Consider the following 50,941-nt stretch of genomic DNA (forward strand, 5'->3'; position numbering starts at 1 on the left):
TGGCGCTATCAGAGCATTCAGTATAACCAACCATTTCTGCACACGCCAAAAACCTATGGTCTCCTTTAATCTCTCTTTGATCTCTTCTGCGCTTAGATGGGGTAACACCTTCGTTACTTTATTAGCCATTACTACCTCCTGTTTAGTTTTGAAGATAGTATAGCATATTTACTTATTAGTATGCTACTTAGTATTAAACCAGCGAATTAAAAAGCAGCTTAAACGATTACCCGTCAATACTGTCGAGTATGAAGGCTGAGTTTGCAGGTCTGGTCGGCGCTGTATAGTGAACAGGACGGGTAAGGTGCTGAAACTTGGTAAAACAAAAACCGGAATGACTTTTTTTTTACAAATGCTTGTTTTATAACAATAAAGAAATGCCGAAGGGGGGACTCGAACCCCCATAGGTTACCCTACACGCCCCTCAAACGTGCGTGTCTACCAGTTCCACCACTTCGGCAACTTACTATCTATACTACTATAGTGTTGCGGATGTTTTCAATCTTTATTTTTGTCTCATTGTATCCGGGTCTTTTTCGTTGGCTCAGATTTCTTCACAGGGGCTGGGTTACCCAGCAGCTTCAGGTGCTTCTTTGCCTGCTCTGCCTCAACTGAATTCGGATAGTCGTCTATGATTTGCTGAAGTATCGTGCGTGCCGGTTTTGGGTCTTTTATCTCTATAAACGCCAGGGCCTGTTTTAACTTTGCCCCAGGGACTTTGTCACTGTTTGGATACTTTTTCACAACAACGTCATAGCTCAAAATAGCATCCTCATAGCTGCCCTCTTTATAGTATGACTCGCCAATCCAAAAATTCCCGCTTGCAGCTAATGAACTAGTCGGAAACTCCTTTATTAACCGACTGAATTTCTCCCTGCTTTCCTTATGTTTGCCGCTGTTGTAGTCCTTCATCGCATCGTCATACATCGCCTTTGGGCTGCTGTGCTGCACAGGAGGCTCTGCGGGAGGCGGCGGGGGTGGTGTTGGCTGTACTGGTTCTTTTGTAACCGGCGCTGATGTTTTCGGCGTTGGCAGTGAGTCAGGCGGGGTTACTGCTATACCTTTTTTCTGCAGCGCTACCTCAACCCGTTCTACCCTTCCTCTCAGGTCAGTTATCTCGCCCGTCATCATATCTAATTGTGACTTTAATAGGTCTCGTTCTGATTTTGAGTCGGCTAAGGAGCGGTCAACATAAAATTTTCTCTCCTCAACACGACCATACAGTTGTTGAAGTTCGCGGCTCATGTTAGTGACCTTAGAGTTCAGGTTCTCCTGACTCTCCCTTATCGCATTTAACATGTCGGCCTTGCCTTTTTGCGTATCGGATATTGACAGCCGTCTCTGTATGTCCAGGACATCGTCTTTTTGTTGACTTTGTACCCTTTTCAACTCGTTGACCTCACCCCTAAGACGTGCAAAGTCATCTGTTGCACATGAGGCCATGAGCAGTATCAGAAGCACCGGTAGTAGCTTAATTATCTGCAACACTACTTCTCCCTCCTAAATTACTGGATATTTGCCGGTCATTTGCTGGATACAAAATGTGCCCTTCTGTTTTTCATCCAGCATTCTTCTGAGCGTTCCATACATGCAGGCTTTTCCTTTCCAAAACTGATTGTCTCAAGTCTGCTCGCAGGTACCCCTAATGACACCAGGAAGTTCTTAGTTGACTGCGCGCGCTGGTCACCGAGGGCAAGGTTATACTCGTTTGAGCCCCTCTCATCGCAATGTCCTTCTATCAGTACGCTTACATTTGCATTTTTCAACAGCCAGTCTGCTATCTTTCTGAGATTTGCCTTTTCCCCTTCCGATACATCGTGTCTGTTATAGCCAAAATATATATCCTTGAAAAGACTTGCCATTTGCGCCCGAATCTGCTCTTCCGTCAATGCCCCGTCTCTTATTTTGTCTCTGTCAATTTTTACCACATCGTCTTTGCCATCCTTACTGATTTTCCCTATGTCTTTTCCCTTCTTGTCGTCCGGCACTGCTACATCTGTTGTCGCACAGCCTGATACAAACAGGGCAACAAGCATTAATAACAAAATTATGTGTTTCATTTCTATTCCTCCAGGTGTGTTTAATGTGACCATGAAGGGCCGAAGGCCCTTATATTTCTTGGTGATATTCTCTTTTGTCCTTCTCCGTTTGCCATCATTACGTAAACCCCCTTTACCCCGTCCCTGTCTGACGTAAAGGTTATGAGTCTGCCGTCAGGTGAAAAGGACGGCTCCTCGTTATTCCCTGTGTCGGTCAACTGTTTAAGTTCGGTTCCGTTTGGTTTTATCGTATATATCTGAAACCTTCCCCCCTCTCTGCCGCTAAATACAATCTGGTCCCCTGCTCGCGACCACTCAGGCGTGGTGTTATAACTACCCTCAAAGGTCAGCCTCCTTGAGTCTGTTCCATCCGTAGTCATTATATACAACTGTGGCACTGTAGTCTTGTCCGCTACATATACTACTGACTTGCCATCTGGCGACACCGAAGGTGACACATCTATGTTTTCTGAATGGGTAACCCGTGTAACCTCCTTCGTGCCCAGATTCATACGGTAAATGTTTGGGCTTCCCTTGAGCGACGATGAAAATAACATATAGCTTCCATCCTGCGTCACATCCCCAATGAGGTCGGTTGCCCCCGATGAGTAGAGCTTGTCCTCAGACACCGAGTCAAAGTCCAGTACATATATGCCCCATTTTCTGTTTCTCATCGAAGAGTAGTAGAGTTTCTTGCTGTCTGATGACCAACGGGGCTTCATCGTTATATCGCCTTTTGAGACTATTTTCTTTACCCTCTGCCCATCGTAATCCATTAAATATATTGACTTTCTATCACCGTCCTGTCCAATAAATGCTATTTTAGAACCAAAATAGGACTTTTGACCAGTAAGGGCCTCATATATATCGTCGGCTATTTTATGGGCTAAAGGCCTTATTTGATCCCTCTTCGACGAGTACTTCTTTTTCATTATATTACTGGATTCTACTACATCATACACAGACGCTACCACAGCCAATGAGCCGTCTGCCTCGACCTCAGCCGTCCCCTTCACAACAGCGTCTATACCAAGTGGTCTCCAGTTGTCAGGGCTAAACGGCGCTGTAGCGCTCTCTATAAACGCATTCTTATTTACAAACACGAACAAACCCGTAAAATCAAGGTCGTTCTTGATGATGTCTGCCATTTCGGTACCCTCGGCGATACCGGCAAAATCCACAACTGCGATGGGAAGCCTCTTTAGACCGGGCGAGTTAATATCTATATATATCCTCGCCGCGGCATCATTGGTCAGACACAGTAACACTGCCGCCAGCAAACATATAACAGACATTGTCAATCCTGTTTTGCCCATTAATTTATTTTTCGTTTGACCAATCCTCATCATTGTGTAAACCTTATCCCCACTTCGTAGGTATCTAACGGCGGCTGGGGCATTGGTATGGATTTGCTTACCGCGCTCATGGCCGTGCGATCAAAAAAGCTGTTTCCAGATGATTTCTCAAGTTTCATACCTTCTATCCTTCCATCCTGTCTTATTGTAAAGACCACAATGGCCTCCAGGCTCTTCTTTGCGCTCTCAGGGTATGCCCAGCGCTTTCTGACATGGGCGCCGACTATATCGCTGTATTCGTTGTTTACTGCGTCGCCAAAACTTGGAGATGTGCTTTGGCTTGCCCCGGTTGGGCTTTGTCCCATTTTCACATCCTTTTTGCTTAAATCAACAACTGAGCGAAGCATTGCGTGCTGCTCAAGTTTCTTTTTTGACTTCAACATGGAAATCCTGTCCTCGACAGAGGTCGTGTCCTTTGCGCTGTCTTTCGAACTGTCTTTGGGCTGCTCTTTGGGTTGTTCTTTTACTGGTGGTGTTTTTTTTGTTACTTCAGGCTTTATATCAGGTTTCACGGCGACTGGCTCAGGGACCTTTTTCACTTCCTTGACAGGCTTTGGGAGTACTTTATGGGCTTCTTCATTAACGGGCTTAACAGGCGCCTTGCTGGTCTCCACAGGCTTTGGGGGTTCTGGTACCGGTTTTGGGGCTTCTTTCATCTCATATTTCTTTGCCTTCGACGGTTCTTCTTTCACAGGAGGGGGCTCTTTTTCAACTGGTTTTTGTACAGTTTGCGGCGTCCCCAAAGACGGCTGTACCTGTGCAGTCTTTACCGGTGCAACTAGCTTGACCGTATATGCCTTTGGCAGGACAAAGTGCGGCTGATGTTTTATCGTGTACATGAATGCTGCAAATATTGCAGTATGCAACAATAAAGATGCTATAGTGCTGAATTGCACGCTTGGCTGCCTCATCAAAATAGCCCTTTTCCTCTTATTTCTGGCAGTCCTGCTATTTAGCCGACTTTGGTTCGGTTATCATGCCAAGTTTCTCTATCCCTGCTGCCTTAATCTCTGCCATTATCTCTATTACCTTGCCATATGGCACGTTTTTGTCTGCCTCAAGATACACATCAGGGTTTACATGGCTTATTGCCTTCAGTTTGGTTACAAGCGAATCCATTGTGTGCTTTTCTTTGTTAAGATAGATATCGCCATCCTTTTTGATTGTAATCGTAAACCGCTCTTCCTTACTGAGGGCAGCCCCTTTGGTCTTTGGCAGGTCTATGTCCAGCCCCTGTTTCATCAGTGGAGCAGTTACCATAAAGATTATCAGCAAAACCAACATAACGTCCACCAAAGGGGTTACGTTGATTTCTGACATCACGCTTCTGTGTTTTTCTACTTTCACTTCCTTCTGGGTTCGTTCATTATGTTGGCAAAGAAGGCCATGAGGTCTTCTGAGAAGTCATCCATTTCTATTATCAAGCGTTTGGCAGTGCTTAAATAATAGTTGTAGAAAATGACAGCCGGTATCGCCGCAGCAAGCCCTGCCGCCGTTGTTATCAGTGCCTCTGCTATGCCGGGGGCAACTACGGCCAATGACGCAGACCCTGATGCACCTATCCCCCTAAAGGCATTCATAATGCCCCATACCGTGCCGAACAACCCTACAAACGGTGTTGAGGAGCCGGTTGTTGCCAGAAAGTTCAGATATTTCTCAAGCCGCGCGCTCTCCAGCGCACTGTACCTGTTTAATGCCCTTCGGACATCGCCAATATCGACAAGCGTGCTATCTTCATATACGGATGTATATATATTTGCAAGCGGGCTTATTTCACATGCCTTGGCCAGTTTGTTAAGGCCGCCAGGCTCTCTCCCCGCCCGAAAATACTTGAGGAAATCAAGTGATTCACTCCTTGCCTTCGAGAAATACCGCCATTTGTAGATGATAATACCCCACGAAGTCACTGAAAATATCAGGAGCATTACCATTACGCCCTTTACGACATACCCTGCCTGGAGTATTAAATTAACCGCAGTATAATCCATATATTCCCATACGCTCGACTATTATAACAACTGTTGCCGCAAATGTCAATAGCTCCCTATTAGTTTGGGTGAGCGTTTGCCCCCGACGTATTGCCTTTTTCAGGCAAAAAAGGCTACAATTTCTTCCTGTGATATGGCAGTGTGGTTATGTAATTCAAGGGATGTTTGCGCGGGCATTGAGCTGCCCGTGCGGTGTGGCCTACGTGGGATGGCCTACGTGGGATGGATAGTTTGACGCATGGTATTTAGCTCGCCGCTATTTTTATTCCTATTTCTCCCGCTGACGCTGCTTATCGGCCTCAGTCTGAAGAACACGCAGGTTCGTAACGTATTTCTTCTTATTGTGAGCATGTTGTTTTATGCATGGGGTGAGGGTGTGTTTCTGCTCCTGATGCTCCTTTCAATCCTGATAAACTACTTCTTTGCCTATCTTATAGAGGACACACGCCTGATTACGCCCAAAAGGGCACTGGCCTGGGCGGTGGTCGCAAATCTGGCGCTTCTTGTGTTTTTCAAGTACGCGAATTTTATTGTGAACAATTTAAACTACCTCGTAGTCTATGCAGGGTTTGAAAAGATTGTTATGAAGGAGATTCACCTGCCCCTGGGTATTTCCTTTTATACCTTTCACAGCCTGTCTTATGTCATCGACCTTTACAGAAAACAAACAAAGGGGGAGTACTCAGATGTCAAAAAGGCCAATCTGCATAACCTTGCCCTCTACATTATGTTCTTCCCACAGTTGGTAGCAGGGCCGATAATCAGGTATCATGATGTTGCGCAACAACTGCTTACGCGCGCTACGAATATCGACAAGTTCGCCTCCGGAGTCCGGCGTTTTGTCATTGGGCTTGGTAAAAAAGTCCTCCTAGCAAACTCAATGGGAGGCATAGCAGATAAGATTTTCGCTATCAAAGGGGATGACCTCACAGCGCCTCTTGCGTGGCTTGGCATAGTAACCTACAGCCTTCAGATATATTTTGATTTCTCCGGCTACTCGGACATGGCAATCGGGCTTGGGCGGATGTTTGGCTTTGAGTTTCTGGAGAACTTCAACTACCCGTACATAGCGAAGTCTGTTCGTGAGTTTTGGCAGAGATGGCACATATCACTGTCAAGATGGTTCAGGGACTACCTCTATCTGCCGCTTGGCGGAAATAGGGTAAGCACTGGAAGGCTTTACGTGAATCTGATAATAGTGTTTTTCTGCACGGGGTTTTGGCATGGGGCAAGCTGGAATTTTGTCGTATGGGGACTGTTTCACGGCCTGTTTATGGTGCTTGAACGGCTGGGCCTTGAAAAACTCTTAAAGCGGGTCTGGTCTCCGGTTGCCCACGCATACGCCCTGGCTGTTGTCCTTGTGGGCTGGGTGTTTTTCAGGGCAGATACGTTTCAGTACTCGGCAGACTTCTTAAGGGCGATGGCAGGCTTTGGTACTGGCAATGGAATCCTATATCCACTTGGCACATTTCTAAGCAATGAAATCATTATAACCCTTACTGTTGCCATTGTTTTCTCTGCACCTGTCATACCATACATAGGAAAACTCTATGAAAGGCAGAAACTCCGCTTAGAGGGAAACCTGTTTCTGTCGGATATGTACAAATTCAGCACGTCTGGTTTATCTATCGTGTTTCTTTTTCTGGTGCTTCTGGCCTCTGCAATGTCTCTGGCTACGGGCACATATAATCCGTTTATCTATTTTAGATTTTAAATAGTGCAGCAAAAGGAGATTAGACAGATGGATTTTTATGTAGTATTAGTGACAGCGCCCAACAGTGCGACGGCTAAAACCATAGCCGAGGCACTTGTCAGCGAAAATATAGCAAAATGTGTTAACATAGTAAAGGATATTAAATCTATATTTCACTGGGAAGGCAAGGTTCAGCAGGAAAAAGAACTGCTCATGGTAATAAAGACAAAAAAGGAGAATTTCTCATCATTGATGTCAAAGGTCAGAGAGCTTCATCCATACACTGTACCGGAGATAATTGCCCTGCCCATTGTCGAGGGGTTTGAGGAATATCTGGGCTGGCTTAACTCATGATGTTTATGTTATGAATCAATATGGATAACAGATTATTTTTTGGCAATTACCTGCTTAAGAAAAAGCTGATAAGCGAGGAGGACATACTATATGCCCTGAAGTATCAGAGCGAGAGGACTCCGCCATTTATCGAGACTGCCGTTAATATGGGTTTTTTTGATATGAAACAAGTCTATGAGATATTGACGATGCAGGCAAATACCGACTTGTCTTTCGAGGAGGTTGCACTTGAGAGAGGCTGCCTTACAAGCAGTCAAATCACTGAAATAGAAAATGCAAGGGAAAATGCAAGACCGCATATCGGAGAGATCCTCGTAAAGACAGGCGCTATCTCAGAAGACATTATGGCGGCTGAGTTACATACATTTCATCAAACTACTGAGAGGTTTACTGAATTAAGCGAAATTCTGCGCGGCGTGAAGATGTTTCAATCTATAAGCGACAGGGCGCTGGAAGGACTTGCCATTATTTCCGAAAAAGTAATATGTAAACAAAATGAACGAATCATCCATGAAGGAGAAAAGGCTGAGTGCTTTTATTGTGTTGTCACCGGCTCACTCAGGGTAACAAAAAATAATTCCGATGACTGGGACAAGGAGATATTCATATATACGATTACCAATAACGATGTGTTTGGTGTGTCTTCAATCTTTGAAGAGGAAAAGAGAGCGGCTCACGTAACAGCCGAAGGCGAGTGCGTCCTACTGCGTTTCGACAGGGAACGCTTTTTGGAGTTCCTGAGAGAACACCCAAAGGCCGCTTACCACATCTTGCTGTTTATTGTTCAGAGGCTTGTTTACAAGCTCCACCAATCGCACAAAGAACTCGCCAACGAAAGAAAACAGATCATAAATCCACAGCAAGCAGAGCCGTCAATGGACGACATAGTTTAAACAGTTTTAACCCAAAAGGAGAGAAGATGACCTCAACGGCTGCTATAAAATATGACGAAAAAGGGCTTGTCCCTGTAATAATACAAGACGTGAGGGATTCGGTCATTTTGATGATGGCCTATATGAACGCCCAGTCTCTAAATGAGACAATCACAACGGGATATACACATTTTTGGTCACGCTCGCGTGGGAAATTCTGGAAAAAGGGCGAGACCTCCGGGCATGTGCAGGAAGTAAAGGAAATCCTCATAGACTGTGACGCCGATACCGTGCTGATAAAAGTTATCCAACACGGCCCGGGTGCCTGCCATACGGGGCACAGGAGCTGCTTCTATAGAAATATAAGCGGTGTGGAAACAGCTGAAAAGGTTTTTTCCGAAGAAGATGTCTACGGGAAAAAACACGACGGAAAGTAATACAGATAACTCTGAAGGCAACACTATTGAAGCGCTCTACCGCCTGATACTGCAAAGGAAAGAAACCCCCCAGGAACACTCCTACACCTGTTCCTTGTTCAGCCGCGGCAAGGACGAGATACTAAAGAAATTCGGGGAAGAGGCAGTCGAAGTTATAATTGCTGCAAAAGGACAGGGCAGACAGCGTCTCATCGAGGAACTCTCAGACCTGTGCTATCATGCGCTTGTCCTCATGGCCGATGAGGGCGTCTCACCGGAGGATATTTCTCTGGAACTCAACAAAAGATCGAAAGGACGCGATAACCCGCCGTAACCCGACAGCGCTAATAACGTATGTTATAGCACAGACATACTCAATGAGATTGTATCCGCAGCCCGGCAACCCAACTTGAATATATTACTAATTAAACAATATACCTTTTAGCTGCTTGACGCCTTTTTCATCGGCAAGATACGTCAGACTTGCCTGCACACCGGATACGTTACCGTCTGCCTGTTTTACTTCCACTAATTGGTAGAATGTCCCCTTTTCATACAACTCACGAAATGCCTGCCTCTTATCTGCGGTCAGCATGAAAACCGTATCCACTTTTCTATCTTTGATATTGTCTATGTTATCATATTTAAGGAGCTTTAGACCTGTTTTATTAACTAAAACGATGTTCTGCTCTGCGTCAACGACGCATATCCCCATCTGACAGCTTTCTATGAACTGCTCCAGCAAGTCGGACTGATATTTCCATTTATCTATCTTTGTTTTAATCTTCTTGCTGTCTTCTATCATTTTATTCATGAACTCGTCGGCATTATACATCTTGATTAAGTGTTCAACTGTTTCGACAAGTTCTGGCTCATCCCACGGCTTGTGGATGTACTTATTAACGGCCCCTTTGTTTATGGCGTCAACCGCCGCATCAATATCGGAGTAACCTGTCAGGAGTACTTTTTTACATCTGGGTTTAATCTTATTTATCTCTTGCAGGAGTACTGCCCCTGTCATAATTGGCATTCTTTGGTCAGAGATGACAACCGCGATTTCATTATCCTGAATTATATTTAAAGCCTCAACCCCATTGGTTGCGGTCTTCACATCATAAGTATCCATAAACGTGTCGTATAACGAATCTAATATGTCCTGCTCATCGTCTACGCACAGTATAGCTTGTTTTCCACCACCTGACATTTTATCTCCCTCCTGATTACGTATAACGACTGCTTTTAGTATTTTGCTGTGCGAATTTACAAGTGGCACACGAACCCACTGCCTAAGACTGTCTTCTGTTAACCTCTCACTGCCCTGTGTTCTATGATATTATTAAGTATCGGGAAAAATTTTGTCAAGCTAAAAATTAGTTCATGTCATCGCTGCTCTCAAATATATTGCCAGTTTTAGGGTTGGGGGAATATTTATATGCAGCCTATTGCCATATATTATTTTACAGGCAATTTTGTATATAATGTACTGAGCTATAACTAAGGAGATTAGCAAAAAGGCGGTGATAATGGCATGAATTATCTGAAGAAGAAGCAGTGGTGGCTGTTTACAGTGGGGGTGTTGTTCGCCCTGTTAGAGCTGCTGTCATTTTACATGTCAAAGCGTCCGTTAGGCGCGTCGAGGGGATATGCAGTCATAGGCTCAATAATAGAGTATGTGCTTTTTCCTGAGCACGCGAAGACTGTTGCATATTGGAACGCCTATGAGCCAGTCATAGAATGGACTGTAGCAGTGCTGGTTGGGATAGTGAGCGGGAGCATGTTTTCATCTGTGTATTCGGGGGAGTTCAAGCTTACAGTAGTGCCGCAGATGTGGAAGACCTCAAAGGGGTCGTCTGTGATGAGGCGGTTGATTTGGGCATTTATAGGCGGGGTGATGATAGGTTTTGGTTCGAGGCTTGCGATGGGCTGTACGCTTGGGATGCTCATATCGGGAGTAATACAATTAACACCTGCGGGGTTTATATTTATGATGTCTTTGTGGATGGGTGGAATGCTGATGACGGTGTTGTTTTATAGATTGAGAACGGTAACGCTTCACAGGGGATAGGTATGGATGGGATATTGATGAGATTAAAGGATACCTTTGACCCCTCAACGATAGAGGCGGTAAGGGGTCCGGCAAGTCTGTATGGCGGTCTGATTGTAGGGTTTCTGCTTGGGATTGTCCTGCAAAAGGGGAGACTTGGTAAGTTTGATATAGTATCAGGGATGTTCAGGATGCAGGATTTCACATTTTGGAGAGTGGGAACGCCGCTTCTGATGTTTGGAATGGTGCTTATTTATTTTTTCAAGGACATAGGGGTTGTGGAGCTTTACCTGCCGAGGACAGTAGTACTTGCCCAGTTATTTGGCGGTGTGTTGTTTGGAGCAGGGCTTGCGATAGCGGGGTACTGTCCGGCGATAGCGGCGTGTGCCCTGGGTGAGGGCGCCCTTGATGCCTTTGTTGCAATGGCTGGAATTGTTTTCGGGTCGATACTCTACGCCGAGATGTATGATGGCACGCAACTTGACAAGATAGTGTCGTTTATAGATTTGGGCAGGGTTACATTTCCTGAGATATTTTTAGTGTTCAATCACTGGTTTTTTATCATGGGATTTGTGTTTATGTGCGCGATGTTTTTACTGGGCATAAGCATGTACGACGAGTTCCTGAAGGCATCGTTTTCTCTGATAGACAAGGTTGGTGAAAAACTCAGCGGCAGTAAGGTAGAAAGAAGAAAACAACCCAGATAGACGCAGCCTGACCACGGCAGCACAGCATATCAGCCCTGATTGAAAGGCTTTAGCAGTGCGGAGTAGAAGCTATGCAAAATCTATTGCAAGACCTTGTGAAACTACTTGAACAGGATGACCGTTTGGTTGTGGAAGGGCAGTTACTCAAGAATAAAATTGTTGAATTGGCCTTGGGTATGGACGCTGGCTTGATCCGGCTGCTATTGACACATGAAGGCATTCGCAGGCATTTCTTTACCAGTATAGACGATATTTTAGTTTTCGATAAAATAAAATTCCAGCAATTTGTAAGCAACAAGGAATTCTTACCAGACAGCTACACTGCCTTCAAAAATAAAATCGGGTTAACGGTGGACACACGCTATTTGACTGACAGCGGGGAAGTTGTATTGGCGTGGCCCTATAAGGACTGTGTTTTGGAAGGAGGCCAAACAAAGGAAGACGCAAGGCGAAATGAGATTTTTTGGAATGAAACACTTGCACCGGACGAAATTGACAGGCTGTTGTCGCCAAAGGTGCTTACGGGTTTCAAACGATGTGACAAAGACGGGCAACACAGTGTCACAAGCATCAGCCGCGAAGATAACCTGATTATCAAGGGGAACAATCTGATAGCCCTCCATACTCTGGCAAAGACTTATGCTGGAAAGGTAAAACTGATTTATATTGATCCTCCTTATAACTTAGGCACTGACAGTTTCAAGTATAACGATAGTTTTAACCATTCCACATGGCTGACCTTTATGCAAAACAGACTTGAGATAGCAAAAACTCTTCTCATGTCTAATGGGATAGTCTTTATCCATATTGGCGACACAGAAATGCACTATCTAAAATTATTAGCGGACGCTGTCTTCGGTCGGGAACATTTTATTGCAACGGTGCCGCGTAAAACCAGAAGCGGCAAAAGTGATGTTCCTTATAAGTTGTCGCAGGATTATGATTGGATGCTTGTTTATACAAAAAATGCAAGACCGAATGAAGACTTATTCCATCGAAAGGTGTCACGTAAATATTACAAAACGCCTGATTTTCCTGATGATGAGTGGAGACTGTCGGATTTAACTACTCAGCGCACAGTAACTGAAAGGCCAAACTCGAATTTTACACTTATAAATCCGCGAACTGGCGACGAATTTTTTGTGAATCAAAATAGATGCTGGGGTATTACAAGAGACAGCATTGATGAGTACATTACAAAACAGCGAATCGTTTTCCCTGGAGATTATGATTTCTTAGACATTGCGCAACCCGCTCTGCGTGTCTTCAAATCAGATGAAATTCAGAAAAACGGTGATGACTATGACAAGGCATACGTATCAACCGAGTTTCTTAATCTTATTTCAAATGACCTTTTGAAAAAGACGACAAACAAAAAAGGAACAGATGAGATTGTAGGTTTGTTTGGAGACAAGGCTTTTTCCTACCCAAAGAATGAACTGCTACTGCATAAAATCATTGAATACACGACAAAAGCAGGTGACATCGTGCTTGACTTCTTCATTGGAAGCGGCACTACCGCAGCTGTAGCCCACAAAATGGGCAGACGCTATGTTGGCGTCGAACAGATGGATTACATTAATACCATAACAGTTGAACGAATGAAAAAGGTGATGGCAGGAGAGCAGGGCGGGATTTCCAAAACCGTTGGCTGGCATGGCGGAGGTTCTTTCATTTATTGTGAATTGGCACGTGCAAATCAGGTTTTTGTTGACCGCATACAGTCTGCAAAAGACGTTCAGGAATTACAGTCAATCTATATGGAGATGCAGGACAAGGCATTTTTGAGTTATAGGATTGATCCGAAAAAGATTGACCAGACTATTTCTGATTTCAGAGCCTTGAGTTTCAAAGACCAGCAGCGTTTTCTTATTGAGGTGCTTGATAAAAATATGCTCTATGTACCGTTGAGCGAAATAGACGATGACACCTATGGCATAAGCGATGAAGACAAGAAATTGAATCGGCAATTTTTTGATCTCCGGTAATGCGTGGCAGCTATGAACGACATTAAGACACTGCATCAGATTCTGATAGAGGAACTCGGAAACAAAAACATTGAAAAAACGGAGCTGCCAGCCGTGATAACTGGCAATCTGAACTCGTCATTCACGATACGGCCTTATCAGGAACGCACATTCCGGTTTTTTCTGAACTACTGGCAGGAGGATTTTAACGGTAAGCCGCTTGAGAACCATCAACTGCTGTTTCACATGGCCACAGGAAGCGGCAAGACCCTGATAATGGCAGGGCTGATGCTGTACCTATATGCACAGGGCTATCGCAATTTTCTGTTTTTTGTCAACAGCTCCAATATCATTGACAAGACAAGGGATAATTTTCTGAACCCACTGTCCGGCAAATACCTGCTTGCCCCCCAAATAAGCCTACGTGACAGGTATTTTACAGTGCGGGAAGCAGATAATTTTCAATCAACTAATAGCGGCGATATCAATATCGTATTTTCAACAATTCAAGGCTTGCATGACAGGCTGAACAATCCCCATGAAAACAGCCTTACTTATGATGATTTTGAAAATCAGAAAATCGTCCTTATTTCCGATGAGGCACACCATATCAATGCCAGCACAAAAAAGGGCAGGAATCCCACACAGAGCGGTCTTTTCGAGTCTGAAAGCTGGGAAACCACTGTGCAGCGTATTTTTATGGCTAATCCTGAAAATGTCCTGCTGGAGTTTACGGCTACGGTGGATTTTTCCGATCAAAATCTGGAAGCTAAATACAAGCCAAAACTGATTTTCGATTATACGCTCAAAGAGTTTCGTAAAGACGGCTATTCTAAAGAAGTAAAGGTATTGCAGGCCGACTTGCCGTCGTTTGACAGGGCATTGCAGGCAGTGTTGCTTTCTCAGTACCGCCGCAAGATTTTTGAAAAGAACAAACTCGCGCTTAAGCCCGTTATTCTTTTCAAATCCAAAACCATTAAAGAGAGCGAGGCATTTTTCGAGGAATTCAAAACCGGCATTTCTTCACTAACCGGCAAGAATCTTGCTGATATTCAAGCACACAGCAAGGACAATATGACAGTGGCAATGTTTGCCTATTACAAAACCGCTGGTATCACCTTTGATAATCTTGCAATTGAGCTAAAAGCAGATTTCTCCGAAGACAAGCTCATCATTGTAAACAGCAAGAAAGACAGTGAAGAGAAACAGTTGATAGTTAATTCACTGGAGGCCGATAACAACGGGTACCGGGCTGTATTTGCAGTTGACATGCTTAATGAGGGTTGGGACGTGCTGAATCTCTTTGATATAGTGCGCCTTTATAACACACGCGACGTCAAGGCGGGGAAAATAGGCAAAACAACCATGACCGAAGCGCAGTTAATCGGGCGTGGAGCCCGTTATTGTCCGTTCCGGCTATCGCCTGACCAACCTGTTGATCAGCGAAAATATGACCATGACATTGGTAATGAAATGAGGATTTGTGAGGAACTAGTTTATCACAGCGCCTATAATCCACAATACATTCAGGAATTAAACACTGCCTTGCATGAAATAGGCATCAAACCGAAAGAAATACGCCAGCGAACCATTACCCTAAAGGAATCGTTCAAACAAACAAAACTTTATAAGAATGAGTACATATTTCTCAACAGTCGGCAACAACATGACCGCCGTGATATTTTTGGCTTACCCTATCCACTGATTCAAAAAAACTATACCTTTAAGCTGCACACCGGCCAGAGCCAGACCAGCGCCTTTTTTGAGGAAACTAACGGCCGTAAAGCCGCCATTGATAAAACAGCAAAGGATTATAAGCTGTCGGAGTTTGGTGTTTCAGTCATGCGAAAGGCCATGCAGCGCCTTGGCTTCTACCAATTTGATAATCTAAAAAAATATTTTCCACATCTTAGATCAGCACAGGAATTTATAACTTCTGAGTACTATCTTGCCAAAATTAAAGTTGAAATCTCCGGTCATTCCAGCCACGTAAATAATTTGCTTCCTGAAGATAAACTGCAGGCAGCGACAACAGTCCTGATGGAACTTGCAGACAATATTAATTCTGACAACATGGAATATAGGGGCACTCAGGAATTTCTGCCCTCTATGCTCAAAGATATAATCACAGACAAAACGCTCAATTTTCCTATGAATGAATCTGAGGACAAGCAATCCGGGAAGTCTATGAGCAACGCCAATGAAACGCCCGAAAAATATCACCTTGATTTGACTAAGCGGGACTGGTTTGTGTTTGACGATTTCTTCGGGACTGACGAAGAGAAGCTGCTCATTAAATTTATCGACAAGCACTATGACACACTGAAAAATAAGTTCAAAGACGCTTATTTGGTTCGTAATGAAAGACACTTTAAGATATATAGCTTTGAAGACGGCAGACCGCTTGAGCCTGATTTTCTGCTTTATCTCTCCGGTAAGAAAAACAAGGACACCATGTATTATCAAGTGTTTATCGAGCCAAAAGGTGGACACCTTCTCTTGAATGATAGATGGAAAGAAAAAATGCTTGCAAGTCTGAAGGACAAGGCTGTCATTAATCAATTATGGAAAGATAAAAAATATGTTGTATGGGGTATGCCATTCTTTAATAGTGAACAGAATATGCGCGAGTTTGAGGCAGCCTTTAAGTCACTTGTTGAATAAGGTCTCAGGATAGGCGTCACGAGAGCGCGTTTGCTATGCGGGCAAACTCATCTATGCTGAGGGTCTCCGGTCTTCTTCGCGGGTCGATTCCTATAGACTTGAGTAAATCACCAATGTCTGCGCAAAACCCTCGCAGATTGTTTGCCAACGTCTTCCTGCGCATGGAAAACGACGTTTTAACGACTGCAATGAATAATTTCTCGTTAGTAAGCTGCACCTTTTTATCCTTTAACACATTAAACCCTACAACTGCGGAGTCCACTTCAGGCGGCGGCCTGAACGAATCCCGGCGAACGATAAACTTGATTTCCGGGTCGCTTACAAGCTGCGTCATTATCGACAGTACCCCATATGATTTCTTCCCTGGCGGTGAGGCAATGCGCTCTGCTATTTCCTTTTGAACCATAAGGGTCATGCCTGTGAGCGTATCTGTTTCGTCAAGCAGTCGAAATATCAGCGGCGTGGTTACGTAATATGGTATATTCGCGGCTACTTTAAACGTGCCTATTGCCCTGTAATCATACTTCAACGCATCACCGTGGACAAGCTCAAGATTGCAAACGCCTCTGAAACGCACTTTTAGCCTGTCATAGAGGTTTTTGTCAAGCTCTATGGCGATGACGGTCTTTGCCCTATCAATGAGTTTCTCTGTAAGAGGGCCTGTGCCGGGGCCGATTTCCACTACTGTGTCATCAGCGGAAATGTTTGCAGCATTTGCGATTTTCTCAAGAATCGCGTCATCATAGAGGAAGTGCTGACCTAATTTTCTCTTTTTCACAGGCTTAGTATATATTATAATGGATTGCTCTGGCTTATTGACACTGCCACGGAATCTCCACGGCTGCTTGAAATAAATATATCAAAAGATTTAATATATTAACGGTTGAGGCTCAGGCTTAAAAAATATTTTTTTGGGCCTAAAGTTTCCTGTTCTTTTACCGATAAGAAAGGTGAACACTTCAGAATAACAAAAAGGAGGTAATTTATTATGGCAGTCACTATTATACAAGAGTCAACAAGTGCATACGCGGCAGCATATAAAACCGGCAATACACAGCAGTCTGCTGGCGGTCAGAATCCTGCTGGCACAAATGGCACTGTCGGCACAGAGACAAATGCACAGCAAAATCAACCGGCTGCAATTGTCAACATTTCATCACAAGCGAGAGAAGCTGCAAACACGAATCAGGCAGAAACTGCCGGAGCTACGGGTGCTGCGCAGAACACTGTACAGAGCGATCAGAATGTGAACGGGCAAAATCAACAGTATCCTAAGGGGATTTGGGAGTCGTTTTCTAAATCGGTTCAGGGACTTTAAATACTCATAACTATGGTTGCTCAACTATAAGTTAACAAAGTTTGCAGGGAGATGCAGCGCAAACAAAGCAGAAAGAAAGACTAAACGTGTTGAAAAGTGAGGAGAATTAAGTATGGAAATCGCAGGAGTAGTAGGTATGAATACTCAGACGAATGTCGGCACAACCGACACATATGTCAGACAGCAAACCTATGCTCAACCTGCTTCCCAGCCGCAGTTCCAGCAAAACCCTGAAACACCTGCTAAGACAAAGAGCGGCACAAGCAATAACGATTCCGTGAAGGTTACTATCACAAATGCGGGAAAGGAAATGCTAAACAGCTCTCAGCAGAATGCTAAAGAAGCTGGAGGGGATACTACAAACACACTGACAAACTTGGCACAGGGTGATACAACTCAACCCGGAACTCAATCCACCACAGATGCTAAGGATAAAAAACAGGAAAATACACCCCCTCCTCCCGAAAACAGTCTTTTTAGCAATTCTGCTTATTATTCTGTGCAGAAAAACACCGAGGATAATACGCAGACTGTGGTAGTAAAGATAGTGGACTCAGAGGGAAACGTGGTTAGAGAGATACCGCCTGAGGATTTATTAACTAGAGCGTCAAAACTGAACATCATACCCAATAATCTTTACCATGCAGTAGGATAGGGGAACGAGTAAGTTCCCCTATCCGGTGTTTCTGTAGTAAGGGGTGGGTCGCGCCTAGTGAGTTAAGTGGACTAGTGAACACCCTGTGTCACGGTAATAATTGCAAATTCAGCCTCCTAAACATTCATAGAGACATCACTGGTGGCTTTCTGTTACAATACACCTTATGGATAACAATATAGAGAAGCTCTTTAAGTTATCAGGAACTATTGGTGAAATCCACAACAGCATTTGCCGTAGCGCCGGTCAGCAGGATATCCTTACCGCTATACTTGACATTGTAGGCGCCCTTGTGCTGATCCTCGACAGGGAAGGACGCGTTATTTGTTTTAATCATACCTGTGAGGAGACCTCCGGCTATGGTTTCGAGGAAGTAAGGGGGAAGTGTCTGTGGGATTTTCTAACAAGGGAAGAAGACACGGACTCTGCAAAGGTAAATTTCAAAAAAATATTAGAAGGGAATTATCCAGCCGCGTATGAGAATTTCTGGAGCAGCAAGGACGGCACAGAGCATTTGATTGCGTGGTCAAGCACTGCCCTAGTAAACGAAAACTCTGAGGTAACATATGTGATTGCCACAGGGATTGACATCACAGAGAGAAAACTTACTGAACAGCGCCTTCAGTATCTTTCCCATTTCGATTCCCTTACCGACCTGCCGAACAGGACGCTTTTTTATGATCGCTTAAGCCATGTGCTTGGACACTCAAGGCGCTATAACCAGATGTTTGCCTTGTTATTTTTGGACATTGATGGATTTAAGTTTATTAACAATTCACTTGGTCATGACATGGGAGACTTACTGTTAAAGATGGCCGCTGCCAGACTGCCAAAATGCGTGCGTGAGTCTGACACCGTAGCCCATGCGGGCGCTGACGAATTCGTAATAATACTGCCCCTGCTAGAACAGGTGCGGGAGGCCTCGTTGGTTGCTGAGAAAATTCTTGATGCCTTTTCAGCCCCGTTTTATCTGGATACACATGAGTGTTTTGTAACCATGAGCGTTGGGATAAGCATATATCCCGGCGACGGAGATGACATAGACACACTGCTTAGAAACTCAGACATTGCGATGTACCAGGCAAAGGGCAAGGGGGGAAACACCTATCAGTTCTATAACCCTGATATGAATTCCCGCGCGCTGAGGCGTCTGCAGTTAGAAAATAATCTGCGTAAGGCACTTGAAAAAAATGAATTCAGACTCCACTATCAACCCAAAATCGACCTCAACTCATGGTCAGTATCGGGGGTAGAGGCACTGATAAGGTGGCAAAATCCCCAGCTTGGCATGATCTCACCGGCAGAGTTTATTCCTCTGGCCGAGGAGACCGGTGTTATCATCTCCATAGGCGAGTGGGTACTGAGGACCGCCTGTACTCAGGCTAAACATTGGCAGGACATCGGCTGTAATGGAATTCTCATGTCCGTGAACCTGTCTGCCAGGCAGTTTAAATCAAAAAATCTCCTCTCATCAATAGAGAATATACTACGGGAAACAGGACTTCCGCCAGGGTCTCTTGAGCTTGAGTTGACAGAGACTGTGGTCATGGATGATGCTGAGGCGACTATAAAGATTTTGAGAGAGATAAAAAATATGGGTATACATATAGCTATTGACGATTTTGGGATGGGCTACTCATCACTTAGTTATTTAAAGCGTTTCCCGATAGACTGTCTTAAGATAGACAGATCGTTCGTCAATGATATAACAACCGACACCGACGACGCAGCTATAGCCACTGCAATAATAGCCATGTCTCACAGCCTTAAGCTAAAGGTTATAGCCGAAGGGGTGGAAACCAATGGGCAACTATACTTTCTGTGTGCCCTTGGTTGTGACGAGGCTCAGGGATACCTGTTCTCCAGGCCGCTGTCTGTTGAAGACATAGAGGTCTATATAACCAGTAAGGAAATCAAACTGGGCACAAATTAATGGAAATTCATGTAACTGCCGGCCCAGCGTGTCTTGCTGAGCCACGCCTTAGAGAACTTCTAAACTCAGGTATTACCGCCGTTAGGCTTAATATGTCTTATGCGGGCGAAGAAATGCTAACCAGCGTAGTGTCACACATTAGGGAACTTGCCCCCCACGTAAAAATTGGCGCTGATATCAAGGGAAGGAAGCTGCGAATCGGCGCTGTCCCATTTGGCAAGGTAATGCTGAAGGCAGGGCAAATGTTCAGGCTGGCTGAGGAGACAAAGACGAACTGCACTCCGGGTTGCGCATATGTGAGTTATCCACTGAAACTCAAAGCGGGTGCTGTGGTATTGCTTGACGATGGCGCTATTACGCTCACCGTAACTGAGGTCAAGGACGGTGAGCTTATATGCCGCGTAGAGACTGATGCGGAACTGACCTCTGGCTGCGGGGTAAACACTCCAGGGTTCCCCATTGAGCTTCCCCCGCTTAGTAAGAAGGACTACGATGACATAGAAATATTATCGAAACTATCGATAGACTTTGTCTATTTATCATATGTGGAGCGGGCAGAGGACATTATCATACTCAAGGAAACCCTGCACCGCTACAAGATGAAAGACATTGTTGTTGCGAAGGTGGAGCTTGCCGAGGCCATCAGAAATCTTGATGAGATATGTGCAGCGTCTGACGCGATTTGCATAGCACGCGGTGACCTGGGCGTTGAGATTGCTCTGCCGCAAATCCCCTATGTACAAAGACACATTGTAAAGACGGCAAGGCAATTTGGCAGGCCTGTATTGCTTGCAGGCGAGGTGATGTTATCCCTTGTAAACAGGTATAAACCCTTCAGGGCAGAGCTTACGGATGTAATTACAGCACTTGAGCAGGGGGTAGATGGTTTTATACTCTCCGATGAAACGGCAATAGGTGTAGACCCGGCAAATGCCGTAAGACACCTGCACGCCCTGATACAGGAGTTTAAACAGCGCGCAGGCAGTCAGTATGATTAAATATCTGTACAACTCAACCGCTTTTTAATCCATTTTTTAATCCATCGGGCGGGTACTTTATATAACCCTCCCATTTAAAGAGCAGCTCCCTTGTTGCCCACAAATCCCCTGCACAGTACACTGCGATTTCCTTGTGTCTGCCAGCATTAAACATCTCCTTTACATCATAACCGGTCACACCATCAGACTTAGGGCTTTTTATGCCAAATGTCCTGCACCACATGTCCATACTAAAGCGCCTCCTGGCGGCACCGAAAAATGTCAGTTTATCAAGCAGGTCTATGTGTTCATTGCCATAACGGTTTGGCATCAGGTCGCGCGTCGGCTTAACATTGTGTACTGCAGAGCGTATCATTATAAATGGACAGTCAAATCCACGACCATTAAAAGTTACGAATTTGTCATATTTTCTTATTACATCCCAAAAACCCGCTATGATTTCCTGCTCTGTGCCAGGGCGATAGGTAATCCCGTCTTCTTCGATAAGATCGGGGATAAGCTCGGGGACGGCTTCAGCGCTGTTGTCTTCGGGCGCTTGATAATACACCACGCCCTTTCCAGTGTCTGGATTTAACATCCCTATGGCAACTATCTCAGCGGTGCTGGGGTAGAAGGAGAGACTCTCTTTTACCAATTGAATCTCATCCTCCGTCTTCGCCAGCTTTAACAGATAGTCCTGTACTTCCGGGTCGAAAGACTCTAGGTCAGCCCCGGCAGTCTCTATATCAAATATTACCCTTGACACACCCTTATTATGCGGCCTTGTTAAATTTCTTCATCACATCCCATGTCTTTAGTATATCTATGGCGCGCTGCAACTGAACGTCATCCTTTTCTTCCACCTCTACTGGCGCTGCCTCTGCCTCTTCGGGTTCCTGCCCCTCTGTCTGTTCATTTTCAAGATGGCCTTTCAGGTCTTTTTCTCTCATCACGGGGCGCTCTTTGGTTTTATCAGACTTCTGCTTTACTACTATATCTGGCGTAATGCCCGTGTTCTGTATAGATGTCCCCTTTGGGGTGTAATAGCGTGCCGTTGTCAGGCGCAGACCTGAGCCATCGCTTAATGGAAGTACACTCTGCACAGAGCCTTTGCCAAACGTCGTGGTTCCTAATATAATTGCCCTGTTCCAGTCCTTCAGCGCACCGGCTACTATCTCCGACGCACTTGCGCTTCCTTCATTTACCATCACTACCATAGGGAGTTTCTCATACTTGCCGTCGCCTTCTGTAAAAAACTCCTTCTTCTCGCCCGCCCTGTCCTTTATATATACCACCAGCTTGTTCGGCGGCAAAAACTGTTCAGTTACCCCTACTGCCCCCTGCAGGAGACCACCCGGGTCATTTCTTAAATCCAGCAGCAGCGAGGTCACCTTTTTTTCTCTGAGCGCTGCCAGCGCCTTCTCTAAATCTGCCACTGTCTTTTCCTGAAACTGGTTTACCTTGATATAGCCGACATCTTCGTTGAGTACCTTGTACTTAACGCTCTTCACCTTTATCGTGTCGCGTACCAGGGTAAAGTCCTTCGGTTCTTTCCAGTCTGCCCTCATTATCGTTACCGTTACCTTTGAGCCTCTTGCCCCGCGCATCTTGCTTACCGCATCGTAGAGCGTCATCTTCTCTGTTGACTCCCCGTTTATCTTTACTATTGTATCGCCTGCCTTTATGCCTGCCTGATACGCCGGTGTATCCTCAATTGGCGCAATAACGGTTATCAACGCCCCTTTTTTCCCTATCTGTATGCCCACTCCACCAAACTCACCCTTCGTGTCTACCTTCATTTCTTTAAACAAATCCGGCGTCATAAAACTCGAATGGGGATCAAGGGAGTTTAACATCCCCTTGAGTGCGCCATATATCAGGTCCTTTGCCTTGACTTCCTCAACATAATTACTCCTTACTATAGATATTACCTCAGTAAACAGCTTTAGCTCCTGATATGCGTCAGACTCTGCACTTACTGTCTTAACCGCCCACTTGCCGACTACAACACTGCCGCCTACAAATATTACGCCTATGGCTATCAGTGGCAATATCATCCATATTATCCAGAACCGCACAGACTTACTCATTCATCCTCCTAATTCTCCCTTTTCAACCACTGTAATGGATTTATCGGCTTCCCCTTATATCTTATCTCAAAATATATCCCCACGTCGTTTATTAAGCTCGACGTCCCTGCGCTTCCTATCGTAGTTCTCGCCTTCACTATATCGCCTGCCTTCGCAAAGATGGTACTAAGATTGGCATACACTGTATGATAGCCCATGCCATGACTCAATATTACCACCTGCCCAAGCCCTTTGAATACATCCGCAAACACCACCTTGCCATCGTACACCGCCTTGACAGCCGGGTCTTGTTCTGATGTTATATATATCCCGTTTCTGTAGACGGGGGTCTTAAACTGGGGGTCTTGGTGTGTGCCATATGGAATAGCCACATTGCCCTGTACCGGCCATGCCAGCTTCCCTTTCAGTGCCTTAAAGTCCTTGCCAGCACCTGATGCTTCATTTTCTTTCTTTGTCATCTCGTTTTCTTTCTTTTCTAAAAAGCCGGTAAAACGATTAGATGTCGCCTCCAGCTCCTTTAACATCGAGCTGTACAAGGCCTTTTCCTTTCTCACAGAGTGCAATATTTCCTCGCGTTCTCTTTTCTTTTGGGCAAGGGCTGCCTCAGAGTTTTTTAACTTCTCCGCCTTCGATTTCAACTGTGCAGCCAGTGATTGTAATTTCTTTTCCTTTTCAGACAACTTATTTGACAAATCCTGGTAAATCCACATTTGGTTATATTCACTGCCTGACATCTTCGACAAATACCTCGTTGTCCTCAACATATCGTAAAAACTCTCTATGTTTAACAGTATCACTATTTTGTCAACATCAAAGCCGCGGCGCTGTATGGCCTGCAGACGTTTCTTCAGTGAGGCACGTATTGTAATTATTGTCTTTTCAGTCTTTAACATATCCTGTCTTACCGCCTTTACGTTTTCCTCCAGCTCAACGACCTGTGCCTTTTCCTTTTCTATCTGGCGTGTGATCTGTTTTAACTCCTCATCCGCCTTTTCCAGCTCATCCAAAACACTTAGTTCTTTTTTCTCTGAACTTTCCAGTTTATCTTTATGGATTTTTATCTCTTCCTGTATCTTTTTATACTTGTCAGTTGCAACCTCAGCAAACACCTGCTCAAATACCATGCCCAACATCATCACTAACGCAACTGCCGTCAGCGCCGCCTTATACATTCTAATACTTAAGCCTTCCAAGCGCCAACACCGACCCGCCTAACCCTAACAACATCCCACACACCGGCAGCAAATACAAAAACTGCAGCGGTATGCTTATAAATGCAAACATCGGTATATCCGTTACCAGTCTCCTGAAGAAATAATGATAAAACCCCATCAGCATCCCAGACCCTAGTACCCCGCCAAATATGCCGATTATCGAGCCTTCCAGGAAAAACGGCGCCCTCACAAACCACCTCGTCGCCCCCAATAGCTTATATACCTCTATCTCATCCCTATGCCTGTAAAACAGTATCTTCACCGTCGTATAACATATAAACGTAACCGAACACACAAATATAATGCCTATACTAAGCCCCAATGCCCTCAACCCCCTCTTTAATGCGTAGATTGAGTCCATCAACAGCTCACCGTATTCCACATCCTCAACTGCCTTCATCGACTTTATCTTCTGTATCAGCCGCTTGACCTCATCTATGCGTATGCCTTCACTTTTTATCTTAACGTCAAACGAATCAAACAGTGGATTCTCTACAAATCCTTTCAGTATAAAATCGTCCTTTTTTAAGGACTTCTTTAGGTCGTCAAGGGCCTTTTCTTTTGATACAAATACTATAGACTTAACCGCCGGGTCAGCCTTTATAGCCGCCAGCACGGACTTGTTTTCCTCGCTTGTGACGCCTTCCTTTAGTATGACCATTACAGTAAGCCTCTCTGGAAGCCTGACCGTCAGTTTCTCCACATTATATACGATTATGGCAACGGCCACCAGTATAAATAACATTACACCTATGGACAGCATGGAAAGGAGATTCATCCACTTCTCTCTGACAATGCTCTGAAAGGCCAGCTTTAGTGAAAACACACCTATTCCTCCTCCTCATCCTTTAACTGCCCAGTCTCAAGCGTAAACACCTTTCTTGCCGTGTTTTTATAGAGCATCCGGTTATGTGTGGCTATCAATATGGTCGTGCCTTTGGCGTTTATCTGCTTAAATATCCTCATTATCTCTTTTTCATTTTCTTCGTCCAGATTTCCCGTCGGCTCATCCGCCAGCATTACAGTAGGTTCTCCCACAATTGATCTGGCTATGGTTATCCTTTGCTGTTCACCGCCTGAGAGGGTCAACGGGTAGTTATCCACCTTGTGTCTAAGGTTTACCATCTTCAGAACACTGTGAACACGTTCCTTGATTTCCCTTTCCATGAAGCCGCGGATTCTCAGTGTCAGCGCAATGTTGTCATATACCGTCTTATTATTAAGCAGCTTAAAGTCCTGAAACACAACCCCTATGTTTCTCCTTAGCAGCGGTATATAGGACGACTTAACATCCGCAGCATTACAGCCGGCGATAGTTATTGTACCAGTGTCGGGCTTATCGGCAAGATAGAGCAGCTTAAACAGTGTAGTCTTACCGGCACCACTTGGGCCGGTTATAAATGCCATATCCCCTCTTTCGACCTTCAAGGAGACATTACTCAGCGCCACTTGACCACCAAAGGTCTTTGACACGTTCTCTAATTCTATCATCTATAGCTATGCTTTCCGAACATACCGGATTTCAATATATCCACCACACACTATTATAACGTAATATTTACTTGTATTGGAAGGAGTTTAACCTTGCTTTCTAAAATATTTGTTTAAATTTCACCAAGCGCCCTTTTTCTCACAGCCACCGACTCTGCATGTGCATCAAGCCCCTCGTATCCGGCCATTGCCTCCACTGCCGAGGCGATATCCTTAAACCCCGCCTCTGTGAAATTAATCAGTGATGTCCGCTTTATAAAATCATATACCCCCAGCGGCGAAAAAAACCTTGCAGTGCCGTTTGTCGGCAATACATGATTCGGGCCTGCAGAGTAATCACCCAGCGGCTCTGCCGACCATTTACCTAAAAACACCGCACCAGCATTTTTTACCAGTTCCACATCTCTCTCCGGCGCCTTTGTCATTATCTCAAGGTGTTCAGGGGCTATTTCGTTCACACGGTCAAACATCTCTGTTGTGTCGGCGGCCATTATTATCGCCCCGTAGTTTTCCAGAGAATGTTGTACAATTTCTTTTCTTGATAGTTTCTCTATTCGCTCGGTCAGTTCTGCTTGAACCTTCCCGACCAGCTCCCTCGATGTAGTAACCAGTATAGACGATGCGTTTTCGTCGTGTTCCGCCTGACTTAACAGGTCTGCCGCTATGAAAGCAGCCTCAGCAGTCTCGTCTGCCGCTATCAATATTTCTGATGGCCCTGCAATAATGTCTATATCCACCGTGCCAAAGACCATTTTTTTTGCCGCCGCAACGTATGCATTCCCAGGGCCTACGATTTTATCTACCTTCTTAATCGTCTGCGTCCCATAGGCCATTGCCGCTATCGCCTGCGCCCCGCCAATGGCGTAAACCTCTGTCACCCCCACCGCCTTTACCGCCGCCATCACATAGGGATTGACCTGCCCGTCAGGGAACGGGACACAGAGGGCTATTTCCTTTACACCGGCTATCTGTGCCGGTATTACATTCATTAACACCGACGACGGATATGCCGCCTTCCCACCGGGCACATATACGCCCACCCTTTCAAGCGGCCTTATTATCTGTCCAAGCTCAACCCCAAGGGCATCCTTAAACTTCCATGAACGCTCAACCTGTTTTTCGTGAAAATGCCTTATCCGCTCTATTGATTTACTCAGGGCATCAAGAAAACTGCGTTCAGTCTTACCGGCATATTCTTCTATCGTTTCCTGTGATACCTTAAAGGTATTGTTCTGGAATCTGTCATACCTGTTCGTGTATAACTCAACCGCAAAATCACCGCTTTTTTTCACATGCTCTATGATAATTTTTGAGTCTTCAAGGACATCGATTCCAAAGTCCTCTGACCTGTCTCTTATGATTTTTATGAATTCCCTGTAGTCCCTGTCGTCTTCTATTATTCTCATCTAACTCCCCCTGTTATATTTCCCAGCATTTTTCCCAGCATTTACTGGGCCAGATATAATATAATAATAAGATTGAGTAAAAGTGGGCAGTCGCAGAATTGAACTGCGGACACGAGGCTTTTCAGGCCTCTGCTCTACCGACTGAGCTAACTGCCCACACAGCTATACTATAAACAATTTACTCTATGATATGTCAAGATTCAGTTTTTATGAAAAATATTAATAATATTTTAACTGCCTACTTTCCACCCGTTTTTACGGGTGTACTGCTGTATTTATCGTTTCCCATGCCGGATATATCTTTTTTGGCGTGGGTTGCCCTTGTCCCCCTGCTGTACACGATACTGCACTCTAACGGGCACAAATATTCCTTCAAGGCCGGTGCCGCCGCTGGCGTTGTATACTTCTTCCTGACTCAGTACTGGATATCACATTCGATACACAACTATGGCCGCCTGCCGCTTCCCCTGAGTTTATCTGCCGTGCTGCTCTTGTCTGCATATCAGAGTATCTATACCGGCTTGTTTGGCATGGCGCTTCATCTTTTTATAAAGAGGACAAAGGTTCCTGTATACATCTGCGCCCCTTCGCTTTGGGTGGGGCTTGAGTATTTTCGCGGCACACTGTTCACTGGTTTCCCCTGGTCTTTCTTGGGTTACACCCAGTACAAAGTCCTCCCCCTCATTCAGATTGCCGATATTACCGGTGTTTATGGCGTATCATTTCTAATCGTCTTTTTTAACGCCATCATCGCTGATTTCATTATTAAAGACAAAATATCATTCTTCAAGAGACTTATGCCATTTGCCCTGTTTGCCGTAGTTATAGCCGCCGTGTTGATGTACGGCTACAGGAGATTAAATATGTCTGTCAATTCTAAACTGGTCAGGGTAAGCGTCATCCAGGGCAATGTTGCCCAAGAGGCAAAGTGGGACAAAAAATTCACGGCAGACATCCTCAACTCCTACAAGACTATGACAAAAAAGGCTGCCGATGACGGTGCAAAACTCGTCGTCTGGCCTGAGTCCTCACTGCCATTTCTGTTTGGAAGTGATAAAGTACTTACCGAAGAGCTGATTTCATTCCAAAAGGGGCTTGGCATATATCTCGTCCTTGGCACCGACCTTGTCAAAGACTATGCAAACGGCAGATATACGCTTACTAACAGCGCCGTTGTGTTAGAGCCGGGTGGAAAAATACTTAATATTTATGATAAAATCCACTTGGTTCCTTTTGGGGAGTACGTACCGCTGAGGAATGTGCTGTTTTTCATAGATAAACTAGTAACCGGTATAGGTGACTTTAAGCAGGGAAACGCGCTTACCGTTGTGAAGACCCCGCTTGGGGACTTTGCAGCCCCTATCTGTTACGAAATTGCATTCCCCGAACTTGTCGGGGCGTTTTACAAATATGGCGGAGATTTTATTGTTACTATTACAAATGACGCATGGTTTGGGCGCACCTCCGGCCCGTATCAGCACTTTATAATGGCCGTGTTCAGGGCTGTTGAAAGCAGAAAACCGGTGGTAAGGTCAGCCAACACCGGCGTGTCCGGTTTTATTGACAGCACTGGGGCGATAACGGCAAAATCAGAAATCTTTGAGAAGGCTGTTTTAACAAAGGATATTTATACAAACCAGACTATTACGTTTTATTCGTTGTTTGGAAGTGTATTTGCCTATGTATGCAATGTAATAAACATGGCAATTATAGTAAAAATATTTAGAACAAGGAGAAGGCCGCAATGATTATCGAGATGGAATTAAAAGTCAAACCTCTGGAAGGAAAATTATCATACCTAAGAGGTTATCTTTGAAATAGATAATCTGCTTAACGAAATAAAGGCAATTGACGAGACACTCTCACAAAGCGGCACATGGTCGTCTTATGAGCGGCTTAATGAGCTTCAAAAAAAGAAATCGTATATCGAGGATGTTATCGCTTCTTACAACGATGTAGAGAATGATGTCAGATACTTGTTTGATTCGCTCTCTGTGCTTGGCGAAGAGGACGGGGAGTTGTTTGTCAAAGATATTGAAGAGAAATTAAAATCTACAGAAATCAAAATAGATAAACTTGAGCTTAAACACCTGCTTTCACATAAACTTGATATCAACAACGCTATCGTGGACATCCATCCCGGCGCCGGAGGCACTGAGAGCCAGGACTGGGCACAGATGCTGATGAGGATGTACCTGAGATGGGCAGAGAAAAACGGCTTTAAGGCAGATATTATCGATATTCTAAACGGTGATGAGGCCGGCATCAAGAGCGTCACTATTGCATTTAGCGGCCCATATGCCTATGGCTATCTGAAGCCGGAAGTAGGCGTGCACAGACTTGTGCGCATATCCCCCTTTGACTCCAACAAAAGAAGACATACCTCTTTTGCCGCTGTCCTGGTATATCCCGACGTGGAAAAAGATATAGAGATAGATATTAAAGAAGAAGACATACGAATCGACACCTTCAGGGCGTCAGGGGCCGGCGGGCAGCATATCAACAAGGTATCCTCTGCCGTTCGCATTACTCATGCCCCGAGCGGGATAGTGGTATCGTGCCAAAACGAGCGCTCACAGCACAGAAACAAAGAAAGGGCCATGAGCATCCTTAAATCAAGGCTTTATGAAATGGAAATCGCCGCTCAGGGAAAAAAGATGGAAGGAATCATCGGCGACAAAAAGAACATCCAGTGGGGAAATCAAATACGCTCTTATGTGCTTCAGCCCTACAGATTGGTAAAAGACCACAGGACAGGTTATGAATCTGGAAACGTCAATGCAGTCTTAAATGGAGAAATTGATGCCTTTATCAAAGAGTACTTATTCTGGAAGAAAACAGGGTAGTACTATTACTACTCTTTTTATATATATAAATAGTAGTAATAGTAGGGGGTGTTTGGAAGTTGGAAAGCGTATGGGATTGTCTGTAGAGCAGCTATTGGGGCGCGTTTGTCATGCTGCCAGCATGTTAATAGCTGTGTTGGTAAACTGTACTGTTACTGATAGTTATCCACATGAGTGTGCCGGTGTGACTTTATGAACAATATATCAAGGAGTTATAAAAGAAATATAAAGGAGTTATTAACAATTGTTAATAACATGTTAGTAACATATTTAAAACAGGCGGATTCAGGTGATATATGGATATAGGTAATACGTGGAAAGACTGTCTGGATTTTATTGAGAGAAAGATTGGAAGATCCACGTATGACCTATGGTTTAAGCCAATAAAGCTGCTTGAGTTAAAAGACAACGCAGCCATATTATCAGTTCCAAACAGGTTTTTTAGGGAGTGGATTGAAGATAATTACCCGCGCCTGATAAGCGACGCCTTTGAATGGGTGATGAAAGACAACATAAATGTCCAGTTTAAGGTAGACCATGAACCGGCGGCACCGGCGTCAGACAGTGTAAAAAAAGACGCGCTCACGCAGGCACGAAAGGCCAAACTTGCCAATCTTGCTGGCAAGGGGATATTTTTAAATCCCAAATACATATTCGAGACCTTTGTTGTCGGCCCGTCAAATCAATTTGTCCACGCGGCAGCCCTTGCTGTGAGCGAATCATTGGGAAAGACATACAATCCGCTTTTTATATACGGAGACGTAGGGCTTGGTAAGACCCATATAATCACTGCAATAGGAAACAAGGTAGCCGACATGCTGCCAAACGCTAATGTCATATATGTGTCATCAGAGCAGTTTACAAACGAGGTCGTCTCTGCTATCAGGCATGAGAAGATGAGCGATTTAAAGGAAAAATACAGGACGGTGGATATATTGCTGCTTGACGATGTGCAGTTCATAGCCAATAAGACGCAGACTCAGGTTGAGTTCTTTCATACATTTAATGCGTTATATGAAAAGCAGAAGCAGATTGTTATATCAAGTGACAGGCCGCCAAAGGAGCTTTCAGATATAACAGACAGGTTGAAATCCCGCTTCACAATGGGCCTGATAGCCGACATACAACCGCCCTCAGTGGAGCTGAAGATGGCGATATTGCAAAAAAAGGCCGAGGCACATAAGATAAACATGCCAGAGGATATGGTCTATTTCCTTGCGACAAAGATAAAGTCAAATATCAGGGAACTTGAGGGGTGTCTGATAAAGCTTGCCGCCCATTCAAACCTGACAGGAAGACCGATAAACGTATCTCTGGCAAAAGAGGTGCTTAAGGACATCTTTACAGATGAGACAAAACCGGTTACCACTGACAATATTCAAAAGGTCGTGTGCGATTATTTTGGCGTAAAGCTGCCGGAGTTAAAATCAAAGAAAAGGACAAAGGAGATAGCCATGCCGCGCCAGACTGCCATGTACATAACAAAAAAACTGACCGACATGTCTTTGGGCGACATAGGCAAGGCATTTGGCGGAAAGGACCATGCAACTGTGATATATGCCTGTAAGCAGATAGAGGCGAAAATGGAAAAAGACGAGGCGTTTAATAAAACGGTAGAGTATCTTATAAACAAAATAAAACCGTGAGGAGATTTTGAATATGATAGTGAAAGTATCGAAAGATGAACTTTATAAGAGGCTTGGAGATATTCAGAATATTGCTGAGAAAAAGACTACCATACCGATACTCAGCAACTTTCTCCTTGAGGTGTCCAGGGAAAAAAGCACAGTCTATGCTACTGACCTTGAAATGGCAATAGGCGAACCAATAGAGATAATAGAGATAGAAAAATCAGGGGTGATTTGTCTGCCGGCCAGGAAGATATTTGAAATAGCCAAAGAAGTTGCCGGTGATATTCACATAGAAGAAGACGACATGAACTGGATAAAGATGAAGTCTGGGAAGAGTTCATACAGGATAGCGGCACTAAACCCTGATGAATACCCTCACTGGCCGACGCTGGGCGATAATACAGGTTTTCAAATCAAAACTGAAAAGCTCGCAGACATGCTTGACAGGACAATATACTGCGCAGGTGAAAACGACCCGCGGTATGCACTCAACGGTGTACTGTTTCATGTGCTTGGCAAGGACAAGAAAATTATACTAGTCGGCACGGACGGTCACAGGCTGGCTGTCATATACTCAGATATGGAGATGGACACTGAAGAAGAAATAAAGGCCATATTACCCAGAAGGGCCGTGATGGAACTAAGGAGGCTGATAACCGGCCTGCAGGATGACATCAGGTTTGAGATAGCAAAAAACCACATAAGATTTTTTCTTGGAGAAAAGGTGTTTCTCACTAAGTTGATTGAAGGCACGTACCCGAATTATGAGCAGGTCATACCGGTGAATAACAATAAATCTGTAGTCATGGACAGGGAAGAGTTTACAAAGACACTGAGGAGGGTATCGGTAATCGGCAGGGAGAAAAGCCGTGTCGTGCGTGTGGATTTAGAGAAAGACCAGATAAACGTGTTTGCAACAGACCCTGAACTTGGAGAGGCGCAGGACGGGTTAAAAGTTGAGTACGATGGTGAGCCGATAACATTGGGTTTTAACTCAAGATATGTGCTTGAGGCCGTTGCTTCTATGAAATCACAAAATATTATCATGGAGCTTCTTGACACATTGACACCGACTTTGTTACTAGAAGAGGGTAACAAAGACTATAAGTGCGTACTAATGCCGATGAGAATATAGAGGAGGGGAGATGACTAAACTGACAAACAAAGAACTGATAGAGGAGCTGAAAAGGCGTTTTCAGGAAAACGAGAACGCACTCTTCGATTTAAAGGTCATGACGAAGAAGCTTGTGAAAATCAACAAGAAACTTGAAGACTCGGAGGCCCTTAAGAGCAATTTTCTATCTAATATCAGAAACGAGATAAATAACCCATTGACGGCAATATTAGGGCTTTCTCAGCAGCTTCTCAGCGCGTCTGAACTAGACTGCGACTCTGTTAAATCCATGCTGGCGCTCATTCACGAGGAATCCTTTAACCTGGACTTTCAGATAAAGAATATATTCGCGGCAGCCGAAATTGAATCTGGTGAGGCATCTCTGGGGGTTTCAATCGTCGATGTGGTTACTTTGTTAAACAATATAATCTCATCTTTCAAACATGCGGCAGAAACTAAGAATATAGATGTAGAAATGATTTATGACTGGCTTGGGGAAGAGGAACCTGCTATATTATTTAAGTCAGACCCTGAGAAACTCAGCGTAATTGTCTCAAACCTTTTGTCCAATGCGATAGAGTTTACCAATGAAAACGGCAAAGTAGAGATAAAGCTGTGGACAGATGGCTCTAATCTGAAAATCGATGTAAAAGACAATGGGATTGGTATGGACAACGCTGACTTAGAGATCATATTCGACAGGTTCAGGCAGCTTGAGACCGGCTCTACAAAGACGCACAAAGGGCATGGCCTCGGTCTTAGCATTGTAAAGGCAGTCGTGGATTTTTTAAATGGCACGGTAACAGTGTCAAGCTCAAAAGGTGTTGGCAGCCTGTTTTCAATTTCTATCCCCGAGGCCTCCGGGCCGGAAATGGAGGGATTCTCCAGCGAAGGCAACGAATTTATCTTTGATGATGACGAAGGGGAGAAATTCTAAACGTGAAAGAGCATTTTTTATATCCCGGCACTCTCTATGCAGACAAGGACCCGACTGCAGTTACTACGATATTGGGGTCTTGTGTGGCGGTATGTTTTTGGGACGTTGTACTAAAAGTCGGGGGGATGAATCACTACCTGCTCCCGCTGTGGAACGGTGAAGGTCTTCCATCGCCGAAGTTTGGTAACATTGCGATAACAAAATTATTGGAAAAGATGTTTTCCATGGGCTGTACAAAGAAGAATTTACAGGCAAAGATATTTGGCGGGGCAGCGCTGATGGCATCAAGCTCAGGGTTGTTAAACGTGGGAGAGAGAAACATTCTCACTGCGGAAGATGTATTAGCGGATGAGGGCATAAGAATCATCGCCTCGGATGTTGGTGGAAATCAGGGCCGAAAGATGATATTTCAGTCAGACACGGGCGGCGTTTTGATGAAGAAGGTTAAAAAATCTGTATAAATAAATCAGAGGTAAAATAATGGGTGATGTTCAGAAGGATACCGGTCTGGCCGGTATGCCGCCTAATGAGTTAAACATGAATGACTATCAGGCGGAATCAATAAAAATTCTTAAAGGTCTTGAGGGTGTGAGGACGCGCCCTGCCATGTACATTGGCTCAACCGGAGTTGACGGCCTGCACCACCTTGTTTACGAGGTAGTGGACAACAGCGTAGATGAGGCGCTTGCGGGGCATTGTACAAATATTGATATAATGCTGCACCACGACGGCAGCTGCTCAGTAATAGACAACGGCAGGGGTATCCCTACGAATGTCCACGCAGATGACCCCGAGGGCAGAACCGCCGCAGAGATAGTCCTGACGGAGCTGCACGCCGGGGGAAAGTTTGACTCCTCGGCTTATAAAATCTCTGGCGGCCTTCATGGAGTTGGCGTATCTGTGGTAAATGCCCTTAGTCAATGGCTGGAGCTTGAGATAAGAAGAGAGGGAAAGGTCTATCAGCAGCGCTTTGAGAGGGGTTTCCCCTGTGAAGGTCTTAAGCAGGTCGGTGAGACCCAGAGAAAGGGGACGAAGATAATCTTCAAACCAGACCCGGAGGTCTTTGAAACTACAGAGCTGAGTTTCGACATTCTGTCACAAAGGCTCAGAGAGCTTGCATTTCTGAACAAGGGCCTGAAAATCACGCTTGAGGATGAAAGGACTGACAAAAAGAATGAATTTATTTATTCAGGGGGCATAATCTCCTTCGTTGAGCATATAAATGTAAATAAAAGCGTCATTCAGGACAAACCCCTCTATATATACGGGGAAAAAGACGGCGTAATTGTAGAAATAGCGATGCAGTATAATGACGGCTATGCTGAAATGATATATTCCTTTGCAAATAACATCAACACAAGAGAAGGCGGCACACACCTGAGCGGCTTTAAGGCAGCGCTGACCAGAAGCACTAACACATATATATCCTCAACCGGCCTCCTGAAGACAGGCTCGCTCTCCGGTGAGGACGTAAGAGAAGGCCTTGCCGCAGTTATCAGCGTAAAGCTGCCCAATCCCCAGTTTGAGGGGCAGACGAAGATGAAACTTGGCAATACCGACGTCAAGGGCATAGTGGAGTCGATATCAAACGAGAGGCTTGCTGTGTATTTTGAGGAAAACCCCTCGGCGGCAAGAAAGATAATAGACAAGGCCGTACAAGCCCTAAGGGCGCGCGATGCGGCAAGAAAGGCGCGTGAACTTACGCGGAGAAAGGGCGCGCTTGAGGACCTTGGCCTGCCCGGAAAACTTGCCGACTGCTCTGAGAAAGACCCTGCCCTGAGTGAGATATTTATCGTAGAAGGTGATTCTGCCGGCGGCTCTGCAAAACAGGGGCGTAACCGGAGGTTTCAGGCGATACTGCCCTTAAGGGGTAAAATCCTCAATGTCGAGAAGGCCAGATTTGACAAGATGCTGTCTTCTGAGGAAATACGCATACTTATCACTGTGCTTGGCACAGGCATCGGCTCAGATGAGTTTGACATCGCAAAGCTGCGCTACCACAAGGTAGTGCTGATGACAGACGCCGATGTTGACGGCGCACACATACGCACGCTCCTGCTGACATTTTTTTACCGCCAGATGCCGGAGGTAATAGAACGCGGCTACCTGTATATTGCCCAGCCCCCGCTCTATAAAGTAAAAAAGGGCAAGACAGAAAAATATATTCAAAACGACGCAGAACTCCAGGACATGCTCTATGAGCTGGTTGCAGGCGAACTGGAGGTCTTAGTCCGGGGCGCCAGGATGAAGGGCAAGACCTTTCTGCCATATTTAAAGCGGCTTGTGAATTTTGAAAAACTCATAGAGTGGCACTCAAAGCGGCGTAAAGACCCGGAAGTGCTGAAATACCTGCTCAGGACAAGAGATTTAGAAATAATAATCAAAAACGAGGCGGCCCTTGCCAATCTGTTGTCGAAGCTGAAAACAGAACTGTCGGAGACAGAGACCGGCGAGATTGAATTTGATGCAGAGCACTTGAGCCACTCTGCCGCGATAATAAGAAAGTCAAACGCCTTGACCCTCAATGCGGAATTCATCCACTGCCCGGAGTTTAAAGAACTGAAGTCCTACTACACCATAGTAGAGGAACTGGGAGACCCGCCATATACACTCTGGTATCAGGCAGAGGAAGAGCAGTTTAATACTACTGGAGAACTCCTTGAGTTCATCATGAAGGCGGCCAAAAAGGGCTTGAACATCCAGCGGTACAAAGGTCTAGGTGAGATGAACCCCCAGCAGCTCTGGGAGACGACAATGGACCAGGACAGGCGCATACTGATTCAGGTGACCATAGAGGACGCAGTGCAGTCTGACGGCCTGTTTACAATATTGATGGGTGACCAGGTAGAGCCGAGGAAGGAGTTTATTACAAAACATGCCCTTGAAGCCCGAAATATAGATATATAATATAGATACTTAGGAGAGAGTGTAACTATGTCCACCATACAAGTAAGCATCGAAGAGGAGATGAAGGTAAGCTACCTTGATTATGCCATGAGCGTAATCATAGGCAGGGCGCTGCCAGAAGTAAGAGACGGCCTGAAGCCAGTACAGCGGAGGATTCTCTATGCGATGTTTCGCGAGGGGCTGCTCTCAACACGCAGGTACTCTAAATGTGCAGGCGTCGTTGGCGAGGTGCTAAAGAAATATCATCCCCACGGCGACAGCGCCGTATATGATGCCCTTGTGAGACTGGCCCAGGACTTTAACATGCGCTACCCGCTTATTGACGGGCAGGGGAACTTTGGTTCGATGGACGGCGACCCGGCAGCGGCGTACAGGTACACAGAGGCACGCCTTGCAAAGATAGCCGAGGAACTCCTGCGTGACATAGACAAAGAGACCGTGGACTTTATATCCAATTTTGACGAGACCACAGAAGAGCCGCTCGTCCTGCCATCTACTATACCAAATCTTATAATCAACGGCGCCTCAGGCATAGCTGTAGGAATGGCCACGAACATCCCCCCGCACAACCTCGGTGAGGTGTCGGCAGCGCTGATAAAACTGATTGACGACCCGGAGACAGATGTGCCCGGGCTGATGAAATATATCAAAGGGCCGGACTTCCCAACTGGTGGTATAATCTTTGGCCTTAAGGGAATAAAGGACGCCTATGAAACAGGGCGCGGGCAGATTCGTGTGCGTGCAAAGGCATCTTTTGAGCAGCGCTCAAGGGGTGGCGAGAGCATTATTATAGATGAGATGCCATATCAGGTAAACAAGGCCAGATTGATGGAGAAAATCGCCGAACTCGTCCGCGAAAAGAAGATTGAGGGCATATCAGACCTCAGAGATGAGTCCGACCGCGATGGAATCAGGGTAGTTATCGAACTAAAGAGGGATGAGATGCCCCAGGTGGTATTGAACAATCTCTATAAACATACGCAGATGGAAGTGACGTTTGGGATTATAATGCTGGCCCTGTCTCACGGGCAGCCGCATGTGATGGGCCTTAAGCGTATCCTTTCAGAGTTTTTGCAGCACAGAAGGGATGTTATTATAAGAAGGACGAAGTTTGACCTTAGAAAGGCCCAGGAGCGCGCCCATATATTAGAAGGACTAAAGATAGCCCTGGACAACCTTGACGCGATAATTAAGCTAATCAGGGCGGCCAGGACCCCGGACGAGGCAAGGCTGGGGCTGACTACACAGTTCCCACTGACGCTGATTCAGGCAAATGCGATTTTAGATATGCGCCTTCAGCGCCTAACCGGTCTTGAGAGAGAGAAAATCATAAGCGAATATAACGAGGTGATAAAAGAGATAGAGAGATTGACGGCAATTCTGGGCAGCGCCACCCTCATAGACCAGATAATACGGGATGAGCTGACTGAGATTAATGAAAAATATGCCGATGAGCGGCGCACCGAAATAGTCTCAGACATTCAGGAAATCTCTATAGAAGACCTGATTACCGAAGAGGAGATGGTCATCACCGTATCGCACAACGGTTATATAAAGAGAAACCCAATCTCTGAGTACCGCAGGCAGCGGCGGGGCGGCAAGGGGTCACTGAGCATGGAAACGCGCGAAGAGGACTACGTCAAGCAACTCTTTATTGGTTCTACGCATGACTATATCCTGTTTTTTTCAAACCTGGGCAGACTCTACACCCAGAAGATTTATCAGATACCAGAGGCAGGCCGTTCAGCTAAGGGTAAGGCTATTGTGAACCTGCTCCAGCTGCAATCGGGCGAGAAAATAGCCACAGCCCTGCCCGTAAAGGGTTTCGACACAGGGTATTTGATGATGTTCACTAAAAAAGGGATAGTAAAAAAGACCGAGCTGAAGGAATTCAGCAACCCGCGCGGTAAGGGCGTCATTGCCATAAACATAGACGCAGACGACGAGCTGATAGCCGTCAGGGTAACAGACGGAAAGTCGGACATACTGATTGGCAGCAGCTTTGGCATAGCGATTCGCTTTAACGAAGACGACGTAAGACCTACCGGCAGAAGCTCAAGGGGTGTAATCGGCATAAGACTCAAAGAAGGAGACGAGGCCGTTGCCGCCGAGGTCATCGAAGAGAGGACATCGCTTCTGACCGTTACGGAGCTTGGTTTTGGAAAGCGGTCAAAAACTAATGAGTACAATGTACAAAGCCGCGGTGGGCATGGAGTTATATCTATAAAGGTAACAGAGAAGGGCGGCAACGTCATAGGGCTGCTACAGGTAAGAGATGAAGACGAAATAATGATAGTCACAAAGGCGGGTAAGATGATTCGCACATCTGTTGACACCATCAACGTCATAGGCAGAAACACGCAGGGCGTTAAGGTCATGGACGTAGGTAAGGAAAACGCCATCGTCGGCATTGGCAAGGTTGCCGAAAAGGACAAGGAGTGATCTTAGCGGCACACTATGAGTAGGCCAGACACTCCGCCGTCACCACCTGACAACGCCAGCCCCATAGACTTAATCGTAAGAAACTATGTATTTATTCTAATATCGCGGGTACTGAGGATTGGCACAGGCTTTCTGCTGCTGTTTGGCCTTGCCAGGAGCCTTGGCGTCAATGACTTTGGTAATTTCATCTTTATAACCAACCTCACGGCAAGCATTATGAGCGTTGCGTTTTATGGCATCGGGCAAACACTGGTGCGAGAGGTATCGGGGGATCGTGAAAGGGCAGCGGTTTATCTGGGAATTGCCTTTAAGCTGCGCGGGTATGTTACGATTGCCGCCTTTAGTGCCCTTGTCATTATCTCAGTAGTTATGAAGGTTGACAGGCTTTTGTTCATTGCGATATTAATCGCATCGTTGTCTGAGATATTTCGTGCATTTTCTGATTTAGCGAAGGATGTCTTCAGGGCCTATGAGAAGATGCACTATGAGATGTTTATAACTACTATATATTCGGCGCTCGTGCTTGTGCTTGTCTCAATACTGATACTGTTCAAGGGCGGATACGCATACGTGATTGCCTCGATTTGCGCGGCCAACGCAGTGCAGCTCATTATCAGCGTGAAGATTATGTCCGGGAGATTTGCAAGACCGGCGCGTGATTTACCTAAAGACCTGTTTAAGACATTTATTGTGAATTCGTTCAGCCTGGGGATAGGGGTCTTGTTCGCGCAGCTTTTGGCAAGGGTTCCTTCGCTGTTTTTAAAGGAGATGAGGGGGGCAGCCGATGTCGCCTTTTTCGAGACCGGGCATGGGCTTATTATTCAAATCCTCATACTGAGCGAGATATTTGTTACCGTTTTCCTGCCCAGGTTGTCCATACTTGCCTCTGAGAGTGACTTTGAGAAAATCAAAAGCATGGGCAGCAGGCTCTTTAAGTTTTTCCTCTTGTTTTCGGTAAATGTCTCAATCGTATTTTTTATCTTTTCAAAGGAGCTTATCCAATTATTATATGGGGCAAAGTATGCGGAGTCAGGCAGTGTGCTGAGGGTTTTGTCTTTTGCCGTGGCATTTTTGTTTATCACAAACTTCATACACATATTTTTAATATCGCTGAAGATGCAGAAGGAGTTTGTGTTGTGTAATCTGGCGCCATTTATATTTGTCTCTGTGTCGATGTTATTTAGTGTACCGGCTTATGGATTTATGGGGGCGGCATTCTCTGGTATTTCGGCATATTTTGTCAGCTTTGCGCTGTCGTGCTATATAACTCACAGCAGGAGGATATTTAAAATACCGGCTGCCGCGGCGGTTAAGGTATTTATAGCTGCGGTTTTTGTTATAATAGGTAGTGAGGCAATTGAGGGTATGTGGCTGGTGGTAAGGCTTGCAGCAGCCATCACCGCGTATTTAATATTAATTATGGCCCTCGGTGTTATCGACAAGGAGGATAGGGCATTTGTTAGGGATACTGCTCAGAGATTAAACATTATGAAATATCTGAGAGTTTTCAAAATGGGGCCGCGCAGAAAATGCCCGTAATCAGCATATGAGTAGATTGACAGGGATTGTTAAGAATGCCGCGAAGTTTTTTTATATTTACCCATTTCGTATTGGTGTACGGCTGCTGCCGATTGGGACTTCATATACGGTGGGGCAGTTCATGGGTGGGGTGTCCTTTTACTTAAGAGGCAGGAAGAGAAAGGCAATTGAGCAGGAGGCACGCCTGCTTTTCCCTGATTCCGCGAACAAGGATATTGACTCAATGGTAAGGTTGACGTTTACGAATCTGTTCCAAAAAGAAATCGAGACATTTTTCTATCCAACGATGAATGAACAGAACATCGATGGCATCATCGGTATAGAGGGTATTGAACATCTCAACGCGGCAATTGCCGCCGGTAAGGGTACGATGCTGCTATTTGCGCACTTTGGGGCAAACCAGATGGTCATGCCGGCCATCGGTTACAGGGGATTTAAGATGAGCCAGTTAAGTGCCCCCGCTACTGTGTGGACAGAGATACTGGGCAAGGAACAAAACCTGATAGAGAGAAGGACAATGGAGATAAAATGGCAGTGTGAGGAATCGCTGCCCGTTCGGCATATCAACATATTCGGCTCATTAAAAGAGGCATTTCTGTGTCTGAGGAGAAATGAAATCCTCGGGGTTGCCATTGACGGCGGCAGTGGAAAGGAGCGGGCGGCAGTGGATTTCCTTGGCAAAAAGGCGCTATTTTCAACCGGTTCTGCCGAGCTTGCGCTTCGCACGGGCTGTACTGTCCTGCCCACGTTTGTTCTAAGAGACTCTAAGGGATATAACACGATGATAATAGAAGGGCCGCTGTCGGCACCGGCTAAAGACAGGCAGGGCAGACAGAGGGCAATCACTGCATTTATTCGTGAGTTTGTTGAGCGCCTGGAGCCGTATGTGCTGAGACACCCGTCTCACTACCTTGATTTTCTAGCCCTGCGTACATATATGGCTGGACTTGGAGACCCAGATTTTTTTGTTGAAGAACAGGTTGCCCCTGTAGTAAACATAAATCATTTATTGTGTGAGAGAAAGGTGAGTTAAGATGAGGGTATTACTAATAAGACCGCCATATACACGCCTCAAAGGGGCGGGGCAGGCACCGTACTTCCCCCTGGGGCTGGGTTACATTACATCGGTATTAAGGGAAAACGGCTTCGATGCAAATTTATACCATGCAGAAAATCCCCAAAAAGGAGATGACTCTCTCATCCCTGATGCAGACATCGGATTTGACCTGCGCTCAAAGGGCTATCGCAGGTACCTCGATGCCATAAACAATGACTCGCACTATGTGTGGGAAGAGGTTAGACAGACCCTGCGGGCATATAAACCTGACCTTGTGGGCATATCGCTCCTTTCGGTAGAGGTTGCCTCAGCGCTCAAGATAAGCAAGCTCTGCAAGGAGTACGATAAGGACTGCTATGTCTTATGGGGCGGTCTTCATCCAAGTTTTATGCCGGAGGAATGCCTGAGAAACGAGGAGGTCGATTTCGTAATCAGAGGGGAGGGCGAATATGCCTCACTGGAGCTGTGCAATACGCTGAAAAACGGCGGCTCTTTCTCTGAGATAAAGGGCCTGTCGTTTAAGAAAAATGCTGCCACAGTACACAATCCAATGAGAGATGCCATCGCTGAGATAGACAAAGTGCCGCCTCCGGCGCGCGATGCAGTGCTGTACCCGGAGTCCTTTGATTTTAAGTCCCTGGGCAGTATGATTGTCTCGCGGGGCTGCCCGTTTCGATGTACATTTTGTTCATCGCGCAATTTCTGGGACAAAAAGGTACGCCTGCGCACCCCTGAAAACGTAATCCAGGAGATAAAGGTGCTAAAGGAGAAATTTGGCACACGTTATATCATGTTCTGGGACGATTCCTTTACGATTAACAGAAAGGTGATTGAGCGCTACTGCCGGTCAATCATAGACTCCGGTCTGAAGATAAGCTGGAAGACGGCAACGAGGGCAGATTTAATCGACAGTGAAATCCTTGATTTGATGAAAAAGGCCGGCTGTGTAAAGCTGGAGATAGGGGTAGAAAGCGGCAGTGAGCGGATAAAAAAACTGATAAACAAGGATGTCTCAAACAAGCAGATAAAAATGGCGTTTGACTTGATTCAGAGAAAAGGGATTGGTGTTGGCGGGTTCTTTATGGCGGGGTTCCCTGATGAGACGATAGAAGACCTTACGGATACATTTAATCTGATGAAAGAGCTGCGGGCAGGTGAGCTTGCCTTTAACATATTTGACCCGATGCCAGGCAGTTCGGAGTACGATAAATGTATAGAGATGGGGCTAGTTGCACCAGCAGCGGATTGGAACAATTTCCCGTTCTGGCCGGATGCCTATTACGTAAAAAACATAAAACGGGAAGACTTCGATAAATATGTAAACACTATAGCCCACTGGCTCTACAACTACAACAATACCCTCTCGGTAAGGCTGAAGCGAAGTAAGCAGTACCTGCTGTTCATGCTGAAAAATGACCCTGCCTTTTTATTGTCAAAGGTAATGGCGTTTATAACCAGAAGGAGAAGAGTCCACAAGTTAAAGTCCGGGTCAGGGTGAGACAGCAGGCCGACCCTGCCTGTAAAATTGATTGATTTTATTGATAGTAATATGAAACAATAGCGTGGTTAGAGACATCATGGGCGGTTAGCTCAGCTGGGAGAGCATCACGTTCGCAACGTGGGGGTCGGGGGTTCGAATCCCCTACCGTCCATTACCTAAGGTGCAGATATTAAGTAATAATATTTCAGACACCCCCAAAATACGTCGTTCCGGTTAGTTATTCTGGTAACTGGCGCCGCGGCTTATTATGGTGGTGGATTTAGGGAGCTTGGGAGTGTTTACTAAGCGGATAGAGATGTGTTATAGTTATGCCTGTGAAAAAATATATCGCGTGGGGCTGCCACGCGTCATAGAGCATGAAATAGGAGCATGAAAAAGGAGCATGAAATATGAAAGTTAGCGGCGCTGAGATTGTCGTAGAGTCATTAAAAAAAGAAGGGGTTACGCATATATTCGGGTATCCCGGCGGTGTTGTCTTAAATCTCTTCGATTACCTCTATGACGCAAAAGATATTAAGCTGATTCTTACGCGGCACGAACAGGGTGCCACACACATGGCAGATGGCTACGCCCGCTCATCCGGCAAAGTCGGCGTGGCGCTTGTCACGTCCGGCCCAGGCGCTACAAACACCGTAACCGGCATTGCCACAGCCGCAATGGACTCCATTCCCATCGTTGTGCTGACCGGGCAGGTTCCCACTATGCTCATCGGTAACGACGCCTTTCAGGAGGCAGACATTGTTGGCATTACACGCCCGTGTACAAAGTATAATTATCTGGTAAAGAACATCGACGACCTCGCCCCCACTATCAGAGAGGCATTTCATATTGCCTCATCAGGCAGGCCGGGGCCGGTGCTTATAGACCTGCCCAAAGACATTTCAGCAGGAACGGGGAACTTCAACTGGCCTGAGAAAATCCAGATACGCAGCTATAATCCAACCGTCGAGGGTAACAGAAAGATGATTGAAAAGGCCGTCGATGAGATCGCTAAGTCGAAAAAGCCGGTTATCATTGCCGGTGGCGGTGTAATCCTCTCTAACGCATCTGATGAACTCAGAGAACTTGCCGAGCTTACACAAGTACCCGTCATAACCACCCTCATGGGGATAGGCAGTTTCCCATCGGTACATCCGCTGTCTCTGGGGATGCCCGGTATGCACGGCACATATTACGCAAATATGGCGATTCAGGACTCTGACCTTATAGTGGCCGTAGGCATGAGGTTTGACGACAGGGTGACAGGCAAGATTTCAGCATTTGCCCCACATGCCACTATCGTACATATAGACATCGACCCCACATCTATAAGAAAAAACGTACACGTAGATATCCCTATCGTTGGGGACTCGAAAAATATCCTCACAACACTGAACCAAATCGTTAGAACCCAGCAGAAGACCCAGTGGACTGAGATAAGAAAGGCATGGCTTAAGCAGCTCGATGACTGGAAACAACTCAAGCCCATGAGCTATAAGTACTCTGACACAGTGATTAAGCCCCAGTACGTAATAGAAAAACTCTACGAGGCCACAGGCGGAGACGCCATTATAACCACAGAGGTAGGGCAAAATCAGATGTGGGCAGCACAGTTTTTTAAATTTGACAAGCCGCGTACATTTCTGACCTCCGGCGGGCTTGGCACAATGGGATACGGGTTCCCTGCGGCAATCGGCGCTCAGGTCGCCAATCCCGATAAGACCGTTATAGACATAGCCGGTGACGGCAGCATTCAGATGAACATACAGGAGCTTGCCACAGCCGTTGTCTATGAACTCCCCGTAAAGGTGGCAATCCTCAACAACCGCTACCTCGGCATGGTCAGGCAGTGGCAGGAGATGTTCTTCAACGAGAGGTACTCACACAGCAATCTCAACGTGGTGCCGGATTTTGTCAAAGTCGCCGAGGCATACTCAGCCGTAGGGCTGCGTGCGGAGAAGCCCTCAGACGTAGAGCCGGTAATCAGAGAGGCGCTAAAGACCAAAAAACCGGTCTTCATGGACTTCGTCATCGACTGGAAAGAGAAGGTGTTCCCTATGGTTCCCGCAGGTGCAGCGATTGACCAGATGATCTTCGACGAGGAAGAGCCTAAGAAGGAAAAGGAAACGAAGAAACTCAAAGCCGTTAAGTAACACGATTAATAAGTAACACGAGAGGAGCTGCTATGAGACATACGATATCTGTGCAGGTAGAAAATAAGTTTGGTGTGCTGTCAAGGGTTGCCGGGCTGTTCAGCGGTCGCGGCTATAATATTGAGAGTATCTCTGTCGGAGAGACGCTTGATCCGAAAATCTCTGTAATGACTATTGTTACCAGGGGTGAAAACCAGATTGTCGAGCAAATCAACAAACAGTTGAATAAACTAATAGATGTGATAAAGGTTCAAGACCTGTTTGATGTTGACCACGTTGAAAGAGAAATGGTCATGATTAAAATCACGCCCACTCAAGAGCAAAAGGCCGAAGTACTGCGCCTTGCCGAGATATTCAGAGGCAGGGTCGTGGACTCAAGCCTCAAGACCTATACGATAGAGATAACAGGGGATGAGTCTAAAATAGAGGCATTTCTTGAACTTGTCAAACCGATGGGTGTAAAAGAGTTCGTCCGCTCAGGGAAGATTGCCATAGCGCGGGAGAGATCCAGGGGCTGAATCCAGCCAGGCTCAACATAAACCAATGGATTGGAAAGGCAAAAAAGTCATAGTCACAGGTGCCTGCGGCTTCATAGGTAGTCATCTGGTAGAGGCACTCTTAGCACTTGGTGCGTCGGTCCGCGCGTTCACTTATTATAACTCCTTCAATACATGGGGATGGATAGACACATTTGATGAGGAGCTAAAAAGTAAATTAGATGTTTACTGTGGCGACATCAGAGACGCCTATAACGTCAGGGACGCCCTTGATGGAATGGACATTGTCTTTCACCTTGCTGCGTTAATCGCCATTCCATATTCCTATATCGCCCCAGCATCATATGTAAAGACCAACATAGAAGGTACATTGAACATCGTCCAGGCCGCAAAAGACTTTAAGACCAAGCGGATTATTCATACCTCTACCAGCGAGGTATATGGCACAGCCAGATATGTCCCGATAGACGAGGGGCACCCGCTTCAGGGGCAGTCCCCCTATTCAGCGACAAAAATAGGTGCCGACGCTATTGCAGAGAGTTTTTACAAGGCATTTTCGCTGCCAATTACCATAGTACGACCATTTAATACATACGGCCCGAGGCAGTCGGCACGCGCTATTATTCCGACAATTATTACACAAATAGAGGCCGGGGCAAAAATAATAAAGCTAGGCTCGCAGCACCCCACAAGGGATTTTACCTTTGTAAAGGACACCGTATCTGCCATGATAAGCCTTGCCGAATCAGAGGAATCCATTGGCTCAGTAACAAACATCGGCTCGAATTTTGAGATCAGCATAGGCACCCTCACATCAAAGATTATGGAACTAATGGATGCCAATCTAACCATCGAGTTCGACGAAAAAAGGGCCAGGCCGTCAAACAGCGAAGTCGAAAGACTCTGGGCCGACACCACAAGGCTTGCCTCAACCGGCTGGAGGGCATCTTATTCCCTTGATGCAGGTCTCAATGAGACAATTCAGTGGATAAGAAAGAACATAGATAAGTACAAGGCCGACATATATAATGTCTGATACCAGAAAGGCCGTAATAATGGCAGGCGGCGAGGGCGTTCGCCTCAGGCCATATACATTTATCCTGCCAAAGCCCCTGCTGCCAGTTGGAGAGACTACGGTGCTTGACCATATTATTGATTGCCTAGGGGACTCCGGTTTTAGTGGTATCTATGTCTCAGTAAACTATAAGGCAAGGGAGTTTGAGGGATGGCTTGAAAGCCGCAAAGATGACGCCCTAACAGTGCATCTCTTTAAAGAACCCCGGAAAATGGGCACGGCAGGCTCGCTTGGCCTCATCAGGGACCAACTGACAGCGCCGTTTTGTGTCGTAAACGGTGATTTGATTATGAACGTCCCCCTTGATAAAATGTATGACCGGCATGTGGAAACAAAGGCTGATATCACCATCGGCATAAAGGGCTATCAGTTCACTGTCCCCTATGCCGTTATTAATAAAGACAGTGATGGTTTACTAGAAAATATAATGGAAAAACCATCCTACAGTTATTTTATTAACGCAGGTATATACATATTAAGCCAGTCCGTGTTTAAGCACATCCCACAAGACCAGCCTCTTGACATGCCCTCTTTGATAGATTCGCTGAAAAAGGCAGGAGGACACATTTACGTCTATGACATTGGTGAGCGCTGGCTTGACATCGGACGTATCTCGGACTATGAAAAGGCCGTAGAACTGATAAACCAATGGAAGGCATAACAAGCGTACTATTAACAGGAAGCGATGGCTTTGTGGGGCGGCATCTTCTCAGAAGACTCAAAGACAAGGGCACAGATGTTGTAGAGTTTGACATAACAAACGGCAGGGATGCAACTGATATTAATTCGTTTGTGGGCATCAGAAAGGTCAACGCCGTCGTACACCTTGCTGCAAGGACATTTGTCCCCGACGCCTTTGAAAACCCGGCCCGCGTGTATCGTGAAAACATCAGCGGCACGTTAAATGTCCTTGAGTATTGCCGCGCAAATGCAATTAAAAAAATCATCTACGCTAGTTCATACGTCTATGGAAGGCCGGAGCGGCTGCCGGTTGACGAGCATCACCCTGTCGGCATCCAAAACCCATATGGCCGGAGTAAACTCATCGGTGAGGTACTCATAAGGGGATACTACGAGGACTACGGCATCGTGCCCGTTATCTTCAGGCCATTTAATATCTATGGCCAGGGCCAGGGCAGGGCATTTCTGATACCATCGCTGATAAGCCAATGCCTGTCAGCCTCTGATTCAATCATAGTGAAAGACCTGTCCCCACGTCGCGACTACATCTATATTGACGACGTGATAGCTGCATATATGTTTGCCATATTCGATTATAAATGTACAGCCCCGGAGATATTTAACATAGGCTCAGGAGAGAGTTACTCTGTCGAAGAGATAATTAATAAACTCCAGCAAATCACAGCAACCAATAAGAAGGTTATATCCGAGGGGCAGCAGAGGAAAAACGAGATACCCGACTGTACGGCAGACACACGAAAAATCAAAAAGACATTCGGCTGGGCACCTAAGTTTGGTATTGATGAAGGACTAAGGCAGAGTGTTTTGCACTGGGCGCCGTGATAAAAATGATGAAAAATATTGCGATGAAAAAGATAAAGGTATTTTTCCTAATCCAAACCCTTGACACCGGAGGCGCCGAAAGGCAGCTCATAGAGCTAGTAAAGGCGCTGGATAAGGCAAGGTTTTCTATTACCGTCGGGGCATTTTACGACGGCGGGGCGTTTCGTGCTGAACTTGAGGGGGTCGAAGGCGTTCGTGTTGTAACCTTTGGTCAGAGGAGCAGATGGGACCCTGTACCAGTTGTCCGCATACTCAGAGAGGCACGCTCAATTAAACCCGACATAGTGTACGGTTTCATGGGGGTTTCAAACGAGACAGGGGCACTGGTTGGCAGGGCAGTTGGGGCAAAGGTAGTGTGGGGACTGCTGTCGTCGGACATGGACCTGTCGTTGTATCACTGGGTGTCTACCTTTATGTTTAAGGCAGGGGCGCTGCTGTCACGCATTCCCGATTTGATAATAGCCAACTCTGAAGCCGGTATGAGGCATCACACCGCCTGCGGCTATAGTGCCAATCGCATGATAGTGATTCACAACGGCATTGACCCCAACCGGTTCAGGCCGGTTGACATCGCTGGTGAGACCCAAAGGCAAGAGTGGCAATGTCCTGAAGGCGTAAAACTAATAGGGATATTCGGCAGGCTTGACCCTATAAAAGACCACCGGACGTTCTTAAAGGCCGCAGCAATTCTTGCCTCGAAGCGCCCAGAAGTACGATTTGTCTGTGTGGGGACTGGTGCTAAAGAATTCGCTGAAGGACTGAGGCACGAGGCTGCACCACTTAACGGTAAAATCATATGGGCTGGCTGGGTGGCCGACATAGTCGGGGCATATAATGCGATGGACATAGTAACGTCGGCATCGATAAGCGAGGGGCTTTCTAATGTTATCTGCGAGGCGATGGCCTGCTGTGTGCCCTGTGTTGTGACCGATGTTGGGGACTCAGGGTTGATTGTTGGGGATACGGGAATTGGCGTTGCCAAAAAAGACCCGGCTGCTATGGCAGAGGCATGGAATACAATGTTGGACTGGCCTGCGGCAAAAATGGCTGATGCCCGCAGCTTGGCTCGCACCAGAATAGAAGACCACTTCAGCGTCAGACAAATGGCGGCAAAAACAGAGGCCACGCTCACAAACCTTGTCCGTTCTTAAACAGTCTGATGCTGCCGCGCCCTTGTTTAAATCCCCATGAAAATGATATAACAAAGTAAGGGTGATAAGGAATCTAATTACAAAGGGGGAGATTATATGAGGAATGCACTGAAAACTTGTAAGAAAGCGGCATTACTTCTGGTGTTGTTGTTTTTGGCGTTAGTGTCATCTTCATATGGGGCAGACAAAAAAGTGGATGAAAAGAACCAGGGAACGTCAGTCAGCGAAACAAAATCATCACCTGATACTGCAAAACCTACTCAGCAGCAGCCAAAATCAGGCACTTCAGCACCTTCCACCAGCACTAATGACCTGAAGAACCTGCCTTACGCCGGTTCAGGCAAGAAGACATGGTAAACGGAGGATTGAAATGAAGAGGTTCTTAATCAGAGATGCAGCGCTTGCACTGCTTGTTTTGCTAACATTTGTTGCGGCAGAAGCGTCCGCAGAGGGGACAACATATACGAACACTCAGAGGAAGTTTACGTTTACGATTCCACAGGGCTGGGAAATCACATCCGGCACACCGGACTCAGAAAACATGGTTTTTAGAAAGACCGGCACAACACAGCACTTCATGTATCAGTACACGCCGCTTGGAAGCAGTTTCCCGGCAGAGGCCTCGGTTAAGGCATCGCTGAAGTCGGCGCTGGAGGACATTAAACTTGGCAAGAACATAGCGGCCAAACGACGCGATGATGTGAAGAAGATAAATAATAAGACCGTCCTGTACGCAAGGGGTTGGGAACTTATCGACGCCGGTAAGGGCGGCCCACAGCGCATCATATGGCAGTGCTATGACAGAGAAAACTTCTACTTCAACTTCATGGCCTCAAGCGAAGCCAATGAGTTTGCGGCTGCAAGACCTGAGCTGCAGAAGATAATAGACTCGATAAAGTTTTTGGAATAGATGGGGGTGCGGCGTTAGACTGAGAAAGAAATTATCAGCGTCGCTATTGATGGCTTTAGTGGTAGTTTGTCTGATATATGGAACAGCTGCTGCGGAGTTTGGCAGGATATGTACGAGTATGTATCTGTCCTGCCAGAAGAAGTCGCTGTGGTATGTTGTGGGGTTTGCAAAGATACCGCTGTGCAGTAGTGGGCTGTTTTTATGTGTCCCATGTCTTGATGACCCAAGCACAGCAGACCTATGCAATAAAACCTTCAAGGCATGCGAAGGGCAGTGTATTGTCCGCGGTACAGACGACAAGTGTTACTCTGCCGAGGGCGAGGCCGACTGTCTGCCCTGATGCCAGAATAATCCCTTGGACAATCCTTTAACGGTAGCACCAGGGCAACGCATTTGAAAATTACAATAGCCATTTCGTCCTATAGATTCCAGCTTTCGCTGGAATCGTGCGCCTGTGAGTGTGCATAGTCAGAGGGGTGAAAGTCCCCTTCAGGT

The 50,941-nt window shown here is 45.9% G+C and carries 47 protein-coding genes and 3 tRNA genes; 34 read left to right on the forward strand and 16 right to left on the reverse strand.

The genetic code is table 11. The features are described 5' to 3' along the window. Nucleotides 1-378: 378 nt before the first annotated feature. The 7 genes from ASN18_RS09465 to ASN18_RS09495 all read right to left on the reverse strand — a co-directional run bounded on the left by ASN18_RS09465 (nucleotide 379) and on the right by ASN18_RS09495 (nucleotide 5,382). A tRNA-Leu gene (locus tag ASN18_RS09465) sits at nucleotides 379-460 on the reverse strand. 56 nt (nucleotides 461-516) lie between these two features. Next, complete coding sequence (gene ybgF, locus ASN18_RS09470; RefSeq protein ID WP_085052507.1) at nucleotides 517-1,488, reverse strand: tol-pal system protein YbgF; 972 nt, start codon at nucleotides 1,486-1,488, stop codon at nucleotides 517-519. Nucleotides 1,489-1,523: 35 nt separating this feature from the next. Next, the gene (gene pal / locus ASN18_RS17540; protein ID WP_236861644.1) at nucleotides 1,524-2,060 is read right to left on the reverse strand and encodes a peptidoglycan-associated lipoprotein Pal; all 537 of its coding nucleotides are present in this window, start codon (nucleotides 2,058-2,060) and stop codon (nucleotides 1,524-1,526) included. A gap of 20 nt (nucleotides 2,061-2,080) precedes the next feature. Further along, on the reverse strand, nucleotides 2,081-3,388 hold the full coding sequence (gene tolB / locus ASN18_RS09480) for a Tol-Pal system beta propeller repeat protein TolB (RefSeq protein ID WP_085052509.1): 1,308 nt from the start codon (nucleotides 3,386-3,388) through the stop codon (nucleotides 2,081-2,083). Further along, nucleotides 3,385-4,290: a TonB family protein gene (locus tag ASN18_RS09485; RefSeq protein WP_236861645.1), complete on the reverse strand. Its 906-nt coding sequence runs from the start codon at nucleotides 4,288-4,290 to the stop codon at nucleotides 3,385-3,387. The genes tolB and ASN18_RS09485 overlap by 4 nt, the downstream gene beginning before the upstream one ends. A gap of 52 nt (nucleotides 4,291-4,342) precedes the next feature. Beyond that, nucleotides 4,343-4,714 carry a protein TolR gene (tolR, locus tag ASN18_RS09490; protein WP_085052551.1) on the reverse strand — a complete coding sequence of 124 codons (372 nt, stop codon included), beginning with the start codon at nucleotides 4,712-4,714 and terminating at the stop codon, nucleotides 4,343-4,345. Nucleotides 4,715-4,737: 23 nt separating this feature from the next. Then, on the reverse strand, nucleotides 4,738-5,382 hold the full coding sequence (locus ASN18_RS09495; RefSeq protein WP_085052511.1) for a MotA/TolQ/ExbB proton channel family protein: 645 nt from the start codon (nucleotides 5,380-5,382) through the stop codon (nucleotides 4,738-4,740). 238 nt (nucleotides 5,383-5,620) lie between these two features. Between ASN18_RS09495 and ASN18_RS09500 the strand changes: the two genes are divergently transcribed. From ASN18_RS09500 to hisE, 5 genes are read left to right on the forward strand one after another with little or no spacing between them, the layout of a single operon-like run. Beyond that, nucleotides 5,621-7,096 (forward strand): MBOAT family O-acyltransferase, encoded by a 1,476-nt coding sequence (locus ASN18_RS09500; protein WP_085052512.1) that lies wholly within the window; start codon nucleotides 5,621-5,623, stop codon nucleotides 7,094-7,096. Nucleotides 7,097-7,123: 27 nt separating this feature from the next. Next, nucleotides 7,124-7,429, forward strand: coding sequence for a divalent-cation tolerance protein CutA (cutA, locus tag ASN18_RS09505; RefSeq protein WP_085052513.1), 306 nt, complete (start codon nucleotides 7,124-7,126; stop codon nucleotides 7,427-7,429). A gap of 20 nt (nucleotides 7,430-7,449) precedes the next feature. After that, entirely contained in the window at nucleotides 7,450-8,322 is an 873-nt protein-coding gene (locus tag ASN18_RS09510; protein WP_085052514.1) for a cyclic nucleotide-binding domain-containing protein, read from the forward strand. 26 nt (nucleotides 8,323-8,348) lie between these two features. After that, nucleotides 8,349-8,738 carry a phosphoribosyl-AMP cyclohydrolase gene (hisI, locus tag ASN18_RS09515; protein WP_085052515.1) on the forward strand — a complete coding sequence of 130 codons (390 nt, stop codon included), beginning with the start codon at nucleotides 8,349-8,351 and terminating at the stop codon, nucleotides 8,736-8,738. Beyond that, on the forward strand, nucleotides 8,707-9,051 hold the full coding sequence (hisE, locus tag ASN18_RS09520) for a phosphoribosyl-ATP diphosphatase (RefSeq protein ID WP_085052516.1): 345 nt from the start codon (nucleotides 8,707-8,709) through the stop codon (nucleotides 9,049-9,051). Before hisI ends, hisE begins: the two co-directional genes overlap by 32 nt. A gap of 87 nt (nucleotides 9,052-9,138) precedes the next feature. On the opposite strand, the gene ASN18_RS09525 is transcribed toward hisE, so the two are convergent. After that, nucleotides 9,139-9,921 carry a response regulator gene (locus ASN18_RS09525; RefSeq protein ID WP_085052517.1) on the reverse strand — a complete coding sequence of 261 codons (783 nt, stop codon included), beginning with the start codon at nucleotides 9,919-9,921 and terminating at the stop codon, nucleotides 9,139-9,141. A gap of 324 nt (nucleotides 9,922-10,245) precedes the next feature. Between ASN18_RS09525 and ASN18_RS09530 the strand changes: the two genes are divergently transcribed. The 4 genes from ASN18_RS09530 to ASN18_RS09545 all read left to right on the forward strand — a co-directional run bounded on the left by ASN18_RS09530 (nucleotide 10,246) and on the right by ASN18_RS09545 (nucleotide 16,099). Beyond that, nucleotides 10,246-10,782, forward strand: a complete 537-nt coding sequence (locus tag ASN18_RS09530; protein WP_085052518.1) for a YeeE/YedE thiosulfate transporter family protein — start codon at nucleotides 10,246-10,248, stop codon at nucleotides 10,780-10,782. A 2-nt stretch (nucleotides 10,783-10,784) separates the two neighbouring features. Beyond that, complete coding sequence (locus ASN18_RS09535) at nucleotides 10,785-11,468, forward strand: YeeE/YedE thiosulfate transporter family protein (protein ID WP_085052519.1); 684 nt, start codon at nucleotides 10,785-10,787, stop codon at nucleotides 11,466-11,468. 71 nt (nucleotides 11,469-11,539) lie between these two features. Next, complete coding sequence (locus tag ASN18_RS09540) at nucleotides 11,540-13,456, forward strand: DNA methyltransferase (protein WP_085052520.1); 1,917 nt, start codon at nucleotides 11,540-11,542, stop codon at nucleotides 13,454-13,456. 12 nt (nucleotides 13,457-13,468) lie between these two features. After that, nucleotides 13,469-16,099: a DEAD/DEAH box helicase family protein gene (locus ASN18_RS09545; protein WP_085052521.1), complete on the forward strand. Its 2,631-nt coding sequence runs from the start codon at nucleotides 13,469-13,471 to the stop codon at nucleotides 16,097-16,099. 16 nt (nucleotides 16,100-16,115) lie between these two features. Here the strand turns inward: ASN18_RS09545 and rsmA are convergent, their stop codons facing one another. Beyond that, nucleotides 16,116-16,877: a 16S rRNA (adenine(1518)-N(6)/adenine(1519)-N(6))-dimethyltransferase RsmA gene (gene rsmA, locus ASN18_RS09550; RefSeq protein ID WP_236861647.1), complete on the reverse strand. Its 762-nt coding sequence runs from the start codon at nucleotides 16,875-16,877 to the stop codon at nucleotides 16,116-16,118. A gap of 210 nt (nucleotides 16,878-17,087) precedes the next feature. Here rsmA and ASN18_RS09555 point away from each other — a divergent pair, with 210 nt between their 5' ends. The 4 genes from ASN18_RS09555 to ASN18_RS09570 all read left to right on the forward strand — a co-directional run bounded on the left by ASN18_RS09555 (nucleotide 17,088) and on the right by ASN18_RS09570 (nucleotide 21,003). Beyond that, on the forward strand, nucleotides 17,088-17,417 hold the full coding sequence (locus ASN18_RS09555) for a hypothetical protein (protein WP_085052523.1): 330 nt from the start codon (nucleotides 17,088-17,090) through the stop codon (nucleotides 17,415-17,417). A gap of 112 nt (nucleotides 17,418-17,529) precedes the next feature. Beyond that, nucleotides 17,530-18,072, forward strand: a complete 543-nt coding sequence (locus ASN18_RS09560; RefSeq protein WP_085052524.1) for a FlaG family protein — start codon at nucleotides 17,530-17,532, stop codon at nucleotides 18,070-18,072. Nucleotides 18,073-18,238: 166 nt separating this feature from the next. Beyond that, nucleotides 18,239-20,005, forward strand: coding sequence for a putative bifunctional diguanylate cyclase/phosphodiesterase (locus ASN18_RS09565; protein ID WP_085052525.1), 1,767 nt, complete (start codon nucleotides 18,239-18,241; stop codon nucleotides 20,003-20,005). Beyond that, nucleotides 20,005-21,003: a pyruvate kinase gene (locus tag ASN18_RS09570; RefSeq protein WP_085052526.1), complete on the forward strand. Its 999-nt coding sequence runs from the start codon at nucleotides 20,005-20,007 to the stop codon at nucleotides 21,001-21,003. The genes ASN18_RS09565 and ASN18_RS09570 overlap by 1 nt, the downstream gene beginning before the upstream one ends. Before the next feature lie 13 nt (nucleotides 21,004-21,016). Here ASN18_RS09570 and ASN18_RS09575 read toward each other — a convergent pair whose 3' ends face one another. From ASN18_RS09575 to ASN18_RS09605, 7 genes are all read right to left on the reverse strand, one after another. Continuing rightward, complete coding sequence (locus ASN18_RS09575) at nucleotides 21,017-21,748, reverse strand: ribonuclease H-like domain-containing protein (protein ID WP_085052527.1); 732 nt, start codon at nucleotides 21,746-21,748, stop codon at nucleotides 21,017-21,019. A 7-nt stretch (nucleotides 21,749-21,755) separates the two neighbouring features. Continuing rightward, on the reverse strand, nucleotides 21,756-23,072 hold the full coding sequence (locus ASN18_RS09580; RefSeq protein WP_085052528.1) for a S41 family peptidase: 1,317 nt from the start codon (nucleotides 23,070-23,072) through the stop codon (nucleotides 21,756-21,758). A gap of 8 nt (nucleotides 23,073-23,080) precedes the next feature. Beyond that, on the reverse strand, nucleotides 23,081-24,244 hold the full coding sequence (locus ASN18_RS09585; RefSeq protein WP_085052529.1) for a murein hydrolase activator EnvC family protein: 1,164 nt from the start codon (nucleotides 24,242-24,244) through the stop codon (nucleotides 23,081-23,083). Between the two features lies 1 nt (nucleotide 24,245). Beyond that, entirely contained in the window at nucleotides 24,246-25,112 is an 867-nt protein-coding gene (locus tag ASN18_RS09590; RefSeq protein ID WP_085052530.1) for a cell division protein FtsX, read from the reverse strand. A gap of 2 nt (nucleotides 25,113-25,114) precedes the next feature. Then, nucleotides 25,115-25,777 (reverse strand): cell division ATP-binding protein FtsE, encoded by a 663-nt coding sequence (ftsE, locus tag ASN18_RS09595; RefSeq protein WP_085052531.1) that lies wholly within the window; start codon nucleotides 25,775-25,777, stop codon nucleotides 25,115-25,117. A gap of 113 nt (nucleotides 25,778-25,890) precedes the next feature. After that, the gene (hisD, locus tag ASN18_RS09600; protein WP_085052532.1) at nucleotides 25,891-27,183 is read right to left on the reverse strand and encodes a histidinol dehydrogenase; all 1,293 of its coding nucleotides are present in this window, start codon (nucleotides 27,181-27,183) and stop codon (nucleotides 25,891-25,893) included. Between the two features lie 83 nt (nucleotides 27,184-27,266). Continuing rightward, a tRNA-Phe gene (locus ASN18_RS09605) sits at nucleotides 27,267-27,339 on the reverse strand. 53 nt (nucleotides 27,340-27,392) lie between these two features. Between ASN18_RS09605 and lnt the strand changes: the two genes are divergently transcribed. The 21 genes from lnt (at nucleotide 27,393) to ASN18_RS09710 (ending at nucleotide 50,786) form a co-directional block, all read left to right on the forward strand. Then, nucleotides 27,393-28,931, forward strand: coding sequence for an apolipoprotein N-acyltransferase (lnt, locus tag ASN18_RS09610; RefSeq protein ID WP_236861648.1), 1,539 nt, complete (start codon nucleotides 27,393-27,395; stop codon nucleotides 28,929-28,931). Further along, a protein-coding gene (prfB, locus tag ASN18_RS09615) for a peptide chain release factor 2 (RefSeq protein ID WP_236861649.1) occupies nucleotides 28,928-30,029 on the forward strand; the annotation gives its coding sequence in 2 pieces (ribosomal slippage) (nucleotides 28,928-28,996 and nucleotides 28,998-30,029; 1,101 coding nt in all). The genes lnt and prfB overlap by 4 nt, the downstream gene beginning before the upstream one ends. A 296-nt stretch (nucleotides 30,030-30,325) precedes the next feature. Continuing rightward, nucleotides 30,326-31,675 carry a chromosomal replication initiator protein DnaA gene (gene dnaA / locus ASN18_RS09620; protein ID WP_085052534.1) on the forward strand — a complete coding sequence of 450 codons (1,350 nt, stop codon included), beginning with the start codon at nucleotides 30,326-30,328 and terminating at the stop codon, nucleotides 31,673-31,675. Nucleotides 31,676-31,688: 13 nt separating this feature from the next. Continuing rightward, nucleotides 31,689-32,795: a DNA polymerase III subunit beta gene (gene dnaN / locus ASN18_RS09625; RefSeq protein ID WP_085052535.1), complete on the forward strand. Its 1,107-nt coding sequence runs from the start codon at nucleotides 31,689-31,691 to the stop codon at nucleotides 32,793-32,795. A gap of 10 nt (nucleotides 32,796-32,805) precedes the next feature. Next, entirely contained in the window at nucleotides 32,806-33,711 is a 906-nt protein-coding gene (locus ASN18_RS09630; protein WP_085052536.1) for a sensor histidine kinase, read from the forward strand. Nucleotides 33,712-33,713: 2 nt separating this feature from the next. After that, nucleotides 33,714-34,172 carry a chemotaxis protein CheD gene (locus ASN18_RS09635; RefSeq protein WP_236861650.1) on the forward strand — a complete coding sequence of 153 codons (459 nt, stop codon included), beginning with the start codon at nucleotides 33,714-33,716 and terminating at the stop codon, nucleotides 34,170-34,172. 19 nt (nucleotides 34,173-34,191) lie between these two features. After that, on the forward strand, nucleotides 34,192-36,618 hold the full coding sequence (gene gyrB / locus ASN18_RS09640; RefSeq protein ID WP_306688866.1) for a DNA topoisomerase (ATP-hydrolyzing) subunit B: 2,427 nt from the start codon (nucleotides 34,192-34,194) through the stop codon (nucleotides 36,616-36,618). 27 nt (nucleotides 36,619-36,645) lie between these two features. Then, nucleotides 36,646-39,060, forward strand: a complete 2,415-nt coding sequence (gyrA, locus tag ASN18_RS09645) for a DNA gyrase subunit A (protein WP_085052538.1) — start codon at nucleotides 36,646-36,648, stop codon at nucleotides 39,058-39,060. 15 nt (nucleotides 39,061-39,075) lie between these two features. Continuing rightward, nucleotides 39,076-40,599, forward strand: a complete 1,524-nt coding sequence (locus ASN18_RS09650) for a flippase (RefSeq protein WP_085052539.1) — start codon at nucleotides 39,076-39,078, stop codon at nucleotides 40,597-40,599. Between the two features lie 7 nt (nucleotides 40,600-40,606). Beyond that, the gene (locus tag ASN18_RS09655; protein ID WP_085052540.1) at nucleotides 40,607-41,632 is read left to right on the forward strand and encodes a lysophospholipid acyltransferase family protein; all 1,026 of its coding nucleotides are present in this window, start codon (nucleotides 40,607-40,609) and stop codon (nucleotides 41,630-41,632) included. Between the two features lies 1 nt (nucleotide 41,633). Further along, complete coding sequence (locus ASN18_RS09660) at nucleotides 41,634-43,154, forward strand: B12-binding domain-containing radical SAM protein (RefSeq protein ID WP_085052541.1); 1,521 nt, start codon at nucleotides 41,634-41,636, stop codon at nucleotides 43,152-43,154. Between the two features lie 81 nt (nucleotides 43,155-43,235). Then, nucleotides 43,236-43,308, forward strand: a tRNA-Ala gene (locus ASN18_RS09665). A 238-nt stretch (nucleotides 43,309-43,546) separates the two neighbouring features. Next, complete coding sequence (gene ilvB / locus ASN18_RS09670; protein ID WP_085052542.1) at nucleotides 43,547-45,289, forward strand: biosynthetic-type acetolactate synthase large subunit; 1,743 nt, start codon at nucleotides 43,547-43,549, stop codon at nucleotides 45,287-45,289. A 32-nt stretch (nucleotides 45,290-45,321) separates the two neighbouring features. After that, on the forward strand, nucleotides 45,322-45,807 hold the full coding sequence (ilvN, locus tag ASN18_RS09675) for an acetolactate synthase small subunit (protein ID WP_085052543.1): 486 nt from the start codon (nucleotides 45,322-45,324) through the stop codon (nucleotides 45,805-45,807). A gap of 25 nt (nucleotides 45,808-45,832) precedes the next feature. Beyond that, a complete protein-coding gene (locus tag ASN18_RS09680; RefSeq protein ID WP_085052544.1) occupies nucleotides 45,833-46,822 on the forward strand; it encodes an NAD-dependent 4,6-dehydratase LegB in 990 nt (329 codons plus the stop codon). Further along, nucleotides 46,815-47,522 (forward strand): sugar phosphate nucleotidyltransferase, encoded by a 708-nt coding sequence (locus ASN18_RS09685; protein ID WP_085052545.1) that lies wholly within the window; start codon nucleotides 46,815-46,817, stop codon nucleotides 47,520-47,522. Before ASN18_RS09680 ends, ASN18_RS09685 begins: the two co-directional genes overlap by 8 nt. Beyond that, complete coding sequence (locus ASN18_RS09690; RefSeq protein ID WP_085052546.1) at nucleotides 47,510-48,385, forward strand: NAD-dependent epimerase/dehydratase family protein; 876 nt, start codon at nucleotides 47,510-47,512, stop codon at nucleotides 48,383-48,385. Before ASN18_RS09685 ends, ASN18_RS09690 begins: the two co-directional genes overlap by 13 nt. A 23-nt stretch (nucleotides 48,386-48,408) precedes the next feature. Continuing rightward, on the forward strand, nucleotides 48,409-49,536 hold the full coding sequence (locus ASN18_RS09695) for a glycosyltransferase (RefSeq protein ID WP_236861651.1): 1,128 nt from the start codon (nucleotides 48,409-48,411) through the stop codon (nucleotides 49,534-49,536). 96 nt (nucleotides 49,537-49,632) lie between these two features. Beyond that, nucleotides 49,633-49,893, forward strand: coding sequence for a hypothetical protein (locus tag ASN18_RS09700; protein WP_085052548.1), 261 nt, complete (start codon nucleotides 49,633-49,635; stop codon nucleotides 49,891-49,893). A gap of 13 nt (nucleotides 49,894-49,906) precedes the next feature. After that, nucleotides 49,907-50,446, forward strand: a complete 540-nt coding sequence (locus ASN18_RS09705) for a hypothetical protein (RefSeq protein ID WP_085052549.1) — start codon at nucleotides 49,907-49,909, stop codon at nucleotides 50,444-50,446. A 49-nt stretch (nucleotides 50,447-50,495) separates the two neighbouring features. Then, nucleotides 50,496-50,786, forward strand: a complete 291-nt coding sequence (locus ASN18_RS09710) for a hypothetical protein (protein ID WP_157072923.1) — start codon at nucleotides 50,496-50,498, stop codon at nucleotides 50,784-50,786. Nucleotides 50,787-50,941 lie beyond the last annotated feature (155 nt).

This window comes from Candidatus Magnetominusculus xianensis, assembly GCA_001541255.1.
GTDB lineage: Bacteria > Nitrospirota > Thermodesulfovibrionia > Thermodesulfovibrionales > Magnetobacteriaceae > Magnetominusculus > Magnetominusculus xianensis.

Excerpts from the sequence above, each read along its gene's own strand:
- ASN18_RS09655 (WP_085052540.1), top strand. The coding sequence starts at position 40,607 with ATGAGTAGATTGACAGGGATTGTTAAGAATGCCGCGAAGTTTTTTTAT.
- pal (WP_236861644.1), bottom strand. The coding sequence starts at position 2,060 with ATGAAACACATAATTTTGTTATTAATGCTTGTTGCCCTGTTTGTATCA.
- ASN18_RS09570 (WP_085052526.1), top strand. The coding sequence starts at position 20,005 with ATGGAAATTCATGTAACTGCCGGCCCAGCGTGTCTTGCTGAGCCACGC.
- ASN18_RS09660 (WP_085052541.1), top strand. The coding sequence starts at position 41,634 with ATGAGGGTATTACTAATAAGACCGCCATATACACGCCTCAAAGGGGCG.
- hisI (WP_085052515.1), top strand. The coding sequence starts at position 8,349 with ATGACCTCAACGGCTGCTATAAAATATGACGAAAAAGGGCTTGTCCCT.
- hisD (WP_085052532.1), bottom strand. The coding sequence starts at position 27,183 with ATGAGAATAATAGAAGACGACAGGGACTACAGGGAATTCATAAAAATC.
- dnaN (WP_085052535.1), top strand. The coding sequence starts at position 31,689 with ATGATAGTGAAAGTATCGAAAGATGAACTTTATAAGAGGCTTGGAGAT.
- ASN18_RS09680 (WP_085052544.1), top strand. The coding sequence starts at position 45,833 with ATGGATTGGAAAGGCAAAAAAGTCATAGTCACAGGTGCCTGCGGCTTC.
- cutA (WP_085052513.1), top strand. The coding sequence starts at position 7,124 with ATGGATTTTTATGTAGTATTAGTGACAGCGCCCAACAGTGCGACGGCT.
- ASN18_RS09685 (WP_085052545.1), top strand. The coding sequence starts at position 46,815 with ATGTCTGATACCAGAAAGGCCGTAATAATGGCAGGCGGCGAGGGCGTT.
- ASN18_RS09650 (WP_085052539.1), top strand. The coding sequence starts at position 39,076 with ATGAGTAGGCCAGACACTCCGCCGTCACCACCTGACAACGCCAGCCCC.
- ASN18_RS09545 (WP_085052521.1), top strand. The coding sequence starts at position 13,469 with ATGAACGACATTAAGACACTGCATCAGATTCTGATAGAGGAACTCGGA.
- ASN18_RS09525 (WP_085052517.1), bottom strand. The coding sequence starts at position 9,921 with ATGTCAGGTGGTGGAAAACAAGCTATACTGTGCGTAGACGATGAGCAG.
- ASN18_RS09530 (WP_085052518.1), top strand. The coding sequence starts at position 10,246 with ATGAATTATCTGAAGAAGAAGCAGTGGTGGCTGTTTACAGTGGGGGTG.
- ASN18_RS09560 (WP_085052524.1), top strand. The coding sequence starts at position 17,530 with ATGGAAATCGCAGGAGTAGTAGGTATGAATACTCAGACGAATGTCGGC.
- ASN18_RS09535 (WP_085052519.1), top strand. The coding sequence starts at position 10,785 with ATGGATGGGATATTGATGAGATTAAAGGATACCTTTGACCCCTCAACG.
- ftsE (WP_085052531.1), bottom strand. The coding sequence starts at position 25,777 with ATGATAGAATTAGAGAACGTGTCAAAGACCTTTGGTGGTCAAGTGGCG.
- tolR (WP_085052551.1), bottom strand. The coding sequence starts at position 4,714 with ATGTCAGAAATCAACGTAACCCCTTTGGTGGACGTTATGTTGGTTTTG.
- ASN18_RS09540 (WP_085052520.1), top strand. The coding sequence starts at position 11,540 with ATGCAAAATCTATTGCAAGACCTTGTGAAACTACTTGAACAGGATGAC.
- lnt (WP_236861648.1), top strand. The coding sequence starts at position 27,393 with ATGAAAAATATTAATAATATTTTAACTGCCTACTTTCCACCCGTTTTT.
- ASN18_RS09700 (WP_085052548.1), top strand. The coding sequence starts at position 49,633 with ATGAGGAATGCACTGAAAACTTGTAAGAAAGCGGCATTACTTCTGGTG.
- ASN18_RS09565 (WP_085052525.1), top strand. The coding sequence starts at position 18,239 with ATGGATAACAATATAGAGAAGCTCTTTAAGTTATCAGGAACTATTGGT.
- ilvB (WP_085052542.1), top strand. The coding sequence starts at position 43,547 with ATGAAAGTTAGCGGCGCTGAGATTGTCGTAGAGTCATTAAAAAAAGAA.
- ASN18_RS09495 (WP_085052511.1), bottom strand. The coding sequence starts at position 5,382 with ATGGATTATACTGCGGTTAATTTAATACTCCAGGCAGGGTATGTCGTA.
- ilvN (WP_085052543.1), top strand. The coding sequence starts at position 45,322 with ATGAGACATACGATATCTGTGCAGGTAGAAAATAAGTTTGGTGTGCTG.
- ASN18_RS09585 (WP_085052529.1), bottom strand. The coding sequence starts at position 24,244 with ATGTATAAGGCGGCGCTGACGGCAGTTGCGTTAGTGATGATGTTGGGC.
- ASN18_RS09690 (WP_085052546.1), top strand. The coding sequence starts at position 47,510 with ATGGAAGGCATAACAAGCGTACTATTAACAGGAAGCGATGGCTTTGTG.
- ASN18_RS09710 (WP_157072923.1), top strand. The coding sequence starts at position 50,496 with ATGGCTTTAGTGGTAGTTTGTCTGATATATGGAACAGCTGCTGCGGAG.
- ASN18_RS09500 (WP_085052512.1), top strand. The coding sequence starts at position 5,621 with ATGGTATTTAGCTCGCCGCTATTTTTATTCCTATTTCTCCCGCTGACG.
- ASN18_RS09555 (WP_085052523.1), top strand. The coding sequence starts at position 17,088 with ATGGCAGTCACTATTATACAAGAGTCAACAAGTGCATACGCGGCAGCA.
- ASN18_RS09695 (WP_236861651.1), top strand. The coding sequence starts at position 48,409 with ATGAAAAAGATAAAGGTATTTTTCCTAATCCAAACCCTTGACACCGGA.
- hisE (WP_085052516.1), top strand. The coding sequence starts at position 8,707 with ATGTCTACGGGAAAAAACACGACGGAAAGTAATACAGATAACTCTGAA.
- ASN18_RS09580 (WP_085052528.1), bottom strand. The coding sequence starts at position 23,072 with ATGAGTAAGTCTGTGCGGTTCTGGATAATATGGATGATATTGCCACTG.
- tolB (WP_085052509.1), bottom strand. The coding sequence starts at position 3,388 with ATGATGAGGATTGGTCAAACGAAAAATAAATTAATGGGCAAAACAGGA.
- ASN18_RS09510 (WP_085052514.1), top strand. The coding sequence starts at position 7,450 with ATGGATAACAGATTATTTTTTGGCAATTACCTGCTTAAGAAAAAGCTG.
- gyrA (WP_085052538.1), top strand. The coding sequence starts at position 36,646 with ATGTCCACCATACAAGTAAGCATCGAAGAGGAGATGAAGGTAAGCTAC.
- ASN18_RS09705 (WP_085052549.1), top strand. The coding sequence starts at position 49,907 with ATGAAGAGGTTCTTAATCAGAGATGCAGCGCTTGCACTGCTTGTTTTG.
- gyrB (WP_306688866.1), top strand. The coding sequence starts at position 34,192 with ATGGGTGATGTTCAGAAGGATACCGGTCTGGCCGGTATGCCGCCTAAT.
- ASN18_RS09630 (WP_085052536.1), top strand. The coding sequence starts at position 32,806 with ATGACTAAACTGACAAACAAAGAACTGATAGAGGAGCTGAAAAGGCGT.
- dnaA (WP_085052534.1), top strand. The coding sequence starts at position 30,326 with ATGGATATAGGTAATACGTGGAAAGACTGTCTGGATTTTATTGAGAGA.